Origin of the sequence: Pseudochelatococcus lubricantis (assembly GCF_042432495.1) — a bacterium.
GTDB lineage: Bacteria > Pseudomonadota > Alphaproteobacteria > Rhizobiales > Beijerinckiaceae > Pseudochelatococcus > Pseudochelatococcus lubricantis.
This window is the reverse complement of sequence record NZ_JBHLXC010000002.1, coordinates 914,122-970,085: the sequence shown is the minus strand read 5'-3', so window position 1 is coordinate 970,085 and position 55,964 is coordinate 914,122. Positions and strand designations below refer to the sequence as shown.

General features: G+C 68.0%; 51 protein-coding genes (2 of these 51 only partly in view). 22 read left to right on the top strand and 29 right to left on the bottom strand.

The genetic code is table 11. The annotated features are described in order from the left end of the window. A protein-coding gene (locus ACFFJ7_RS07260; protein WP_377591505.1) for a tetratricopeptide repeat protein crosses the window boundary here: on the top strand, nt 1-348 show its 3' portion. Its footprint begins 330 nt before the window's first position; the window shows 348 of its 678 coding nt (coding positions 331-678); its start codon lies beyond the left edge, outside the window; the stop codon is at nt 346-348. A 38-nt stretch (nt 349-386) separates the two neighbouring features. Further along, entirely contained in the window at nt 387-1,748 is a 1,362-nt protein-coding gene (der, locus tag ACFFJ7_RS07255; protein ID WP_377591503.1) for a ribosome biogenesis GTPase Der, read from the top strand. Between the two features lie 261 nt (nt 1,749-2,009). Here der and ACFFJ7_RS07250 read toward each other — a convergent pair whose 3' ends face one another. From ACFFJ7_RS07250 to guaB, 3 genes are read right to left on the bottom strand one after another with little or no spacing between them, the layout of a single operon-like run. Beyond that, nucleotides 2,010-2,492, bottom strand: a complete 483-nt coding sequence (locus tag ACFFJ7_RS07250; RefSeq protein ID WP_377591501.1) for a shikimate kinase — start codon at nt 2,490-2,492, stop codon at nt 2,010-2,012. 27 nt (nt 2,493-2,519) lie between these two features. Then, entirely contained in the window at nt 2,520-3,851 is a 1,332-nt protein-coding gene (locus tag ACFFJ7_RS07245; RefSeq protein ID WP_377591499.1) for an RsmB/NOP family class I SAM-dependent RNA methyltransferase, read from the bottom strand. A 19-nt stretch (nt 3,852-3,870) separates the two neighbouring features. Then, nucleotides 3,871-5,364 (bottom strand): IMP dehydrogenase, encoded by a 1,494-nt coding sequence (gene guaB / locus ACFFJ7_RS07240; RefSeq protein ID WP_377591497.1) that lies wholly within the window; start codon nt 5,362-5,364, stop codon nt 3,871-3,873. Between the two features lie 445 nt (nt 5,365-5,809). Here guaB and ACFFJ7_RS07235 point away from each other — a divergent pair, with 445 nt between their 5' ends. After that, on the top strand, nt 5,810-7,702 hold the full coding sequence (locus tag ACFFJ7_RS07235; protein ID WP_377591495.1) for a coiled-coil domain-containing protein: 1,893 nt from the start codon (nt 5,810-5,812) through the stop codon (nt 7,700-7,702). A 235-nt stretch (nt 7,703-7,937) separates the two neighbouring features. Next, on the top strand, nt 7,938-8,606 hold the full coding sequence (locus tag ACFFJ7_RS07230; RefSeq protein WP_166948401.1) for a response regulator: 669 nt from the start codon (nt 7,938-7,940) through the stop codon (nt 8,604-8,606). A gap of 18 nt (nt 8,607-8,624) precedes the next feature. Here the strand turns inward: ACFFJ7_RS07230 and ACFFJ7_RS07225 are convergent, their stop codons facing one another. Next, nucleotides 8,625-9,614 (bottom strand): alpha/beta hydrolase, encoded by a 990-nt coding sequence (locus ACFFJ7_RS07225; RefSeq protein WP_377591493.1) that lies wholly within the window; start codon nt 9,612-9,614, stop codon nt 8,625-8,627. A 252-nt stretch (nt 9,615-9,866) separates the two neighbouring features. Between ACFFJ7_RS07225 and ACFFJ7_RS07220 the strand changes: the two genes are divergently transcribed. Next, nucleotides 9,867-10,142, top strand: a complete 276-nt coding sequence (locus ACFFJ7_RS07220; RefSeq protein WP_166948397.1) for a DUF6460 domain-containing protein — start codon at nt 9,867-9,869, stop codon at nt 10,140-10,142. Here ACFFJ7_RS07220 and ACFFJ7_RS07215 read toward each other — a convergent pair. Then, a complete protein-coding gene (locus ACFFJ7_RS07215; RefSeq protein ID WP_246224981.1) occupies nt 10,136-10,876 on the bottom strand; it encodes a transporter substrate-binding domain-containing protein in 741 nt (246 codons plus the stop codon). The two genes, ACFFJ7_RS07220 and ACFFJ7_RS07215, sit on opposite strands and share 7 nt — an antisense overlap. Nucleotides 10,877-11,151: 275 nt before the next feature. Between ACFFJ7_RS07215 and ACFFJ7_RS07210 the strand changes: the two genes are divergently transcribed. Beyond that, nucleotides 11,152-12,996: a glycosyltransferase gene (locus tag ACFFJ7_RS07210; protein ID WP_166948392.1), complete on the top strand. Its 1,845-nt coding sequence runs from the start codon at nt 11,152-11,154 to the stop codon at nt 12,994-12,996. Here the strand turns inward: ACFFJ7_RS07210 and ACFFJ7_RS07205 are convergent. The 8 genes from ACFFJ7_RS07205 to recO form a co-directional block, all read right to left on the bottom strand. Further along, nucleotides 12,983-13,576: an SCO family protein gene (locus tag ACFFJ7_RS07205; RefSeq protein ID WP_166948390.1), complete on the bottom strand. Its 594-nt coding sequence runs from the start codon at nt 13,574-13,576 to the stop codon at nt 12,983-12,985. The genes ACFFJ7_RS07210 and ACFFJ7_RS07205 overlap by 14 nt on opposite strands. 209 nt (nt 13,577-13,785) lie before the next feature. Next, entirely contained in the window at nt 13,786-14,658 is an 873-nt protein-coding gene (locus tag ACFFJ7_RS07200; RefSeq protein WP_377591489.1) for a metallophosphoesterase, read from the bottom strand. A 91-nt stretch (nt 14,659-14,749) separates the two neighbouring features. Next, nucleotides 14,750-16,015, bottom strand: coding sequence for an ABC transporter permease (locus ACFFJ7_RS07195; protein ID WP_377591487.1), 1,266 nt, complete (start codon nt 16,013-16,015; stop codon nt 14,750-14,752). Further along, on the bottom strand, nt 16,012-16,749 hold the full coding sequence (locus tag ACFFJ7_RS07190) for an ABC transporter ATP-binding protein (protein ID WP_377591485.1): 738 nt from the start codon (nt 16,747-16,749) through the stop codon (nt 16,012-16,014). The genes ACFFJ7_RS07195 and ACFFJ7_RS07190 overlap by 4 nt, the downstream gene beginning before the upstream one ends. After that, nucleotides 16,750-17,235: a hypothetical protein gene (locus ACFFJ7_RS07185; protein WP_377591483.1), complete on the bottom strand. Its 486-nt coding sequence runs from the start codon at nt 17,233-17,235 to the stop codon at nt 16,750-16,752. Nucleotides 17,236-17,490: 255 nt separating this feature from the next. Next, complete coding sequence (locus ACFFJ7_RS07180; RefSeq protein WP_166948381.1) at nt 17,491-19,239, bottom strand: alkaline phosphatase; 1,749 nt, start codon at nt 19,237-19,239, stop codon at nt 17,491-17,493. Nucleotides 19,240-19,520: 281 nt separating this feature from the next. Next, nucleotides 19,521-21,779 carry a DNA topoisomerase IV subunit A gene (gene parC, locus ACFFJ7_RS07175; RefSeq protein ID WP_377591481.1) on the bottom strand — a complete coding sequence of 753 codons (2,259 nt, stop codon included), beginning with the start codon at nt 21,777-21,779 and terminating at the stop codon, nt 19,521-19,523. 100 nt (nt 21,780-21,879) lie between these two features. Continuing rightward, complete coding sequence (gene recO, locus ACFFJ7_RS07170; protein WP_166948377.1) at nt 21,880-22,620, bottom strand: DNA repair protein RecO; 741 nt, start codon at nt 22,618-22,620, stop codon at nt 21,880-21,882. Nucleotides 22,621-22,821: 201 nt separating this feature from the next. Between recO and ACFFJ7_RS07165 the strand changes: the two genes are divergently transcribed. From ACFFJ7_RS07165 to ACFFJ7_RS07155, 3 genes are all read left to right on the top strand, one after another. Beyond that, the gene (locus tag ACFFJ7_RS07165) at nt 22,822-23,655 is read left to right on the top strand and encodes a BglII/BstYI family type II restriction endonuclease (RefSeq protein ID WP_377592104.1); all 834 of its coding nucleotides are present in this window, start codon (nt 22,822-22,824) and stop codon (nt 23,653-23,655) included. Then, the gene (locus ACFFJ7_RS07160) at nt 23,652-24,302 is read left to right on the top strand and encodes an MT-A70 family methyltransferase (protein ID WP_377591479.1); all 651 of its coding nucleotides are present in this window, start codon (nt 23,652-23,654) and stop codon (nt 24,300-24,302) included. The genes ACFFJ7_RS07165 and ACFFJ7_RS07160 overlap by 4 nt, the downstream gene beginning before the upstream one ends. A gap of 185 nt (nt 24,303-24,487) precedes the next feature. Beyond that, nucleotides 24,488-25,759 (top strand): TIGR03862 family flavoprotein, encoded by a 1,272-nt coding sequence (locus tag ACFFJ7_RS07155; protein ID WP_377591476.1) that lies wholly within the window; start codon nt 24,488-24,490, stop codon nt 25,757-25,759. Here ACFFJ7_RS07155 and chpT read toward each other — a convergent pair. Continuing rightward, nucleotides 25,737-26,387, bottom strand: coding sequence for a histidine phosphotransferase ChpT (gene chpT, locus ACFFJ7_RS07150; protein WP_166948370.1), 651 nt, complete (start codon nt 26,385-26,387; stop codon nt 25,737-25,739). The genes ACFFJ7_RS07155 and chpT overlap by 23 nt on opposite strands. 237 nt (nt 26,388-26,624) lie before the next feature. Between chpT and ACFFJ7_RS07145 the strand changes: the two genes are divergently transcribed. The 3 genes from ACFFJ7_RS07145 (at nt 26,625) to ACFFJ7_RS07135 (ending at nt 28,962) form a co-directional block, all read left to right on the top strand. After that, nucleotides 26,625-27,533: a 3'(2'),5'-bisphosphate nucleotidase CysQ family protein gene (locus ACFFJ7_RS07145; RefSeq protein ID WP_377591474.1), complete on the top strand. Its 909-nt coding sequence runs from the start codon at nt 26,625-26,627 to the stop codon at nt 27,531-27,533. 115 nt (nt 27,534-27,648) lie between these two features. Then, nucleotides 27,649-28,311: a DUF1134 domain-containing protein gene (locus tag ACFFJ7_RS07140; RefSeq protein WP_377591472.1), complete on the top strand. Its 663-nt coding sequence runs from the start codon at nt 27,649-27,651 to the stop codon at nt 28,309-28,311. A 48-nt stretch (nt 28,312-28,359) separates the two neighbouring features. Continuing rightward, on the top strand, nt 28,360-28,962 hold the full coding sequence (locus ACFFJ7_RS07135) for a hypothetical protein (protein WP_377591470.1): 603 nt from the start codon (nt 28,360-28,362) through the stop codon (nt 28,960-28,962). A gap of 11 nt (nt 28,963-28,973) precedes the next feature. On the opposite strand, the gene ACFFJ7_RS07130 is transcribed toward ACFFJ7_RS07135, so the two are convergent. Next, entirely contained in the window at nt 28,974-29,381 is a 408-nt protein-coding gene (locus ACFFJ7_RS07130) for a methylglyoxal synthase (protein WP_377591468.1), read from the bottom strand. A gap of 358 nt (nt 29,382-29,739) precedes the next feature. Here ACFFJ7_RS07130 and ACFFJ7_RS07125 point away from each other — a divergent pair, with 358 nt between their 5' ends. After that, nucleotides 29,740-30,786: a CorA family divalent cation transporter gene (locus tag ACFFJ7_RS07125; RefSeq protein ID WP_166948360.1), complete on the top strand. Its 1,047-nt coding sequence runs from the start codon at nt 29,740-29,742 to the stop codon at nt 30,784-30,786. A gap of 23 nt (nt 30,787-30,809) precedes the next feature. Here ACFFJ7_RS07125 and cmk read toward each other — a convergent pair whose 3' ends face one another. Both cmk and aroA read right to left on the bottom strand, forming a co-directional pair. Beyond that, entirely contained in the window at nt 30,810-31,454 is a 645-nt protein-coding gene (gene cmk, locus ACFFJ7_RS07120; RefSeq protein WP_377591466.1) for a (d)CMP kinase, read from the bottom strand. Further along, nucleotides 31,451-32,827 carry a 3-phosphoshikimate 1-carboxyvinyltransferase gene (gene aroA, locus ACFFJ7_RS07115; protein WP_377591464.1) on the bottom strand — a complete coding sequence of 459 codons (1,377 nt, stop codon included), beginning with the start codon at nt 32,825-32,827 and terminating at the stop codon, nt 31,451-31,453. Before aroA ends, cmk begins: the two co-directional genes overlap by 4 nt. A gap of 188 nt (nt 32,828-33,015) precedes the next feature. Between aroA and ACFFJ7_RS07110 the strand changes: the two genes are divergently transcribed. The 4 genes from ACFFJ7_RS07110 to ACFFJ7_RS07095 are packed head-to-tail and all read left to right on the top strand — an operon-like array spanning nt 33,016 to nt 36,358. Next, complete coding sequence (locus ACFFJ7_RS07110; protein WP_166948354.1) at nt 33,016-34,248, top strand: argininosuccinate synthase; 1,233 nt, start codon at nt 33,016-33,018, stop codon at nt 34,246-34,248. A 4-nt stretch (nt 34,249-34,252) separates the two neighbouring features. Further along, nucleotides 34,253-35,125: a CAF17-like 4Fe-4S cluster assembly/insertion protein YgfZ gene (gene ygfZ, locus ACFFJ7_RS07105; RefSeq protein ID WP_377591462.1), complete on the top strand. Its 873-nt coding sequence runs from the start codon at nt 34,253-34,255 to the stop codon at nt 35,123-35,125. After that, complete coding sequence (locus ACFFJ7_RS07100; RefSeq protein WP_377591460.1) at nt 35,118-35,747, top strand: DNA-3-methyladenine glycosylase I; 630 nt, start codon at nt 35,118-35,120, stop codon at nt 35,745-35,747. The genes ygfZ and ACFFJ7_RS07100 overlap by 8 nt, the downstream gene beginning before the upstream one ends. Then, the gene (locus tag ACFFJ7_RS07095) at nt 35,714-36,358 is read left to right on the top strand and encodes an HD domain-containing protein (RefSeq protein ID WP_377591458.1); all 645 of its coding nucleotides are present in this window, start codon (nt 35,714-35,716) and stop codon (nt 36,356-36,358) included. The genes ACFFJ7_RS07100 and ACFFJ7_RS07095 overlap by 34 nt, the downstream gene beginning before the upstream one ends. Here ACFFJ7_RS07095 and ACFFJ7_RS07090 read toward each other — a convergent pair. The 5 genes from ACFFJ7_RS07090 to ACFFJ7_RS07070 form a co-directional block, all read right to left on the bottom strand. Further along, complete coding sequence (locus ACFFJ7_RS07090; RefSeq protein WP_377591456.1) at nt 36,336-37,175, bottom strand: TrmH family RNA methyltransferase; 840 nt, start codon at nt 37,173-37,175, stop codon at nt 36,336-36,338. The genes ACFFJ7_RS07095 and ACFFJ7_RS07090 overlap by 23 nt on opposite strands. Then, entirely contained in the window at nt 37,175-38,986 is a 1,812-nt protein-coding gene (locus ACFFJ7_RS07085) for an ABC-F family ATP-binding cassette domain-containing protein (RefSeq protein WP_377591454.1), read from the bottom strand. Before ACFFJ7_RS07085 ends, ACFFJ7_RS07090 begins: the two co-directional genes overlap by 1 nt. 46 nt (nt 38,987-39,032) lie before the next feature. Beyond that, on the bottom strand, nt 39,033-39,686 hold the full coding sequence (locus ACFFJ7_RS07080) for a DUF1254 domain-containing protein (protein WP_377591452.1): 654 nt from the start codon (nt 39,684-39,686) through the stop codon (nt 39,033-39,035). Nucleotides 39,687-39,710: 24 nt separating this feature from the next. Beyond that, nucleotides 39,711-40,289, bottom strand: coding sequence for a DUF1214 domain-containing protein (locus ACFFJ7_RS07075; protein WP_377591450.1), 579 nt, complete (start codon nt 40,287-40,289; stop codon nt 39,711-39,713). Between the two features lie 111 nt (nt 40,290-40,400). Next, nucleotides 40,401-42,671, bottom strand: a complete 2,271-nt coding sequence (locus tag ACFFJ7_RS07070) for a transglycosylase domain-containing protein (RefSeq protein ID WP_377591448.1) — start codon at nt 42,669-42,671, stop codon at nt 40,401-40,403. 220 nt (nt 42,672-42,891) lie between these two features. Between ACFFJ7_RS07070 and ACFFJ7_RS07065 the strand changes: the two genes are divergently transcribed. Further along, nucleotides 42,892-43,428 carry a YcgN family cysteine cluster protein gene (locus ACFFJ7_RS07065; RefSeq protein WP_377591446.1) on the top strand — a complete coding sequence of 179 codons (537 nt, stop codon included), beginning with the start codon at nt 42,892-42,894 and terminating at the stop codon, nt 43,426-43,428. 48 nt (nt 43,429-43,476) lie between these two features. Here ACFFJ7_RS07065 and ACFFJ7_RS07060 read toward each other — a convergent pair whose 3' ends face one another. Then, a complete protein-coding gene (locus ACFFJ7_RS07060; RefSeq protein ID WP_377591444.1) occupies nt 43,477-43,992 on the bottom strand; it encodes a VOC family protein in 516 nt (171 codons plus the stop codon). A gap of 113 nt (nt 43,993-44,105) precedes the next feature. Then, nucleotides 44,106-44,507, bottom strand: a complete 402-nt coding sequence (locus ACFFJ7_RS07055; RefSeq protein ID WP_166948319.1) for a DoxX family protein — start codon at nt 44,505-44,507, stop codon at nt 44,106-44,108. Nucleotides 44,508-44,673: 166 nt separating this feature from the next. Between ACFFJ7_RS07055 and ACFFJ7_RS07050 the strand changes: the two genes are divergently transcribed. Further along, nucleotides 44,674-45,594, top strand: a complete 921-nt coding sequence (locus ACFFJ7_RS07050) for a LysR family transcriptional regulator (RefSeq protein WP_377591441.1) — start codon at nt 44,674-44,676, stop codon at nt 45,592-45,594. Between the two features lie 54 nt (nt 45,595-45,648). Here the strand turns inward: ACFFJ7_RS07050 and ACFFJ7_RS07045 are convergent, their stop codons facing one another. Beyond that, nucleotides 45,649-45,993 carry a DUF1491 family protein gene (locus ACFFJ7_RS07045; protein WP_166948317.1) on the bottom strand — a complete coding sequence of 115 codons (345 nt, stop codon included), beginning with the start codon at nt 45,991-45,993 and terminating at the stop codon, nt 45,649-45,651. A 92-nt stretch (nt 45,994-46,085) separates the two neighbouring features. On the opposite strand from ACFFJ7_RS07045, the gene galE reads away from it, so the two are divergent. Further along, nucleotides 46,086-47,057 (top strand): UDP-glucose 4-epimerase GalE, encoded by a 972-nt coding sequence (gene galE, locus ACFFJ7_RS07040; RefSeq protein WP_377591439.1) that lies wholly within the window; start codon nt 46,086-46,088, stop codon nt 47,055-47,057. Nucleotides 47,058-47,085: 28 nt separating this feature from the next. Here galE and ACFFJ7_RS07035 read toward each other — a convergent pair whose 3' ends face one another. Further along, nucleotides 47,086-47,343 carry a hypothetical protein gene (locus ACFFJ7_RS07035; RefSeq protein WP_166948315.1) on the bottom strand — a complete coding sequence of 86 codons (258 nt, stop codon included), beginning with the start codon at nt 47,341-47,343 and terminating at the stop codon, nt 47,086-47,088. Between the two features lie 153 nt (nt 47,344-47,496). After that, a complete protein-coding gene (locus tag ACFFJ7_RS07030) occupies nt 47,497-49,035 on the bottom strand; it encodes a YifB family Mg chelatase-like AAA ATPase (RefSeq protein ID WP_377591436.1) in 1,539 nt (512 codons plus the stop codon). A 341-nt stretch (nt 49,036-49,376) separates the two neighbouring features. Between ACFFJ7_RS07030 and ACFFJ7_RS07025 the strand changes: the two genes are divergently transcribed. Next, nucleotides 49,377-49,910 carry a Spy/CpxP family protein refolding chaperone gene (locus ACFFJ7_RS07025; protein ID WP_377591434.1) on the top strand — a complete coding sequence of 178 codons (534 nt, stop codon included), beginning with the start codon at nt 49,377-49,379 and terminating at the stop codon, nt 49,908-49,910. Between the two features lie 158 nt (nt 49,911-50,068). On the opposite strand, the gene ACFFJ7_RS07020 is transcribed toward ACFFJ7_RS07025, so the two are convergent. After that, nucleotides 50,069-50,494, bottom strand: coding sequence for a universal stress protein (locus tag ACFFJ7_RS07020; RefSeq protein ID WP_166948312.1), 426 nt, complete (start codon nt 50,492-50,494; stop codon nt 50,069-50,071). A gap of 102 nt (nt 50,495-50,596) precedes the next feature. After that, on the bottom strand, nt 50,597-50,917 hold the full coding sequence (locus tag ACFFJ7_RS07015) for a 2Fe-2S iron-sulfur cluster-binding protein (protein WP_166948311.1): 321 nt from the start codon (nt 50,915-50,917) through the stop codon (nt 50,597-50,599). 436 nt (nt 50,918-51,353) lie between these two features. Between ACFFJ7_RS07015 and ACFFJ7_RS07010 the strand changes: the two genes are divergently transcribed. Next, nucleotides 51,354-55,964 carry the 5' portion of an apolipoprotein A-IV repeat region-like domain-containing protein gene (locus ACFFJ7_RS07010; protein WP_377591431.1) on the top strand. 2,229 nt of this gene lie beyond the right edge of the window, so the window shows 4,611 of its 6,840 coding nt (coding positions 1-4,611); the start codon lies at nt 51,354-51,356; its stop codon lies off the right edge, out of view.

Below are 55,964 nucleotides of genomic sequence, written 5' to 3'. Positions count from 1 at the left end.
GCCGCCGCCTTTACGGCCATCGCGGACGATGGCAAGGTCGATGCTGTGTGGCGCGATCTCGCCCGGCTGCGCGCCACCCTGCTGCAGATCGACAAGCTCTCGCCGGATGAGGCGCAGGCCGCGTTGCAGCCGCTCGCGGCACCCGGCCAGCCCTGGCGGCTGACGGCGCTGGAGACGCTTGGCCTCGTGGCGCTGCGTGCAGGCAAGCTGGAAGACGCAGGACGCTGGTTCGACCAGATTCTGACCGACCCGGCCGCGACGCAGGGCGTGCGCCAGCGCGTGCAGGAGATTTATCTGGCACTCGTCGCGGGCGGCCCGTCGGCCACCGGCAGCGAAACCACCAACTGATTGATTTTTGGAAATATTCTGTTTTGTCCGGAGCATCCATGACCCCCACGGTCGCCATCATCGGCCGTCCCAACGTCGGCAAGTCGACGCTCTTCAACCGGCTGGTGGGGCGCAAGCTCGCACTCGTCGACGACCGGCCCGGCGTCACGCGCGACAGGCGGGAGGGCGAGGCGACGCTCGGCCATCTCACCTTCCCGGTGTTCGACACGGCAGGGCTTGAAGAGGCGGATGACGGCACGCTCGCGGGACGCATGCGCCAGCAGACGGAAACGGCGATCGCTGACAGCGACATCGTCCTGTTCGTGATCGACGCGCGCGTCGGCGTCACCCCCGCCGACAGACAGTTCGCGGAGCTGGTGCGCCGCTCCGGCAAGCCGGTCATCCTCATCGCGAACAAGGCGGAGGGCAAGATCGGCCTCGACGGCGCCTATGAGGCGTTTTCGCTCGGCCTCGGCGACCCCGTCCCCTTTTCCGCCGAACACGGCGAGGGCACGGCCGACCTGCTTGAAGCGCTGATGCCCTATTTTCCCGACCCCGACGACGAGGCGGAGGAGGACGACGGCCCCGACGGACAGGGCAACCTGCGCCGGCCGCTCAGGATCGCCATCTGCGGGCGGCCGAATGCCGGCAAGTCCACGCTGATCAACCAGATGATCGGCGAGGAACGCCTGCTGACCGGCCCGGAGGCGGGGATCACGCGCGATTCCATCGCGCTCGACTGGCAATGGCGCGGCCATGACATCAAGCTCTACGACACGGCGGGCATGCGCAAGCGCGCGCGCATCGATGACAAACTGGAGAAACTGTCAGTCGCCGACGGGTTGCGCGCCATTCGCTTCGCCGAGGTGGTGGTCGTCCTGCTCGACGCCACCATTCCGTTCGAGAAGCAGGACCTGACTATCGTGGACCTGATCGAAAAGGAAGGCCGCGCGGTCATCATCGGCCTCAACAAGTGGGACCTCGTCTCCGACCAGCACGGCCTGCTGAAGGAACTGCGCGAGGAAGCCGCCCGCCTTTTGGCGCAGGTCAGGGGCGTGTCGATCATCCCGCTCTCCGGCCTCACGGGACGGGGTATCGACCCGTTGATGGAAGCGGTGATGGACGCCTACCGCATCTGGAACGAGCGCATTTCCACCGCGCGCCTCAACAAATGGCTCGCCGACATGCTGGAAGGCCACCCGCCGCCGGCCGTCTCCGGCCGGCGCATCAAGATCCGCTACATCACGCAGGTAAAGAGCCGTCCGCCGCATTTCGCCCTGTTCGGCAACCAGCTCGGCGAACTGCCGCGCTCCTACACGCGCTACCTCGTCAACGGCCTGCGCGAAACCTTCGGCCTCAAGGGCACCCCCATCAGACTGGCGCTGCGCTCAGGGGACAATCCGTACGACAGGAAGAAGTGATATAGTGCTGTGCGCCAATCGCTTCAGACGCCGACAATATGGCAATCGTCCATAACGAACGAAGCAAGCTCACCGCTGCGGGAAGCTTGAGATAACGAATATCTGGATTGTCGCTTGTCTCGTCATGCCCCTCTTCATTCTCGCGATGGGTTACGCGGCGACGAAGCTGGACGGCGATCCGCGTACGTGCGTCCCGGCGAGTAGTAGGGCGAGAACCGGGCGGCATCCGCCGCGTGGCGGCTCACGCGCTGCGACAGGGCGTCAACGGATGGCGGCGACGAGCGCCTTCAGCGCCGCCGCCGGCTGCAGACTTCCCGTATCGACCGTAGTGTCTGCAAACGTGCGCTCGCCATAACCTTCGCTGATCATCTCCGCGATACGCCGCCGTTCGCTCGCATCGAAACTGCGCCCGCGCGCGGGATGGACGATCTGCGCGCAGGTTGCCCGCAGATTGATGACCGACAGCACCACACCCGCATCGGCGAAGCACCGGCGGTAATAAATCCAGTTGATACAGCGCAGCGGATACGCGATCACGACGTGGTCGCCACGCATCAGTTCCGCCGTGGCGGCCTTGACGATCGCCCGGCTCGTGCGCAGGCTTGAGGCGTACCAGGGCCGGCCCGACAATGCATAGTCGTCGCCGTCGATGAAGGAGCCGCCCAGCGCCTGCGCGAGCGCGCGTCCCAGCGTGGTCTTGCCCGCGCCGATCGGCCCCGTGAGGAAGATAGCCCGCTTGACCATTCACTTGGCTACCGCCGGCATGCCGCCCTACCCTGCGGCGCCGGTTGTGCCGTTGCTCAGCACCGCCACGTAAAATCCGTCCGTCTCCGTCCTGTGCGGTGTCAGCAGCAGGCCGCCAGCCGCGGTTGCGCATGGCGCGAGGTCCGGCAATCCGGCCTGCCGGCAGACATCTTCCGCTGACAGAATCGAAAATTCGTCATGGCGCTCCAGAAAAGCCGTGATGGCGTCGTCGTTTTCCGCCGGCAGCAGCGAGCAGGTAACATAGGCGATGCGGCCGCCCGGCTTCACCAGCCCGGCCGCACGGTCGAGGACGACAGCCTGATCGTTCATGCGCTCCTTCAGTGCGCCGGGGCGCAGCCGCCATTTGGCGTCAGGATTGCGCCGCCATGTGCCCGTGCCGGTGCAGGGCGCGTCGACCAGCACGAGATCGGCGGAGGCGGCAAGATCGGCCAGCGGATCGGCAACTTCGGGGCGGCGCACCGGGTCGTAGCGTCCGCGCGGCACCCGCAGCTGCACGTTGCGCGCGCCGGAGCGCTCCAGCCGCGCATGGATGGCTGCGAGGCGCTGGGCGTCGATGTCGGTGGCATAGATCTGGCCACGGTTGTCCATCTGCGCCGCCAACGCCAGCGTCTTGCCGCCCGCGCCGGCGCAGAGGTCGATGACCTGTTCGCCGGGCGCTGCCAGCGTCAGGCGGCTCGCGAGCTGCGAGCCCTCGTCCTGCACTTCGAACAGGCCCTGGATGAACTCCGGCTCCGCCTGCAGCGCCGGGCCACGGCCATCGGCGTCGACGTGAAAGCGCAGCCCGTCGGGCGCCAGGGGCGTCGTCTCGGGGGAAAGGTGCGCCAGCGCTTCCGCCAGCGCCTCGCGCGAGGTTTTCAGCGTGTTGACGCGGATGTCGATGGGCGCGCGGTCGGCGAGCGCCTGCATTTCCGCGATCAGGTCGTCGCCGAATGCCCGCGTGAGCGGCTCCTCCAGCCAGTCGGGAAAGTCGCCGGCCGCCGGGGCCGACATGTCGGGCGGCGGTGCTTCGAGCCGCCCGCGCTCGTCGGCGGTCAGCGCCTCGGGTGCGAAGCGCTCGCCGGAGAACAGGCGGGCTATGTCATCCGCCTCAAGGCCGCGCCCGAGACGCAACATGCCGAGCACCACGGCGCGCGGGCTGTCGCCGCCGAGCAGGGACGCGGCCGACGCGCGCCGCCGCAAGGCGTCGTAGACGAGCGTGGCCACGGCCGCACGGTCCCTCGATCCGGCGAAGCGGTGGGTTTGCCCCCACTCGCGCAACGCATCGTTGACGGGGCGGCGGCGGACCTCAAGGTCCGCCAGAATCGCGATGGCGGCGGAAACGCGCGCGGCAGGTGTCATGGTCCGGTTCCCGTCCGCGTCAGCCGCGGGTCGGATAGTTGGGGCTCTCGCGGGTGATGGTCACGTCATGAACGTGGCTCTCGCGCAGGCCGGCGTTGGTGATCCGCACGAACTCCGCCTTTTCCTGCAGCTCGGGGACGGTGCGCGCCCCGACATAGCCCATAGCCGCCCGCAGGCCGCCCGCGAGCTGGTGCAGCACGGCCGCGACGCTGCCCTTGTAGGCGACCTGCCCCTCGATGCCCTCGGGCACGAGCTTCAGCGTATCCTTGATGTCCTGCTGGAAGTAGCGGTCGGCGGAACCGCGCGACATCGCGCCGACCGATCCCATGCCGCGATAGGACTTGTAGGAACGGCCCTGCCACAGGAAAACCTCGCCAGGCGTCTCGTCCGTGCCGGCAAGCAGCGAGCCGACCATGGCCGTGGATGCGCCAGCCGCCAACGCCTTGGCGAGATCGCCCGAGACCTTGATGCCGCCGTCGGCGATGATCGGGATACCCGCGGCGTGCGCCACCTCGGCCGAGTCCATGATGGCGGTGAGCTGCGGCACCCCCACACCCGCCACGATACGGGTGGTGCAGATGGAGCCCGGCCCGATGCCGATCTTGACGGCATCCGCCCCCGCGTCGATGAGCGCCTGCGTACCGGCGGCGGTGGCGACGTTGCCGGCGATTACCTGCACGGCGTTCGACAGCTTCTTGACCTTGGCGACAGTGTCGAGCACGCGCTGGGAATGGCCGTGGGCGGTATCCACGACGAGCACGTCGCAGCCCGCGTCGATCAGCATCTCGCAACGCAGGAAACCTTCGTCGCCGGTCGTGGTCGCGGCGGCGACGCGCAGCCGGCCCTGGTCGTCCTTGGCCGCGCTGGGATAGGCGACCTGCTTCTCGATGTCCTTGACGGTGATGAGGCCGATGCAGCGATAGTGGCTGTCGACGACGATCAGCTTCTCGATGCGGAACTGATGCAGGAGCCGCTTGGCCTCCTCCTGCCCCACACCCTCGCGCACGGTGATCAGCCGGTCCTTAGTCATCAGTTCCGATACGCGCTGTTCCGGGCTGGTGGCGAAGCGCACGTCGCGGTTGGTCAGGATGCCGACGAGCTTGCCGTTGTGGCCGCCCGCGCCCCGCTCCACCACGGGAATGCCGGAGATGGAATGTGTCTTCATCAGCGTCAGCGCATCGGAGAGCGTCTCGTCCGGGTGAATGGTGACCGGGTTCACCACCATGCCGGATTCGTATTTCTTGACGAGGCGGACCTGATCGGCCTGCAGTTCGGGCGTGAGATTGCGGTGGATGACGCCGAGCCCGCCGCTCTGCGCCATGGCGATGGCCATGCGCGCCTCCGTCACCGTATCCATGGCGGAAGCGATGATCGGCAGGTTGAGCGAGATGGAACGGGTCAGCGCCGTCCTCAGGTCGACCTGCCCCGGCATCACCTCTGAATGCCCCGGCTGCAGGAGCACGTCGTCGAAGGTCAAAGCCTCACGGATGGTCTTTTCGCGGATAGCCGGCATCGCCAACCTTTCTGATTCGTATGGTTCAGCATGACCGCGAGGCCGGCACCTGTGCCGGGCGGGCAGCGTACCGAGGGAAGCCGGACGCCGATCAGGCGGAAGCTGGGTTGGCGCTGGCGTTTACCACGTTTTTCGGGGCAGCGTCGAGTCGCGATTTTTCCGATGCTGCCATCCCCCAAGTGCATAGCGGCGGCGCGGCAACACCGTTGTGACGATGCCCGCCCCCCGGGCGTGGAAAAGGCAGCCGGCTTAACCGTCTGTTTACCGTGAGCGGCAAAAAGTCAGACGGTGGAGAACCGGTTACGGGGACCGGCGTTTTCCGCGATTCGGGATCGCGGCGCGGGCTTCGGAACATGGGCCGGTCCAGCCGGATCGACACGCGCGCCGGCCAACCCGCCGGCGAGGACGGGTGCACCCCGATGCAGGAACTGGATGACGCCGGATCATGACGAGCCAAGCACAGCACGCCACGCCGCAATCCGCGCAGCAGCAGTCTTCGCAACAGTCCTGGAGCGTCAAGGGCATCGCCCCGCCGGTGCGCGAGGCGGTGAAGGAAGCCGCGCGCCGCTCCGGCATGACCATCGGCGAATGGCTCAGCCTCGTCATCACGCAGCAGGCCGACATGCAGCAGGCCGCCCGCCCGGCGGACCGGCCGAACCCGCGGGACGAGCGCTGGGCCGAGATCGCCGCCCATCTCTCGCGCCTCGCCCGGCGGGACACCGCGCGACATGACGCGCCGCAGGCACCGCCGCACCCAGGAATACAGCAGGCTTTCCCCGCCTCCGCCATCGAGCGGCTGCTGCGGGACATCGCCGCCCGCAGCGAGCAGCGCAGCCGCGAGCAGGCGATGCGCCTCGCAGAGGCGCTCACCGGCCTTGCCCGCTATATGGCGAACGCCGAGGAACGGCGCCGGGAGGACGCGCTCCGCGCCGCCACGCAGCAGGAACAGGCGACGGCGGAACTCACGCGCACGCTGGCTGCCGTCGCGAAGCGCATCCGGCGCATCGAGCAGCAGACGGCGCATCGGCTGGAGCATCTGCCGAAGGACGTCGCCGCGCCCCTGCAGGAGGCCGCCCTTCAGCAGACGCAGGCAATCGCCGCCATGGAGCTGCGCCTCGCGCACCAGATGCACGACATCCTGCGCCAGTTGCAGGAAGGCCGCGACACACGCGACGCGACGCCCGAGGCCGGGCAGATCGAGGTTGAGGATCGGCTGGCCCGCGCCATCGTCGACATCCGCTCGCGGCAGGTCGAACTGGCGCGGCTTGAGGCGGGCGAGGACGACGGCGCCCCGCAGCAGGCCATCATCGAGCGGCTCGAAGGGCTGTCGCGCAAGCTGGACGCGGCGCTGCGCCCGGCTACCGAGGCGTTGCAGCAGCCGGAGCTGGGCGAAGTGCTGGCGCGGCTCGACCGTATCGATTCCCGGCTGGAGGAGGATCGCCCGCCGCTGGAACTGGCACGCATCGAGGACATGGTGCGCAGCCTCTCGGAAAACGTCGAGCGTCTGCACCTCGCCGGCGCCCCCGACAACGGCGGCGAGCGCGAGCTGCACGACGCCACCTCGACGGGCGTGGTCGACAGGCTGGCCGAACAGATCAGCCATCTCGCCCAGCGCCTCGACGACGTCGCCCGCCACACGCGGGAGAGCACCGCCGCAGACGGCGCGCAGCCCGTCGACGACGGGCGGCTGCAAGCACTGGAGACCAGCATCGGCGCGCTATCGGCGCAATTGCGCGGGCTGCCGCAGGCCGACGACGCCTCGCTGGAGCGCATGGCCCGCGTCGCGGCGCGGGAGGCGCTCGCCGCCCTCTCCGCCCGGGACGACGCGCCCGACCAGCGCACGCGGGAACTGCGGGAGCGGGAGCTGCGTGCGTCGGATACGCTGGACGCCGTGCACAGCACGCTGGAACGCATCGTCGACCGGCTCGCACTGCTCGAAGAAGATCTGCGCGCGCGCGGGCTGCGCGGCAAGGGCACTGAGGAGCCGGAGCGCCGCGCCGCGCAGGCGCTTGCCCGCGCCGGCGCCACTGGAGGAGGGCCCGGGCCGGAAACGCCGCCTGCGGACGGCCCCGAGAACCTGCTGGCGCGCGAGACGACGGGCTTGACCGAGAACGTGGGCTTCACCGCGAGCTTCATCGCCGCCGCCCGGCGCGCGGCCATGGCGGGCGCGGACGAGACGCGCAGCCAGGGCGCCGAGGGCGGTGATGCCGCCTCCGACGATGCTGCGACGGCCTCGCGGCGGCGCTCGCTGATGATCGGCCTCGGCGCGCTCATCGCGGCCACTGGCGCCGCGCAGATCAGCGCAGCGCTCATGCATGGCGCCGCGCGCCTGTCGTGAACACGCGGGCAGGCACGGCGGACGACCGGCCCCGACGCCGCCGACATGGTTGTCCGGCAACGAATTGACGCCGATCATGCTTCTGTCATCGACATCTCTGCTAATAATTTAATATAGTTCTCGACAATGGGCGCACGGCCTTGCACAAGCCATCGTCGCGGGGGGACGCCGTCGTTCGCAAGATTGTCGGCTTTTCCGTGGAAGGCATAACCATAAACATATCGGGGGAAGGTCCTTGAGTGCTGGATCATCGGCACGGATCGTCATAGCGGACGATCATCCATTGTTCCGGGGCGCCCTGCGTCAGGCGGTGGAAGCCGTCGTCTCCAACGTGGCGATCTCCGAAAGCGGCACCTTCGAGGCGCTCCTCGATGCCCTGGCGCACAGCGGGCCCGTGGATCTCGCGCTGCTCGACCTCACCATGCCCGACGTGCAGGGCTTCTCCGGGCTCATATACCTGCGCGCGCAATATCCCGACGTGCCGGTCGCCATCGTTTCCGCCAACGACGATCCGGCCGTCATCCGCCGTTCGATCGACTTCGGTGCCTCGGGCTTCATTCCGAAGTCGCTCGACGTGCGTACCATGGGCGAGGCGCTGCAGGCCATCCTCGCCGGCCAGACATGGACGCCGCCCGACGTCGATCTCTCGCAGCCGCCGGACCGCGAGACGAACGAACTCGTACGCCGGCTCTCCAGCCTCACGCCCCAGCAGGTGCGGGTGCTGATGATGCTCTCGGAAGGCCTGCTGAACAAGCAGATCGCCTACGAACTCATGGTCTCGGAGGCGACCGTCAAGGCGCACGTCTCCGCGATCCTGCAGAAGCTCGGCGTCGAAAGCCGCACGCAGGCGGTGATCGCCGCCGCGCGCATCGCCTCCGCCGCGGGCTCGACGAGCGCCGCCTGACCGGCGGACACCTCTCCGCTACAGGAAAGTCGCGAGGAACGCCTCGGAGCGCGCCAGCGCCCTGTCCGCGAGCGTGCCGGGGAAGACGACGAAGACATGCGCGCCGCCCGGCCAAACGGCGAGTTCGGCCCGGTTGCCGGCCGCGACCCAGCGCGTGTGCAGGAACAGCGTGTCGTCGACCAGCGGATCGCGGGTGCCCACGATCAGGTGCGCCGGCGGCAGGCCGGACAGGTCGGCATAAAGAGGAGAGATGTCCGGGTGGCGCGGGTCGTGTCCGCCGAGTTCCGGCCCGCCGAGGTAGCTTTCCACGAACTTTTCGATATCGCGGGTGTTGAGCACCAGCTTTTCCTCGCCCCAGTGCCGCACGCTCGGCGTGAGGCCGAGGTCGAAGCAGCCCGCCGTGAGGACGGCGCCGCTGAAGGGCGACAGCCCATGCCTGTCGCGCAGCCGCAGCAGCGTGACGAGCGACAGGTGCGCGCCCGCCGATTCGCCGCCGATGAACAGCCGCTCGGCGCCGAAGAGGGCCGCACCCTCGCGCGCGAGCCAGAGCGCCGCCGCCTCGCAGTCGTCGGGACCGGCCGGATAGGGATGTTCGGGAGCGAGCCTGTATTCCACAGAGATGGCGACGAGCCCGAGGTTGTCGGCGAAGCGTTCCAGCCGCGCATCCTGCCCGTCGGCGGTGCCGAACGTCCATCCGCCGCCGTGAATGTGCAGGAAGGCGCCGCGCGTGCTATCGCGCGGCTCCACGATGCGCAGCGGAATGGCGCCGCGCGGGCCCGGGATCTCGACGGTGCGGGCGCGCGGACTCAGGATCGGTGCGGGAAACGCCCCCCGTCCCTGCGCGCGCAGGTCGCGCACCTCCTGCGGCGGCAGGCTCCACTGGTCGGGCGCGGCGTTGATCAGGTCGACGATCGCCGTGTTCAGCTTCCTCGTCTCCGCGTCGATCCGCTCGGAATCGAACAGCGCCGCATCGAGCGCGGGCAGTTGGCATGGCACAGCCCCGGTCATCGTTTCCCCCGTGTTGCCTGCCGGCGCCGGCGGCGCCGGGAGCTTGAAATGCGTCGCTTGATATCGCGTGATTCGAATACAACGTTATGATAGCCCGGCGTGCCCGGCCAGCGCGAAACCGCACACGCCGGCTGCGGCCGGAGACCGTCCGATTTTTCTTCCGCTTTAAGGTATGCCGTGCTGCCGAATTATGACAAAACGGGGCAACCAGCCCCGAAGCCGACGACAGGCCCGTCCGACGGAGAGAATGTGATGTCAAATGGTTCCCTGAACCGCTTCCTTGGCGGCTCGCCCGGCGGTGTCCTCATCCGGCTGCTGTTCCTGTCGCTGATCGTCGGCGCGGTGATGTCGTGGTGGGGCGTGTCGCCGGTCGACCTTTACGAGGGCATCACCTCGCTGGTGCGCCAGTTGATCGACGAGGGCTTCGCCAGCCTGCGCAACGTGGGCATCTGGATCGGCTACGGTGCCATGATCGTGGTGCCGGTGTGGCTGCTGCTGCGCATCCTGCGCAGCGGCTCCGGTCAATAGAAGCTGACGGGAAAATGGCGCAGGTAGATTTCGGTATACGTGCCGTTTTCCCACAGCTTTCGTAGCGCGTAATCCAGTGCATCGCGCAATACGGTGTCGTCGTTTCGCACGATGAAGCCGACACCCTCGCCGAAAAAGCGGCTCTCCAGATAGGGGCCGCCGGCGAAAATGCAGCAGTCGCCCGCCGCCGCGCCATTGAGCCACAGGGCCAGCGACATGCCGTCCGCGAACAGGTAGTCGACATCCCCCGCCTTCAGTGCCGCCTGCGCCGCCTGCAGGCTGGCGAACGGCACGCGCGCCGCCTGCGGGAAGAAGGCGGCGAGATAAGCCTCGTGCGCCGTCTCCCGCACCACCGCGACCTTGCGCCCGGTAAGCACCGCCGCCTGCAGTGGCCCGTCCGCCGGCCCTTCTGCAACTGCAGGGCGGCGTGTGACGAAGCGCGCAGGCGTGCGGTGATAAGACGCGGTGACGCTGAAGCGCTCATGTAGCGCCGGGCGGATCGGGATGGCGGCGGCCACGACATCGCCGCGGCGGTCGGCCAGCGAATCGAGCAGCGTGTCGAAGCGGCGCACCTGGATCGTGCAGCTCAGCTCAAGCAGCGCGCAGGCGGCCCGCGCCAGCTCCACCGAAAAGCCGGTCGGCTGGCCGCCCGGGCCAGTGAAGTGCAACGGCGGAAATTCGTCGTCCGTGAGGAAGCGGACGACGCGCGCCCCGAGCAGATCCGGCTTCTGCATCCGTGCCTCCGCGCCCCAGAAACCGGGAACCGTCACGGTCGCCGCATCGGCGCGCGCGCACAGGCCAAGCCATGCTGCCGCAAACAGCAAAGCTGAAACATGACATATCTGTCGCAAAAAGATAAATGAATGCCGCATTGCGCCGACGATCTTATATCGAATGCATAACCGTGGAAACCGATGTTGACGCCTGACCCGACGATAAAACGCGCCTGCCCCGGCGGCCCGCCCGGCCGTCTCCCGCCGCCCGCCGTCGTGCGGTCAGGCGGCCCGCGATGAGCGGGGAACAGGCGCGGCCACCGGGCGATATTCCTGCCGACATCGCGTTTCTCGCCAGCCACGGCATTCCTCCCGCCCTCCTCGGCGATGCCGCGCGGTGGGCGCGCCATTGGCAGGTACCGGCATCCGAAGCGGTGCTTGCGCTCGAACTCATGCCTGAGGAAGCGCTCTACCGCGCCCTCGCGCGCGAACTCGGCCTGCCCTTCCTGCCGGAAGAGGTGCAGCTGGGGGCCGATGCCCACTATCCGGAGGCGCTGCACGCCGGCGCGCTGCCGCTCGCGCCGAACCGCCACGGGCTTCGCTACGCCATCGCGCCGGACGGGCGGGCCATCCGCATGCTGTTCCAGCACCGCTACCGGTTGAGCGGCCGGGGATTCGCGCTCACCACGCCACGCCGCCTCGCCCGGCTCGCCAGCGGCCGCTTCCAGCGCGAGATCGCCAGCGAGATTTCCGGCGGGTTGGCGGCGCGCATGCCCCAGTTCTCCGTCTTCCACGGCCTCGTCCGGCGCCAGCGCGCCGGCCTGCTGGTGTGCGCCGGCCTGTTGCTGACCGGGATGGCACTCTTCCCCGTTTCCGTCCTGCAAGGGCTGATGCTGGCCGCTGCCGTCGTCTTTCTGGCGATGGAAATGCAGCGGATCGCCTGTTGCCTGGAGAGGCCGCAATGGACGGCGCGAACGCTGCTGCCGCCGCTGCTCGCGGACGCGGAACTCCCCGTCTACACGGTCATCGTGGCGCTCTACCGCGAGACGCAGGTGGTGCCGCAGCTCCTGCACGCGCTGCGCTCGCTCGACTATCCACCCGCCAAGCTCGACATCAATCTCGTGCTGGAGGAAGACGATACGCAGACGCGCGAGGCGATCGAGGCCTGCGAGCCGCCGCCCCACCTCCGGGTTCTCGTCGCGCCCGCGGGTCGTCCGCGCACGAAGCCCCGCGCCCTCAACATGGCGCTGGCGACCGCGCGCGGCAGGCATGTCGTGGTCTACGACGCGGAAGACATCCCCGACCCGCGCCAGCTCAGGCTCGCGGCGACGCTGTTCCGCGCCTTTCCGGACGCCGCCTGCCTGCAGGCACACCTTGTGATAGACAACCCGCGCGACGGCCTGCTGCCGAGCCTGTTCGCCGCCGAATACGCCGCCTTGTTCGACGCCGTCAATCCGGGCCTCGCGGCCGGGCGGCTGCCAGTGCTGCTCGGCGGCACCTCCAACCATCTGCGCACGGCGGTCCTGCGCCGGATCGGCGGCTGGGACGCCTGGAACGTCACGGAAGACGCGGACCTCGGCATCCGTCTGGCGCGCTTCGGGTGGCGCGTCATGGACCTGCCCTCCGCCACGCGGGAGGAGGCGCCGATCACGGCCGGCGCCTGGATAAGGCAGCGCGCACGGTGGCTGAAGGGGTGGATGCAGGTGTGCATCACCCATGCGCGCCATCCCCGCGCCGCCTGGCGCGAACTCGGGCCTGCCGGCTTCATCCTTGCCTCGACGCTGACCTTCGGCACGGTCCTCGGCGCGCTCGGCATGCCGCTGTTCATGCCCGCCTCGGCCTGGATGCTATGGAGCGCGTTCGGCACGACGCAGGCATGGCCGGACGCCATCGTCCTCGGCTTCTCGTCCGCCGTCTGGATAGGCGGCCTGCTGGCACTGATGCTGCCGATGGTCGTCGGGCTCCGGCGCCAACGCCGGCTGCGGCTGCTGTGGGTGACGCCGTTCCTGCCCGTTTATCTCCTGATGCTGTCGCTCGCCGCGTGGTGGGGGTTGCTCGAACTGCTCATCGCTCCCCACCACTGGCACAAGACACGGCACGGCCTCTCGCGCAGGCGCACGTCGCCCTTTACAGGCGGCTGATCAGCTCCTTGGCCGCGTCCTCAGGCGGGCGCTGCAGGTTGAACGCGCCGACGAAGCGCCCCTGCTTGTCCATCTGGTAGACGATTGCCGTGTGATCCATCGTGTAGTCTTCCGGCGCGTCGCCGGTCGGCACCTTTTTCGCGTAGACCTTGAACGCCTTGATGATGGCGTCGGTCTGCGCGCGGTCGCCGCTGAGGCCGAGGATGCGGTCGTCGAAGCTGGCGAGATAGTCCTTGAGAACCACGGACGTATCGCGCTCCGGATCGACGGTGACGAACAGCACGTGCGCGCCGTTCGCCCGGTCTCCCGCCGCGCGCAGCACCTCCGACACCTCGAACAGCGTCGTGGGGCAGATGTCGGGACAATGGGTAAAGCCGAAGAAGACCAGGGTTGGCGCGCCGAGGAAATCCTTCTCCGTCACCTGCCGGCCGTTATGGTCGGTCATCGTAAACGCACCGCCGACCGCCGAGGGAGCCGGTGCGTCCGCGCCGCCGCGCAGCTGCAGCAGGATGGCGCTGCCGAGAATGAGCAGGCCGACGAGAAAGACGATCAGGGGCAGCGCCCGACGCACACCTGCCATTGCCATATCCCGAACCTCCCATGTCGTTCGCCAGATGAAGACGATTTCCGGTCGGATCGCCCTTCCGGTCCGTCTATTTGACGGAGCGCGATGCCTGTCGGCGCTCCCGGCTCCGCTTCGCCGCTGAGTAGCCGCCGGCGACGGCGCGCGCAAGCGGGATAACGCGATTGTGCAGGTCCGCACGCTGCGACATATGGCGGCGCACGGCCTTATGACACCGTATCGATCCAGTCGACGGGCACGGCATCGAAGCCCTTGCCCGGGATGCCGGTTTCCGTGACCGCCGCCTCGAACAGCGACAGCCGGTCGTCGACGAAGCGGGCCATGCGCGCGCGGCCCGTGCTGTAGGAGCCGCCGTCGAGGTTGATGCGGTCGCGGGCGAGCTGCGCGTCGGCGCGCGTGACGACGTCGAGATGGCCCTGCAGGTGGCCGTGCGCAACGAACACGCCCTGATGGCCGCGCCGCCCCTCCTGCCGCGGCTCGAAACGGGCGAAGGTGTAGCGTATCCAGGCCCAGTGCAGGTCGTAGTCCAGCTTCGCGATGTCAACCTCGACCGGCGCGAGCAGGAACGCCGCGAGCGGGATGCGCGGGTTGACGCCGCCATGGACGAACAGCACGTTGCCGGACCGGAAATGCGGGCGCAGGCCGGTAAGCCACGCCAGCCGCCGTTCCCCCAGCGCATCGGCCAGCGCGAAGGGCGAGCCGATGCCGAGTTCCGCCAGAAAGCCCGGGCCGCCGTGCTGCATCCACAGCGCGCGGGCGCTGATGCAGCGGGGATCGTGCGCGGGCAGCATGGCGAGACGCAGCATTTGCTCGTGGTTGCCCCACAGGCCGACGACCTCGTCCGCCTGCACGCGCTCGTGCGCCGCGGCAGCGAGATCGAGCGTGGCAATGGACTGCGGCCCACGGTTGATGAGATCGCCGAGGAAAACCACGATGCGCCGTTTGCCGGGCAGGCGCGGCGTGCGCGCGATGCGCTCCAGCAGGTCGTCCAGCAGCGGCGCATGGCCATGGATGTCGCCGATGGCGAAAATCTCCGCATCCGGCGCGACGGAGAATGTCAAAGTGAGCGTGTGAGTCATCGAACCCGAACGTATAACGGCGGAGCCTGCCGCCCCGCCGTTTATTATAGGCACAATCGATACCGCAAGCCGCCCGGAGGCAGCAATGCTGTCACGCCCTCAGCGCAGCCGCCGGCGGCTGGCGGTAGGCGAGCCACGCGGGGATGAGCGCGATCAGCGCGGCCACCAGCAGCAGCACGGCGGCGAAGCCGACGTCGCTTGCCTCCAGCGTTACCGGCAGCACGATGCCGCTCTGCACGGTGAAGAAAGACGCTGCCACCTTCGCGCCCAGATAGCCCAGACCGACACCGAGAGCGACACCGAGCCCGATCAGCAGCAACAGTTCCACCCACACCACGCCGAAGATCGCCGCGCGCGGCGCGCCGAGCGCCCTGAGCGCGCCGATCTGGCGGCGGCGCTGCGACAGATGCACCACCGACACCAGCACCACGGCCGCGCCGACGAGCGCCTGCGTGCCGATGGCAATGGCGGTCAGCACCAGCCGCGCGTCGCCGAGCGTCGCATAGAGGCGCGTCAGCACCTCCGCCGGGAACACGCCGACCGTCGTTTCCGCGCGGTACTCCTGCCGCAGCTGGTACGCGGCGGCGATGGACTTCGGCTTGACGATGATTGCCGGAACGCCGGGAACGCCGGCCGACCACGGGGGGCCCAGATGGTCCGCCGCCGCGTGGTCCTGCGCACCGTCGTGATCGTGGTCGTGGTCGCCTGCGGCCGCGTGATCGCCTTCCGCATGCGCGCCCGCCGGCCCCATCCCGTGGATGCTCCAGACGGTCTCGATGGGGACGAGGATCGCCCGGTCCCACGGCGTGCCCGTCGGCGCGAGCCGCCCCACGATCGTGTAGGCCAGTTCGTCGTGGCTATGCCCACCCTCGCCCGGCAGGCCGTGAATCGGCTTGACCGTATCGCCCGGCTGGAGATCGACCAGGGCACCGGCCACAGCGTCCGTGCGCTTCTCGAAGACATGGCCCGCGAGCAACTGCCGGCGACCCTTGTCGGTCAGGAACTCGTTCGTGGTGCCCACGATGGGCGAGCCCTGGAACGAATCACCGAAGCCCACCGGCGCCGCCCAGTCGACGCGCGGATCCTCGGCAAGCTTCTTCAGCACCTGCCCCGGCAGCAGTGTGAGCGGCGCCGCCTGCAGAAAGACGGAACTCAGCACCAGTTGCGTCTCGCTGCCGGCCGCGCCGATAACGACGTCGAAACGGTCTGCGGCGCGCGCGCTGCCAAGGCGCAACGCCCGCTCCTGGATGCCCACGGCGATGCCGAGCGCCGTCGCGAGGCCGATCAGCAGCACGATCACCAGCGATCCGGCCCACAGACGACGCAGGTCGGCCAGAATGAAACGGACGGGAATCATGATGTCACCTGCCCCTGCTGCGCGGCCGCGGCGGACGCGGCCGTGGGCGGCACCGCCGTCTGAGCCGTGTCCTCGACGATGCGCCCGGCAACGAGCCGCAGCCGCCGCTGCAACCGCGAGGCGAGACGCGGATCGTGGGTGACGGCGATCAGCGTGGCGTTTTCCTCGTCCGCCAGCTCCGTCAACAGATCACCCACCACCGCGCCGCTCGCCGCGTCGAGACTGGCAGTCGGTTCGTCGGCGACCAGCACGGCCGGCTTGCCGAGCAGCGCACGCGCCACCGCCACGCGCTGCATCTCGCCGCGCGACATGGTCTCGATACGCTGGTCGTGCCGTTTCAGGCCCACGCGCTCCAGCAGCGCCGCCGCGCGGCCGCGCAATTCCGCGGGCACGGAAAAGACGCGGAAGCGCACCGGCAGCAGCACGTTCTCAATGGCGCTGAGGCCCGGAAACAGATGAAACTCCTGCATCACGAGACCGACGTGCGTCGCACGCCACGCATCCCGCTGCGATTCAGTGAGGGGCACGAGATCGATATCGCCCCAGCGCACCGCGCCTTGATCGGGTTTCTCCAGCCCCGTGATGACGTTGATCAGCGTCGTCTTGCCGGAGCCCGACGGCCCCGTGATCACGACATTCTCGCCCGGCGCGATTTCAAGCCGCGGGATGTCGAGCACCGGCGCGTCGAGCCCGGGGAAGCTCACCCTGACGTCGGAAAGCTGGAGCGCGACCATCTATACGGACCTGAAGCGGGCGTCGGTGAGGCGCAACTGGCTGACGAAGCCGGTTTCCGGATCGATCCACGACCCGACTTCGAGCGTGCCGGTGACCTCGATGGTCTGGTTCGATTGCACGAAGGTCTGCTTGTCGCCGAGGTAGACAACGACGATGTCCTCCGGCCAGTCGGCGTCCGACGAGCAGAACGGGCACAGCGCCATCGGCATCTTGGTGAGCACGAAGAACTTGGACTCGGCCTTCAGCGGCGGCGCCATGAAGCCGCGCATGGAGACCTTCCGCCCCTTGAGTCGCTTGACCTGCTCCGAAAACTCCAGACCCAGCACGCTGAACTTGCCATAGAGCTGCTCGAACGTCAGCATATCGCCCTGCGCGCGCACCGGGGCGACATGGCCCGCCAATGTAAGCGCGGCCGCGCCGCCCATGCCCGCGCGCACGATATCGCGGCGCGACACCGGCTCGCCTGTCCATGAGGAACGTTTCATTTCAGCCTCCGATATCCATCCCGCCCTTCCGGCGTCCGGAAGGTGGACACCTTCCCGGGCCAGAAATCGGACAAACACGAGGAAACGTCGATTCACTTTCCGTTTACTCGCAGCGGGAATCCGATAACGCCATAACGATATATCAGAACGCAGTTCCGTTTCATGACAATTATCACTTACGCTAAAGCTGCCGGTATCTCAAAAACAGCACGTCCGGACGGCTTCCCGTCCGGACGAAATCTTCATATCGGATAATTACTGCTTGGCGCCGAGGGCGAGAGCGTCCACGACCACGCGATAGACGTCCGAGTTCTCCATGTAACCCTTGAGCTTCTCGGAGCCGGGGCCCTGCGACTGCAGCACCACGTCGTCGACCGCATGCACACCGGTGTCGCCGCTGCGCGGGATGTTGCCGATGCGCAGGACGGCGCCGGGAACGTTCCGGTACTGCTCGTTGGCGATGTACTCGTCCTTCTCGTTCTTGATCGCGGGGACGAACGGGCCATCGAGCTTCGGACGCCACGTCTCGTAGTAGTCCGGGAAGTTGTTAGAGAAGATGGCGAGGCGCTTGCTGACGTTGATGTCGTCAGGATAGGTGTCGCCGTCCTTGTCCTCGTAGTTCGGGAAGCCGGCGTCCTGGTAGGTGCCGACCTTCTCGCGCATGTCATCGCCCGGCTTGTTGTCGTCGATGGTGCCGACAACGCCCACGCCGTGGGTGTGGTCGGCGGTGACGATGACCAGCGTGTCGGGGTGCTTCTCGGCGAACTCACGCGCCACGCCGACAGCGTTGTCGAACTCGATCGTCTCGACAGCAGCGCGGTCCCAGTCGAGCGGATGCGACATCTTGTCGATGGAGGCGCCCTCGACCATCAGCACGAAGCCGTCCTCGTTCTTCGACAGCACGTCCAGCGCCGCCTTGGTCATGTCCACGAGACCGGGCTGGTTCGGGAACTTGTCGACGGTACCCCGCTTGAGGAACTGGCGGTCGAGCAGCACGTCCATGTTACCGGTGTGGAACAGGCCGAGGACCTTGCCGGAGTTGGTCTCGGCGGCCGACTTGATCAGGCTGTCGCGGTCCGTGGCGATCGAGTAGCCCTCGTCGCGGAACTTGGCGATGTAGTCGATGTCGTCCTTGCGCTTGGAGCCAGGCGTGCCCTGCGGCAGGAAGTAGGCCGAGCCGCCGCCGAGCAGAACGTCGGGCAGCACGGCGAAGTGCATGCCGACGATCTTGTCCTTGTCGGCGCGCTTGCGGGTGTTGGCGACGAGCGCGGCCGGCGTCGCGTCCTCCACCTCGGCGGTGGTGACGATGCCGAGCTTCTTGTTCGGGGCCGCGCGGCGCAGCGCCTGGCCGAGGGTTTCCTGCTTCGGATGCTCAAGCGAGTTCTTGGCGCGGCTGTCGTAGACGCCGAGCGCATTCACGGCGGACTTGTGGCCGGTGAAGTAGGCGGAAGCCGTGTTCGCGCTGTCGGCGGCGATCGAGTCCGTGCTCGACGTGCCGATGAAGGCGAGGTTCGGCAGGTAGTCCATGTTGAGCTTGGCGTTAGCCTTGCCCTGGGTGTTGCCGCGCGACATGATGCGGGCGGCCGTGCGGTGGGCGACGGACATGCCGTCGCCGATCAGGAAGATCACGTTCTTCGCGACAGGCTTGTCGGCGGTGCCGTACACTTCCCAGGTCACGGACTTCGCGGGCTGACCGGCGACGCTGGCCTCGATCTTGTAGGTGCCGGGCTTGGCGATGACGACGTCGTTGAGACGGATCGCGGACGCATTGGCATCCTTTTCCTTCTCGGTGAACTCGGCCTTCTTGCCGAACACGGAGGCATGATCCTCACCGTTCACCAGGACCTTGACGTCGGCTTCCTTCACAACCTCGGGAAATTCGACCTTGAAGTCGAACTTCGAACCGGAAAGGATCGTCGCGCGATCGATCGGATAAATGGCTTGCGCGCCAGCGACGCCCGGCACGAGCGCCACGGCCGTCGCGACCAACCAATAGTGTCGCATGTTGCAATTTCCTTGTTAGACAGAAGTACTTCGCCCACCCCGCACAGACGCGGCCATACCCGGTCGCGGGATTGTCCGGACAGTAGGAACGCCCCATGTCAATGAGATGACCGAACATGAAAAAACGCGCCGCGACGCTCGCTGTACTTGCATAGATATGAAATAACGTTTCTAAATGCAATGTAATTACATTTCGCTCTCTTGCCGTATCACGCGAATACCCTCGCGCCCGTGGCGGAAAAACCCGCCAGCCGGCCGCCCTCCCCGCATGCCCGCTACGATTACCGGAACCTGTTGTTGCGCGGAAAGCCCTTCGGCGGCAGGCGCCCGCCATCGGCGCGGTTGCCGAGCCAGGCGCGGATTTCGGCCTCGGGCACCGTCCACGTGCGGCCTGAGGCGTCGGTCCATGTCAGTCCGTCCGCAATACTGAAGACGCGCGCGTCGGAGATGCCACCGTCTCCATAGCGCTGCAGGCGCACGCCGCGCCCACGCGCCATCTCCGGCAACTGGACGACCGGGAACACCAGCAGCTTGCGGTTTTCGCCGACGACGGCAACGTGGTCGCCGTTCGCCGGCACGCACAGACGCGCCCGGCCGGCGGCATCAAGGTTCAGCACCTGCTTGCCCTTGCGCGTGTTGGCGACGATGTCGTCCGCCGCCGCGATGAAGCCGCGTCCGTCAGAGGCCGCCAGCAGCAGCTTTTCGCCCGAAACGTAGGGGAAGGCGGCGACGATCGCGGCGTTCTCGTCTATATCCGCCATCAGTCGCAACGGATCGCCCACGCCGCGCCCGCCGGGCAACTTCGCCGCCTCGATGGTGAAGACGCGCCCGTCGTCGGTCAGCACCAGCAGCCGTGCCGTCGTCTCGGTGGGGAACGACAGGAAGAGCTTGTCGTCGCCTTTGAACTGCAGGCTCGACAGGTCAACGCCGTGGCCCTTCAGCGCCCTGATCCAGCCCTTGGCCGACAGCACAACGGTGATCGGCTCGCGCTCGACCATCGCCTCCGTGAGGTCGGCACCCGCCGCCTCCGGCGCCTCGGCGAAGGTGGTGCGCCGACGCCCGAGCGCGGTTTCGGGGCCGAAGAGCTTGCGCACCTCGCGCACCTCCCCCGCCACCCTCTTCCACTGGCTTTCCTCGGAGGCCAGCAGCGCCTCGATGCCAGCGCGCTCCTCCGTCAGCTTATCATGCTCGCGGCGCAGCTCCATCTCCTCCAGCTTGCGCAGCGAACGCAGCCGCGTGTTGAGGATGGCCTCGGCCTGCACGTCGGTGAGCGAAAAGGCGGCGATGAGCGCGGGTTTCGCCTCATCCTCCTCACGGATGATCCTGATGACGCGGTCGAGATCGAGATAGATGATCAGCAGGCCGTCGAGGATTTCGAGGCGGCGCACGATCTCGCCAAGCCGGAAGCGGGAACGGCGCAGCAGTACGTCGCGCCGGTGGTCAAGCCATTCGCGCAGTACTTCCGCAAGGCTCAACACTTTCGGAATCTGCCCCGCCGCCAGCACGTTAAGGTTGAGCGACAGGCGCGATTCGAGTTCGGTCAGCCGGAACAGCGATTCCATCATCAGCACGTCATCGACGGTCCGCGCGCGCGGTTCGATGACGATGCGGATGTCCTCCGCCGATTCGTCGCGGATATCGGCGACCAGCGGCAGCTTCTTGGCGAGGAGCAGATCGGCGGCTTTCTCGATCAGCCGCCCCTTGGTCACGCCATAGGGAATCTCGGTGACAATCGCCGTCCACTGGCCACGCGCTCCCTCCTCCCGCGTCCAGCGGGCGCGCACGCGGAAGCCGCCGCGTCCCGTGCGGTAGGCTTCGGCGATGGTCTCGCGGTCGTCCACGATGATGCCGCCCGTGGGCAGGTCCGGCCCCAGCACGAAGGTCAGCAGGGCGTCGGTGTCGGCGGCCGGATGCGTGATCAGATAGAGTGCCGCGTCGCACAGTTCGGCGGCGTTGTGGGGCGGGATGGAGGTGGCCATGCCGACCGCGATGCCCTGCGCGCCGTTCGCCATCAGGTTCGGAAAGGCCGCCGGCAGCACGACAGGCTCGCGGTTGGTCTCGTCGTAGGTGTCGCGGAAGTCGACCGCATCCTCATCGATGCCCTGCAGCAGAAGCTGCGCGACGGGTGTCAGCCGCGCCTCGGTGTAGCGCATGGCGGCGGCATTGTCGCCGTCGACATTGCCGAAGTTGCCCTGCCCCTCGATCAGCGGATAACGCTGGGCGAAATCCTGAGCGAGGCGCACCAGCGCGTCATAGATGGACTGGTCCCCGTGCGGATGGAACTGACCCATGACATCGCCGACGACGCGCGCGGATTTCTTGAAGGCCGCGCCCGGCTCAAGCCGCAGCAGCCGCATGCCGTGGAGGATGCGCCGGTGGACGGGTTTGAGGCCGTCGCGCGCGTCGGGCAGCGCGCGATGCATGATGGTGGAGAGCGCATAGGCAAGGTAGCGCTCTTCCAGCGCCTCGCGCAGGCCGACTTCCTCGATGCCGCCGTCATCGCGCCCGCCCGCCGGCGGCAAATCCGCTTTCTTGCCCATTGAACCCCTGAGAACCCCGCACCGAATCCCGTCTTGTCGCGAACATATATCGAACGACACCGATCATCGCAAGCCGCCTTGCGTCGGACAGGCCCGTGCATCACGCGAGCAGCGACAGCAGGCGCGCCCGCGCGTCCGGCAGCGGTGCGTCGCGGGAGCCGTAGATGTGGCGCGCGAGGAAATGGCCGGTGAGCGCGAAGCCCGCCCGCACCGCCGCGTTGCCGGGATGGCCTGCACCCGCCATGAAGCCCCGCCCGTTGCCGGAATCGCGCAGGAAGGCCGGCAGCGCCAGCAGCCTGTCCTGGTATGGCTCGCCGGCCCGCGCCGACACTGCCCGCCCGGTTCGTGGCGATACATAGATGAGGTCCTGCGTCGCGCCCGTCACGGCGCATTGCGTGAGATCGAGACCGAAGCCGAATTCCGCGAGCAGGGCGAGTTCGAAGCGCACGAGCAGCACGGGGGCGATGCCGGCCTCGTCCAGGTGGTCGAGCACGACGAGTGCGGCGTCGTAGAGGGCAGGATGCGGATCGCGCTCGGGCAACAGGCGCAGCAGATCGGCGAGCAGGCCGAGACCGTTCAGCGCCAGCGGCGAATCGAGAAAGCGGGCGGCGCGCGACACGGTGCCCTCGACGCGGTACTGGCCGAGCTGGCCCTCGACGCGCCCGCGCCAGACGGCCTCGACCGAATTTCCCGTCTGCAGCACCGGCTGCATGCGCAACGAACGCCCGCCACGCAACAGCCCGCCGTGACGGCCGCGCGCGCGCGTCAGCAGATCGAGGATGACGCTCGTCTCCCCGTGCCGCCTGATGCCGAGTACAATGCCTTCGTCCTGCCATTGCATGGCTTTCCATAGCATGAATCGCGCGGGCAACGCACAGGCGGACAGTTGGCGCGGACCGGATCAGGGCACACGGACAGGCGGCGGCGAGAGGAAACCGGAAAGCTGTGAATCATGCCCCGGGTTGCTCGGTCCGGCCAGTCGTTCCGCTTGTGTTCTCACGGTTTTCTGTTACCAGTCAGTTGACGGGAGATGAGGTTGAGCGTGGTCGACGATATTGCCGCAGACGAATTGACGGACGAAATCGCACTGGAAGACGTCGCCCTTGCGGAAGTGGCGACGGCGCCGGGCGACGCGGCGGATCCGCAGGCGTTGGTCGACGCGATGGTTCCAGCGGACATCCGCACGAAATACGAGGTCTACAGCTACCGGAACGCTGCCGTCATCCTGAATCAGAGCCACAGGGCCGAGTACGGAGAACTGCTTGAGGCGCTGCGCGGCTTCAGCATCACGACGCAGATGATCCGCACCGCCGGCGGCAACGAATCCGATATTCCCAAGCTTTTCTCTCAGGTTCTGCGGCCGCTGAACTGGCACGAGACCGTCGTGCAGGGAGACCTGCTCGTCCGCCTGCTGTGGCGCGAGCAGAGCCGCAATACGAAAGCGGGCAGGCCCGTGTTCGAGCGCCGGCAGAAGGAGATAAGACGGGCCAACTTTCTGGACGGGCACAAGATAGACTATGTCAAGGGCAGGGTTGCATTCGATCTCGAATGGAACAGCAAGGATCAGACGTTCGATCGCGACCTCTACGCATTCAGCGCCTTCGCGCAATGCGGCGTGATCGATGCTGCCGTTCTGGTCACGCGCAGCCGCAGTCTGGATACGGTGTTCCGTCAGGTGGGGCCGGCGCTGAAAAAAGATGGGAACATCGAGACGAAGCGGAACGGCGACCCGCGCCCGACGATGGAAAAATACGGCGCGAGCACAACGTGGATGGGCAAACTCCTCTATCGCCTCAATGCCGGGCGCAATGGCGGCTGTCCTGTGCTCGCCATCGGCATCACGCCTGAGTGCATCAGCGACTGGAGTGCGGAATGACAGGCTCCCCGAACCCCGTCGAGGAATTCCGGCAGCAGCTTGCCGGCCGCAAGTTTGCGACCATCCTCGCCGATCCACCGTGGCGATTCCAGAACCGGACCGGCAAGATGGCCCCGGAACACAAGCGCCTCAGTCGCTATGGCACCATGGAACTCGCCGAGATCGCGGCGTTGCCGGTCTCCGAAGCGGCTGCAAGCCCCGCGCATCTCTATCTGTGGGTGCCAAATGCTCTCCTGCCCGAGGGGCTTGCGGTCATGAAGGCGTGGGGCTTCGATTACAAGTCCAACCTCGTCTGGCACAAGGTGCGGAAGGATGGGGGCTCCGATGGCCGGGGTGTCGGGTTCTATTTTCGTAACGTGACGGAGCTGGTGCTGTTCGGCGTGCGGGGCAAGAACGCCCGGACGCAGGCTCCCGGCCGCAGGCAGGTCAATCTTTTCGCCGCGCAAAAGCGCGAGCACAGCCGCAAGCCGGACGAATTCTATGATATAGTAGAGGCATGCAGCCCGGGTCCCTATCTCGAACTCTTCGCGCGCGGCACCCGCACGGGATGGATGGCGTGGGGCAATCAGGCCGGCGAGTACGACATCACCTGGGATACCTATGCCAATCACAGCCGGCGCGGCAATGTCGTCGCGGCGGCGGAATAGGGCGCGCTTCCTTGCCCTCAGGGCCGGGATTGCGCCTCGACAGCCAGAGAAAGCGAGGCGGCGATTCGCAAGAGGCCGCTTCACTCCATGCGGCGTTGTCTTGCGCCGCATCCGTCCGGAGAACGCCTTGTCATCGCATTTCACCATAACCATGAGCCCACCGGGCCGGCGCGGGACATTCTGCCGTGTCCGCCGATAACGAGACGAGACGAACCGTCGCCGTCGTCGGCGCGGGACCGGCGGGGTTGATGGCCGCCGGGGAACTGGCGCGCGCCGGTTGCGCGGTGACGGTCTACGAGCGCATGCCTTCCCCGGCCCGCAAGTTCCTGATGGCGGGACGCGGCGGGCTGAACCTCACGCACGCGGAGCCGCTCGACAAGTTTCTGCAGCGATACGGGCCGGCGCGCGACTGGCTGGAGCCTGCTATCCGCGCGTTTCCGCCCGGGCGCCTGCGCCGGTGGAGCGCTGATCTGGGCGAACCCACCTTCGAGGGATCGAGCCGGCGCATCTTTCCGCGCTCCTACAAGGCCACGCCGCTGCTGCGCGCCTGGCTGCGACAGCTGGAGCAGGCCGGCGTCGCCTTCTCCTTCCGCCATTGCTGGCTCGGTTTCGCGAACGGCGACCTGCGCTTCGCCACGCCGGAGGGCGAGCGTGTCGTCTGCGCCGATGCCGCGCTGCTGGCGCTCGGCGGCGGATCGTGGCCGCGGCTCGGCTCTGACGGCGGCTGGGTGGAGGTGCTGCGCGGCGAGGGCATCGATGTCGCGGACCTGCGCCCCGCGAATTGCGGTTTCACCGTCGCGTGGTCGGACGTGTTTCGAGCCCGTGCCGAGGGCGAGCCGCTGAAGCGCATTGCGCTACACGCGGAAGGGCTGACCGCCAACGGCGAAGCGATGATCACCGCGACCGGCATCGAGGGCGGTGCCGTCTATGCGCTGTCGACGGTACTGCGAGAGGCCATCGCCCGCGACGGCGAAGCAACGCTCACGATCGACCTGCAAACCGGCATGAGCGAGTCGGAACTGGCGTGGCGGCTGGAGCGGGCGCGGTCCGGCCAGTCGGCAGCGACCACCCTGCGCAAGGTCGCCGGCCTGTCGCCAGCGGCGGCGCTGCTGGTGCGCGAGCCCGGCCCGCTGCCGACGACCGCGCGGGAACTCGCGGCGCTCGTCAAGGGCGTGCCTATCCGCCTCACCGGCACGCAGCCACTGGCACGGGCCATTTCGTCGGCAGGCGGCATCCACAGGGCGGAGATCGACGACAACTACATGCTGCGCAAGAGGCCCGGCGTGTTCGCGGCCGGCGAGATGCTCGACTGGGAGGCCCCCACCGGCGGCTACCTGCTGCAGGCCACCTTCGCCACCGGCCACGCGGCCGCGGCGGGCATCCTGCGCTATCTGGAAAGCGGGAGCGGCGAACCTCCGCCGCCCGCTGTGCCGCTCAGCTCAGGGGATCAGCGCTGATGGTGACGATGTCGCCGTCGATGGTGAAGCTCACGCCAAGCCCCGCCGCATTCGCCACGAGCCCGGTATAGAAGGCCTGGATGCCGTGCGCGTCCACCTCGCCCGTGGCGGAGCGCCCGGCGACGAGTTCCTGAGCGTTGACGGGAATGCGCGCCTGCGGCCCCTGCGCCGTGACGCGCAGACGGGTCTCCGCCGGCGCCGCGCCGAAATCGGCGTCGACCGTGATGCGCCCGCCGCGCGGAATGGCATTGGTCGCTACCAGGATGAGGTTGAGCAGCAGCTTAACCTTGTTTTTCGGCAGCAGCCGCCGTTCCGCGTTCCACACCAGCGACAGCTTGTCGTCGTGGATGAAGCCCTTGGCGACCTGCTCGGCGTCGCCCAGATCGATCTCCGCGCCTGCGGAACCGGCCGCGCCGAAGGCCAGGCGTGCGAACTGAAGGCGGGCGGAGGCTTGGCGCGCGCTCTTCTTGATGAGGTCGAGCGCGAACTCCTTCATGGAGGCGTCGTCCTCGTCCTCCAGCACTTCGAGGCCGTTGACGATGGCGCCCACCGGGCTGATGACGTCGTGACACACCCGGCTGCACAGCAAGGCGGCGAGGTCGAGTGCGTCGAGGGAGACAGAAGTCATGAGTGCTCCGCGGGCGAAAATCTGTTTCTATCCTGATGCGGCCTTGGCGCGCTGCGGCCGTTTTCCTGCGATCGGCGACACCTTGCGAAAAAAATCTGTTACACGGTGCTGCCGGGCTTGAAAAGCGGCTACACTGCACACTAACCAAATCAGGTTAACAGATCGTCAGGTCAAGCGGCAGCCGCATCGCGCGACCCACAGGCCGGACCGGGCGGCGACACGCCCCGAGGAACCATCATGCCGACGCCTCCAGACCCGCGCGATTTCCCCCCGGACGGCGCGGCGGGCGATCATCGCCGATGGCACGAGCCCGCCATCCGCGACCGGCTGGCGGAGCATCTGGGCGAAATCGTCCGCCTCGCCGGCGGCCTGATTCTGGAGGCGGTGGCGCGCGGCTTCGGCGTCTACCGCAAGACGGACGGGTCGAGCTACACGGACGCCGACGTCGAGGCGGAACGCTATATCCTCGACACGCTCGCCGTGCATTTTCCAAACGTATCCGTGATCGCCGAGGAACAGACGGCGGCGCGCGCCGAAGCAGGCGAGACGGCCGGCGATATAACGGCGGACAGGGCGTTCTTCCTCGTCGACCCGCTCGACGGCACGCGCGATTTCACCACCGGCGGCCTCGAATACACGGTCAACCTCGCGGCGATCGTCAACGGCATGCCCGTGGCGGGCGCGGTGTACGCGCCGGCGAGCGGCCTGCTGTGGATCGGTGGCGCGCACGCTGCCGCCACGAAGCGCACACCCTATGAGCCGCGCCCGACCGTGGCGGACTGGCGGACCATTCACACACGCAAGGCGCCGCCGGCCGGCCTGACCGCGCTCGCGAGCCGCCGCCACGGCGATGAGCACACGGAAGAATTTCTGGCCCGCCTGCCCGTATGCGAGCGCGTCTCGGCATCTTCGTCCGTCAAGTTCTGCGTCATCGCGCAGGGTGAGGCGGACGTCTACCCGCGCTTTGGCCGCACCATGGAGTGGGACACGGCGGCGGGAGACGCAGTGCTGCGCGCCGCTGGCGGCACCGTGGTCGATCCGGCCGGCGCACCGCTGACCTACGGGCGCGCGCGGGACGGCCACGTTAACGGACCGTTCATCGCCTGGGGCGATCCTGCTGCTGTCGGCGCCTTTTGCCGCCCGTGAGGAGGCGTGCGACGGCGATTGCCTCGCGACAGCCATTGTTGGCATAGATACTGCGCCAACCTTCACACGTCGGCCCAACAGTGCCGACCGGCGATGCCTCAGGAGGAACGGGTGCATGGATTCGTCACCGCGTGATACGAAACAACCGCAGCTCACACGGCGCAGAATGCTGGCTCTTTCGGCAGGCAGCGGACTGGCCGCGCTGCTGTCGGCAGGCCCGCACGGCGCCCTGGCCCAGCAACCGCCGCCGCCCGGCTTCGAGCCGGCGCCCGCCTCGGGCGACACGTTCAACGTAGAGGAAATCGTCGACTCGGGACACCGCTTCTTCGGCTCCACCTCACGTGGCCTGGCGCTCGCGGTGCAGAACGTCTTCGAGCGCTGGGGCAAGCCCAACGGCTACATCCTGGGGCAGGAGGCGGCGGGCGCCTTCTTCGGCGGCCTGCGCTACGGCGAAGGGCGCGTCTACACGCGCAACATGGGTGAGCGCGTCGTGTTCTGGCAGGGGCCTTCGCTCGGCTTCGATTTCGGCGGGGCGGGCAACAGGACGATGATCCTCATCTATCACCTGCCGAACGTCGAGATCATGTTCCAGCGCTTCGCAGGCATCGATGGCTCGGCCTATCTGGTGGCGGGCTTCGCGGTTTCCGCGCTCGCGGGCCGAGGCGAAGGGACGCGGGATGTCGTTCTGGTGCCGATCCGCACCGGCGTGGGGCTTAAACTGGGTGTCAATATCGGCTACCTGAAATTCACTCCCCAATCCACGTGGAATCCGTTCTGATCGGGCTCTCCGATCCCGAATCATTATCCGAACAGGCGAGGCGCTGACGTGTTCGAAACCGTCCTGATCTTTGCGGCCGGATTCCTGGCCGCCAGCGTCCTGGCGCTGATGATCCTGCCGGGCGTCAACGCGCGCGCGGGCCGTCTCGCCCGGCGCCGGCTGGCGGCGCAGTTCCCGATCTCGATCGATGAACTCACCGCGCAGATGGACTATGTGCGGGCCGAAGGCGCCATCGCCGTGCGAAAGGTGGAGCGTCAGCTCGAAAAGGAGCGCGCCGCCCACGCGCAGGACCGGGCCGGGTCGGGCACCGTCGAGGCCGCACTGCGCCAGCAGATGATGGCCGACGCTTCCGCCCTCGCAAGCCTCCGCCGGGAGCACGATGCATCGACGCAGGAAAACGTGCGGCTCACGGCGGAACTCGATGCGATGACCGAGGACCGCGACGCACGGCGCATCACCATCGCCGGCCTTGAGACGCGGCTCGCGAGCCTCACGGCCGGCAGCGCCGCGCAGGAAAACGCGCTGCTGCGCAAGCGCATCGCGGAGGTGGCGGAGCGGATTGCCGTGCTGACCGGAACGGAAGACGCGCCTGCCCCGCCGGTCGAGGCCGACACGCCGGACATGCCGCGGAAAAAGGCATCCGCCGGTTGAACCGCCGGCGCCTATCCCGCCGCCTCGCCGGCGGCCTTCCCGCCGCGCATCACGGCCGCGAGAACCATTTCCGCCGTGGCGCGGTTCAGCGCCATCGGCACGTCGTAGACAAGCGCGAGGCGCATCAGCGCCTTCACGTCGACATCGTGCGGCAGGGGCGAGAGCGGATCGACGAAGAAGATCAACACGTCGATCGCGTTCTCGGCGATCATCGCGCCGATCTGCTGGTCGCCGCCGTAGGGGCCGCTCTTCAGCCGTGTGATATCGAGTTCGGGACAGCGTTCCATGATTCGCAAGCCGGTCGTGCCGGTCGCGAACAGCGCGCATTGGCCCAGAAAGACGCGATGGCGCTCCGCGAAGGAGGCGAGTTCGTCCTTGCGCGCATCGTGGGCGACGAGCGCCAGCCTGATTGCAGTCATCCTTCGTTTCCCCTGAACCCTCTGTCGGGACAAACGGCCGGGCGCGCCGCTCTTTTCGGGTATACAGCACCCGCGTAGGCCCGGCATAGACCATTTCCACGTTTCGTTGAAATGCGAAAACGGCCTATGTGTTTGCTTTTTAACAACTTACGACGCAAGAACGGCGTCCGCTTTTGCTGAAATTGCTTCAGCCCCCATCGCCGAGCGGAGCAGATGGTGCGCAGCCGGGTAAAGCACGTTTATCATATCCGTCATTCGTATGTCGGCTATTGCGCCGACAACAGAACCGGACGGCTCCGGGGGAGTGTCCCGGACGATCAGACGGATTCGCCCTGACAGGCGATGCGGAAGGCAAACCATGCAGCAGACACCACTGGCCACGATCATCAGCGACACGCGCGATACCATGTGGCTGTGCCGCTTCGACGGCAACGGCCAGGCGCATTGGGACGGCATCCGGGAAGAGGATCCGCCGGCGCTGGCCCTCGACACACTCCTCTGCCCCGCCGACGAGGACGGCACGCGCGGCTTCGTCTGGATTCACGTCGATCTCGTCGATACGCGGGCGCGAAACTGGATCGGCGGGCTGCCCTTCGTGCCGGAGCCGTTGCGCCAGCGCTTCATCACCAGCACTGGCCGCCGATCCGTGGCCTGCCAGGACGGCGTGCTGAACTTCAGCCTGCCCGACAGCGCGCTGAACTTCGATACGCCGACCGACGAAATGACGTTCCTGCAATGCCTCGTGGGCGCGGATTTCATCATCACCGGGCGGCGGCGGAAAGTCGCGGCCGTCGCGGAGGTCGTCGCCGCGACAGACAAAGGCCAGCACTTCGCCACGCCGGTCATCCTCCTCGGCGCGCTCGTCGGCCAGATCACGCAGCGGCTGGAGGCGGCGAGCGCCGCCGCCTCCGACGAGCTGGACGACATCGAGGACCACGTGCTGAGCGAGCGGATGAAGGCCAATACCACCCAGTTGCTCGGCCCCCTGCGCCGCGCCATGGCGCGCGTCCATCGCCAGACGCTGATCCTGCGGCAGACGGTTTTCCAGGTCGAGTGCGCGGAAACGGCGATGCCGCCCGACGACCGGCGCAGGGCGCTGCATGTCTATGTGGAACGGCTCGACGTCCTCGATCATGACACGGTCTCGGAACAGGGCCGCGCCAAGATACTCCAGGATGAAATCTCGACCCGCATCGCCAACGAATCGAACCGCAGCCTCTATATCGTCACCATGATGACGACCTTCTTCATGCCGCCCGCGCTGATCGCCGGCATCTTCGGCATGAACGTCGCCAACCTGCCGCTGACGGAAACGCGCGGCGGCTTCTGGTGGAGCGTACTGCTCCTGCTGCTCAGCATCGCCGGCACCTATTACATCCTGCGACGGTTCGTCGGGAGCCGGTGAGAGTGGCGCGCCTCCGGATCGTTTCACTGAAACGATGAAATGATCCGGTGCCTCTTGCCCGCGATGATGGCGAGCGCCGACGCCACAACGCCCGCCACATCGAGCGCCGACGTATCGATCACCACAGCATCGTCCGCCTTTACGAGCGGAGCGGCGTCACGCTGCGAATCGCGGGCATCGCGTTGGCGGATGTCCAGGAGGATCGCGGCTTCGTCGACGGGCTCGCCGCGTCCCGCGAGTTCCAGCGCCCGCCGCCGCGCCCGCACCTCGGGGGTCGCGGTCACGAACAGCTTGATGTCCGCCCCCGGGCAGATCACCGTGCCAATGTCGCGCCCGTCGAGCACCGCGCCGCCCGGCTGCTCGGCGAAGGCGCGCTGCAGGGCGAGCAGCGCCGCGCGCACGGGCGGATGCGCGGCGACGACGGATGCCGCCTCACCCATCTCACGGCCGCGCAAGCGCTCGTCATCGATCAGGCCCGGCTCGAAACTCAGGGCGAACCCCGCCGCGGCGTCGACGTCCTCAAGACGCGCGCCTTCGTCCAGCATCTGCCGCGCGACGCCGCGATAGAGCATGCCGGTGTCGAGATGCGGCAGGCCGAAATGCGCGGCGAGCCTTTTCGCGAGCGTCCCCTTGCCCGAGGCGGCCGGACCATCGATGGCGATGATCATGCGCCGGCTCCTCCACCCTGCAGTCCGGCGTCGATGTCGCCGCCGAGTTCGCGCATCAGCGGCACGAAGGTCGGGAAGCTGGTGGCGATCATGGTGCCGTCGTCGACGCGCATGCCCGCGCGCGCGGCGAGCCCCAGCACCAGGAACGCCATGGCGATGCGATGATCGAGATGCGTCGCCGCCGTGCCGCCGCCACGCACCTCGCCGTTGCCGCCGGTGACGATAAGATCGTCGCCCTCGATGCGCACGCCGACGCCCGCCGCCGCCAGCCCGTCCGCGACGGCTTGCAGGCGGTCCGATTCCTTCACGCGCAGCTCGTGCAGGCCGCGCATGCGCGTCTCGCCCGAAGCGAAGGCGGCCGCCACGGCCAGCACCGGATATTCGTCGATCATGGAAGGCGCGCGCTCGGCCGGCACATCGACGCCCCGCAGGGTGCCCGCGCGCACGCGCAGGTCCGCGACGGTCTCGCCACCTTCCTCTCGCGCGTTCAGCTCCTCGATATCCGCCCCCATCTCGCGCAGGGTGGCGAACAGGCCGGTGCGCAGCGGGTTGACCATCACGTTGTCGAGCACAATGTCGGAGCCCGGCACGATGAGCGCCGCAACCAGCGGGAAGGCAGCGGAGGATGGATCGGCAGGCACGGCGATGGGCGCCGCGCGCAGTTCCGGCTGGCCGGTGAGCGTGATGCGCCTGCCGTGTTCGCCGTGCGGCTCCACGACGACCTCCGCGCCGAAGTGGCGCAACAGGCGCTCCGTGTGATCGCGCGAGGCTTCCTGCTCGATCACCGTGGTCTTGCCGGGCGCGTTGAGCCCCGCGAGCAGCACGGCCGACTTGATCTGGGCGGAGGGCACCGGCGTTTCATAGACGATCGGCGCCGTCTCGCGCGGGCCGCGAATCGTCAACGGCAGCCGCCCGCCCTCGGCCTCCGACACGACCTCGGCCCCCATGCGCACCAGCGGATCGACGATGCGCCGCATCGGCCGCTTGCGCAACGAGGCGTCTCCGTCGAAGGTCGCGGTGATCGGATGGCTGGCGGCGACGCCCATGGTGAGCCGAGAACCCGTGCCCGCATTGCCGAAGTCGAGCACACCCGCAGGCTGCTGCAGGCCGCCGATGCCGACGCCCACGACCCGCCATTCGCCCTCGCCCAGCCGCTCCGCGACACCGCCGAGCGCGCGCACAGCATCCGCCGTGCGCAGCACGTCCTCGCCTTCGAGCAGGCCGGTCACGCGGGTCTCGCCGATGGCGAGCAGGCCGAACAGCAGCGCCCGGTGCGAGATCGACTTGTCGCCGGGAATGCGCGCGCGGCCCGCGAGCGGGCCGAAGGGACGGGCGGCGAGAGGCACGGGGGCGGCATGCGGTGCGGCGGACATGAGCGGCTTTCCTTCCGGCGGACTGGTTCTCGCAGCCTCCTAGCAGAGACCGCCGCAAAGGTCATCTTTGAAGTGGAGGGTTGCGCGCGGCGCCGGTGTTACTATAGTCGCCGGATCGCAATGAGGGCCGGAATCCGGCAACGACAATAAAACCCCCGGCGAGGGTCGCCCGCCGCATGGACCAGACAATGACAGACAAGCGTGTGAAGAAAGTTGTGCTCGCCTATTCGGGCGGCCTCGATACCTCCATCATCCTCAAGTGGCTGCAGACCAACTATCAGGCGGAAGTGGTGACCTTCACCGCCGATCTCGGCCAGGGCGAGGAGCTTGAGCCCGCCCGCCAGAAGGCGCTGTTGCTCGGCATCAAGCCCGAGAACATCTTCATCGAGGATCTGCGCGAGGAATTCGTGCGCGACTATGTCTTCCCGATGTTCCGCGCGAATGCCCAGTACGAGGGGCTCTATCTGCTCGGCACCTCCATCGCCCGTCCGCTGATCGCGAAGAAGCAGATCGAGATCGCCGAGAAGACCGGCGCCGACGCCGTCTCCCACGGCGCCACCGGCAAGGGCAACGACCAGGTGCGCTTCGAACTCGGCTACTATGCGCTGAAGCCGGACGTCACCGTGATCGCACCCTGGCGCGAGTGGGACCTCACCTCGCGCACGAAGCTCGTCGAATTCGCCGAGCAGAACCAGATTCCGATCGCCAAGGACAAGCGCGGCGACGCGCCCTTCTCCGTGGACGCCAACCTGCTGCACACCTCCTCCGAGGGGAAGGTGCTGGAGGACCCGGCCGAGGAAGTGCCGGAATACGTGTTCTCGCGCACCGTCTCGCCCGAGGCCGCGCCCGATCACCCGACCTACATCACCGTCGATTTCGAGAAGGGCGACGCCGTCGCCATCGACGGCGAGAAGCTGTCGCCGGCAAGCCTGCTGACGAAGCTCAACGAACTGGGCCGCATCAACGGCGTCGGCCGCCTCGACCTCGTCGAGAACCGCTTCGTCGGCATGAAGTCGCGCGGCATGTACGAGACGCCCGGCGGCACCATCCTGTGGTACGCCCACCGCGCCATCGAGCAGATCACGCTCGACCGCGGTGCCGCGCACCTCAAGGACGAGCTGATGCCGAAGTATGCCGAGCTTATCTACAACGGCTTCTGGTTCTCGCCGGAGCGCGAACTGCTGCAGAAGCTCATCGATGCCAGCCAGGAATTCGTCACCGGCCGGGTGCGGCTAAAGCTCTACAAGGGCGGCGTGCATATCGTGGGCCGCGAGAGCCCGTTCTCTCTCTACGATCAGGACCTCGTCACCTTCGAGGACGGCGCTGTCGCGTACGACCACCGCGATGCGCAGGGCTTCATCCGCCTCAACGCGCTGCGTCTGCGCACGCTGGCGCAGCGCCGGCGCAAACTCGGACTCTGATCCCATGCCGAAGACTTTCCTTGCGGACAGGGGCGTGGTGAAGGTGGTCGGCGAGGAAGCCCGCCATTTTCTCCAGAACCTCGTCACCAGCCACGTCGAGAACCTGGCGCCCGGCGAGGCGCGCTGGTTCGGGCTGCTGACGCCGCAGGGCAAGATCCTGTTCGACGGCCTCGCCGTCGCCATGCCGGAAGAGCGCGGCGGCTTCCTGCTCGACGTCGCGCGCGATCAGGCCGAGACGCTGGCCAGACGGCTGAATTTCTACAAGTTGCGTGCGAAGGTCATCGTCGAGGATCTGTCGGAGACATTGGGCGTCGGCGTTGTCTGGGGCGACGACGCGCCGCCGGCGGGGCTCGGCATCGCCTTCACCGACCCGCGGCTGGCGGAACTCGGCACGCGGATCGTCGCGGAGCGCGAGCGCGTCGCGGCGCTGGGCGATGACGCGGCGGCGTGGCACGCGCACCGCGTGCGGCTCGGCGTGCCGGAGGGCGGAAAGGACTTCCCGTGGGGCGATGCCTTTCCGCACGAGGTGCTGATGGACCAGTTGCAGGGCGTCGCCTTCGACAAGGGCTGCTACGTGGGGCAGGAGGTCGTCTCGCGCATGCACCACCGCAAGACGGCGCGCACGCGCATCGTGCCCGTCACGTTCGATGGCGCCGGCCCCGCCGAAGGGGCTGACGTGCTGACGGGCGGCAAGGTTTCCGGCCGCGTCGGCACGGCCATCCCGGGCAGGGCGCTGGCGAGCCTGCGCCTCGACAGGGCGGCGGAGGCCATCGCCGCCGGCGAGCCGGTGACGGCGGACGGCGTCGCGCTGACCCTCGACAAGCCCGCCTTCATCCGCTTCCCCTTCCCCGGCGAGGAAGAGCCCCCGCATGACTGACCTGCCCGCCAGCGATTTCGTGAAGCTGCACCCGGACGGCAGGAGCCGCTGCCTCTGGCCGGGCCAGGACCCGCTCTACGTCGCCTATCACGACGAGGAATGGGGCGTGCCGGAATACGACGACCGGGCGCTGTTCGAAAAGCTCATTCTGGACGGCTTTCAGGCGGGCCTGTCGTGGATCACCATCCTGCGCAAGCGTGACAACTTTCGCGCCGCCTTCGCCGATTTCGATCCCGGAACGATCGCGCGCTTCGACGCCGCGAAGGTCGAGGCGCTGATGCAGGACGCCGGCATCGTGCGCAACCGCGCCAAGATCAACGGCACAGTCGAGAGCGCGCGCGTCTGGCTGGCGATCCAGGAGCGCGGTTCCTTCAGCGATTTCCTGTGGGATTTCGTCGACGGCCGCCCGCGCATCAATCATTTCCGCAATCGCGCGGACGTGCCGGCGGAGACGGAACAGTCGCAGAAGATGGCGAAGGCGCTGAAGCAGGCCGGTTTCAAATTCTGCGGCCCGACCATCACCTATGCCTTCATGCAGGCGGTCGGCATGGTGAACGACCACATGGTCGATTGCTGCCGCCATGCCGAATGCGCCGCTCTCGCCCTTCCGCCTCGCCGCTGACCATGGCCGCCCGCCCCTCCAGGACGCCGCGCGTATGGCAGCGGATGCTGTCCGGCCGCCGGCTCGACCTGATCGATCCCTCCCCGCTCGACGTCGAGATCGAGGATATCGCCCACGGCCTTGCCCGCGTCGCGCGCTGGAACGGGCAGACAAAGGGCGCGCATATCTTCTCCGTCGCCCAGCACACGCTGCTGGTGGAACTGTTCGCCGATGCCGCCGCCGACCCGGCGCTGACCCGTGAGGCGCGGCTGGCCGTGCTGTTGCACGACGGCGCGGAATACGTGGTCGGTGACATCATCTCGCCCTTCAAGGCCGTGCTCGGTGACAGCTACCGCGACGTCGAGAAGCGGCTGCTCGCAGCCATCCACATCCGCTTCGGCCTGCCGCCGCAGCCGTCGCCGGCGCTGGCGGGGGCCATCAAGCGCGCGGACCGGGCAGCCGCCTTCTACGAGGCGACGCGGCTGGCCGGCTTCGATCTCGATGAGGCGCGCGGCTTCTTCGGCAAGGTCGTGCCGCTGCCACGGGGCGGCGAGGATTTCCTGCAGCCGTGGGACGCGGAAACCGCCAAGGCGCGCTTCCTCGCTCACTTCAACGCGGCGCTGAACGGCTGACCGGGTGGTGCAGGGCCAAGTGATGGAGGGCGATGCCGCTCGTGGTCGCGACATTGAGCGAATCGAACGCACCGTGCATCGGGATCGAGACCGTGCGGCAGCGTGCCAGCACGTCGTCGGGCAGACCGGGCCCCTCGGTGCCGAGCAGCAGCGCGGCGCGCGCCGGCGGCGTGAGCGCCGACAGTTCTTCCCTCCCACGCGGGCTGAAGGCCAGCACAGCGAACCCGGCGCCTTCCAGAACATCGACCAGCGCGTGGGCGGAGGCGGCGCGGAAGAACGGCACGCAGAGCGCCCCGCCCACCGACACGCGGATCGCCTTGCGATAAAGCGGGTCGCAACTCGTCCCGTCGAGCAGAACCGCATCTGCGCCGAAGGCGGCCGCGTTGCGGAAGATGCCGCCGACGTTGTCGTGGTTCGCAAGCCCCACGAGCCCGACCGCGAGCGCCCGCTCCGGCAGGCGGGAGAGAAACGCCCCTGCTTCCCCGGGCTCGCCACGCCGCCCCACCGCGAGAATGCCCCGATGGATGGGGAAGCCGGCAACGGCGTCCATCACCTCCCGGCTCGCCGTGTAGAGCGGCACGCCGTCCGGCAGGCGCGCCAGCAGACCGGCGAGCAGCGGCAGGCGCTTGTCCAGGATGAACAGCGATTCGATGGCGTGCAGCCTCTGGCGCAGCAACACGGCGAGAACCGTTTCGCCCTCCGCGACGAAGCGCCGGCCACGGCCAACGAGATCGCGCTCGCGGATGTCCGTGTAAGCGGCGATGCGGGGATCGTCCGGCCGGTCGATGCGGATGGCGGCGGGAACGGCCTCCGGCATCAGCCTTCCAGTTCCTCGCGCAGCAGTTCGAGCCGCAGCCATTCCTCCTCGCAATTGGCGCGCTCCTGCTCGGCGCGGGCCAGCAGCGTGTTGGCCTTCTCGAACTTGGCGGGCTCGCGGGTGTAGAGTTCGGGATCGGCGAGCAGCGCCTGCAATTTGGCGATATCTCGCTCCAGCGCCGCGATGCGCTCGGGCAGTGTGTCGAGCGCGTGCTTTTCCTTGAAGGTGAGCTTGCGCTTCCTCTCCGCCTCGGGCGCCACGGGTGCCGGGGCCTTCGACTTTTCGGCCGCGGGCCTGCTGTCGGCCTTGCGCGCCGTCACCCCCTCGCCGCGCTGGGCGAGCATGTCGGTGTAGCCGCCCGCGTAAACCTGCCAGCGCCCGTTGCCCTCGGCCACCACCACGGCGTTGACGGTGCGGTCGAGGAAATCGCGGTCGTGGCTGACGAGGATGACCGTGCCGGGATAGTCGGCGATCATCTCCTCCAGCAGGTCGAGGGTTTCGAGGTCGAGGTCGTTGGTGGGCTCGTCGAGCACCAGGAAGTTCGATGGCAGCGCCAGCGCGCGCGCCAGCGTGAGCCGCCCCCGCTCGCCGCCGGACAGCACGGAAACAGGCGTGTTGAGCTGGTCCGGCGAGAACAGGAAGTCCTTCATGTAGCTGGCGACGTGCTTCACCACGCCGCCCACCGTCACCGTGTCGGTGCCGCCGCCGGTGAGCGCGTCCTTCAGGGTCGTCTCGGGCGCAAGGGTGGCGCGGCGCTGGTCGAGGAAGGCCATCTGCAGGTTCGCGCCGAGCTTGACGGAGCCGCTGTCGGGCGCGAGGTCGCCTGTGAGCATGTTGAGCAGCGTCGTCTTGCCCGCACCGTTCGGCCCCACGATGCCGATACGGTCGTGGCGCAGGATGCGGATGGAGAAATCATCCACGATCACACGGTCGCCAAAGCGCTTGCCGATGTTCTTCGCCTCGACGACGAGCTTGCCGGACGTCTCGCCCTCCGTCACCGTCATGGTGACGGAGCCTGCCGCGCGGCGGTGCTCGCGGAAGGCCTTGCGCATGTCCTGCAGCTCGCGCACGCGGCGCATGTTGCGCTTGCGCCGGGCGGTGACGCCGTAGCGCATCCAGTCCGCCTCGGCGGCGATGCGGCGGGCCAGCTTGTGGTGCTCGACCTCTTCCTGCTCCAGCACGGCGTCGCGCCACTCCTCGAAAGCGGCGAAGCCCCTGTCGAGGCGGCGCGCGACGCCCCGGTCGAGCCAGACGGTGGCGCGCGAGAGGTTTTCGAGGAAGCGCCGGTCGTGGCTGATCAGCACCAGCGCCGACTTCATGGCGCGGATCTCGCTTTCCAGCCATTCGATGGCCGGCAGGTCGAGGTGGTTGGTCGGCTCGTCAAGCAGCAGGATGTCGGGTTCGGGCGCCAGCGCCCGCGCCAGCGCCGCCCGCCGCGCCTCGCCGCCGGAGAGGTTCGACGGCTCCTCCGCACCCGTGAGGCCGAGCTGTTCCAGCAGATAGGCGGCGCGATAGGTGTCGTCGCCCGGCGCGAGTCCGGCCTCGACATAGGCAAGCGTGCTCCCGAAGCCGGACAGGTCCGGCTCCTGCGGCAGGTAGCGCACGGTGGAGCCCGGCTGCACGAAGCGCGTGCCGGAGTCGGCCTGCACGAACCCGGCCGCGATCTTGAGCAGCGTGGATTTGCCGGAGCCGTTGCGGCCGACGAGGCACAGGCGTTCGCCTTCCGACACGGAGAGTTCCGCGCCTTCGAGCAAGGGCGTGCCGCCGAACGTGAGGCGAATATCCTGAAGGAGAAGCAGAGGTGGAGCCATGCGCCTCCATACCCCGGATCGCGGCGGTTTGCCAGAGGCGCGCGCGTCAGGGCGCCGCTTCCTCGCAGCGAAGCGACGCAGCCGTCTCGCGCGCCTTTTCCCGCAGGCTCGGCAGCGGCGCCAGCACGCGATAGACGGCGAGGCCGGTTGTGGTCGCGATGCCCCGGTTCACCGGCGCGACGAAACGCACCTCGGCGCCGGCCTCGCCCGGGTCGTCGGCGGCCTGATCGGGCGTGAGCACCAGCAGTACCAGCTCGCCGTCCTGCGCGATTTCGTCCGTCACCGCATAAAGCACGCCGCCGCCCTGCCCGTGCAGCGAAAGGCCGGCGAATCCGTCGCCGGCGCGGGCGCTGATCCGCTGCGGGCCGCGCGTCAGGTCGAAACGGCAATAGGTGGTGACGAAAGCGGGGTCGGGCCACGGCGGCACGAAGCCGCCAGCGCCTATTTCCCCCGTCTGCGCGGATGGCGCATCCGGCGCCAACTCGCGCGACAGACGGCTGACGGCATCGCTCGATCCCACCAGCGGGATGGCGAACACAGTCACGATGTGAACGAGCCCGCCAAGCGCGAGACCGAGCGCCAGCGCATAAAGCATCGTGCTCGTCAGCCACGCCACCGCCCGCCGCAAGCGCCCGCCGCGCGCCGACCGGCGCGCCGGGCCGCCCGGGATATTGGGCTTGAGGACTCTGGTGCTCTTCATGCGCGCGCTTTCATCGTCACGATCTCACGGGCAGGCCAGCCTGTCGATGGCGGGCAGCGCCGCCGCCTCCACGGCGCCAGTGATCGCGGCAAGCGGTGCGCTGTAGAGGCGCAGCATGAGGGAAAAGCGCTGCGTCTGCGGCAGCATCAGCCAGTTGCCCGGCTCGACCGCGCGTGAGAGCAGGATTTCCGCCGTGCCGTCCGGGCGGCGCAGCAACTCGTAGGAGGTGAAGCCGTTGCGGCCGGTGTCGTTGGCCGGCAAACGGCCGTCGGCATCGTAGACCGTCAGCGTCCACGCCCGCGAGGGCGGCAGGGCGCCGCGCATGGCATAGGTGCAGGCGCCGTCGAGCGCCCGCCCTTCGCTATCATGAGTCGCGGAGAGGGCAAGCCCCTCGCCCGCGCCGAGCGGCAGCGCCCCTGTGCGCGCCACGATCGCCCGCGCATAGGGATCGATGGCCGGCGAGCCGACGTCCGGCCACGCCGTCCACGGCCCCACCTGCACCCCGCCGAACGGCGGCTCGCCGCGCGTCAGATACCAGGCCGAGCCGAGACCGGTCGCGGCGGCGATGAAAAGGGCGGTGAGGATGGCGAGAATGACGCGCACGGAATCAACGCAAGCCCAAGGAGCGCGCGCCGCCACGGAATCGCCCGGCCGCTGCGCGTGTCAGGCCGTCCCGCCCCGTGGCGCCCCTTGTGGCGCCTCTCATGGCAGCCGTCATGGCGCCGCCTCGCCCGCCGGTGCCGGCACCGCGACGTTGCGCGCCGCGAGGTGAAGCGCCTCGGGCGCCTCCGCGGCCGCTGCCGTTCCCGCCCCCGCGCGCGGAATCGCTGCATCGCCCTGCGCGGCCGCCTTCGCCGTGCCGCCGGGCAGGGTCGCGGATGCCTCGTGGAAGAGCGTGTTCATGCCCTGCAGCAGCTCATAGGACTGCCGGGAAAGGTTGATCGGCGCGCCGGCTTCGTCTTCCGCCGCCTCCGCCGCGCTCGCGGTCGCGGCCGCCGGGACCATGTCGACACCGGGAATCGGTCGCAGCGTCAGCCCGCGATGGGCGCGCACCATCATCATCTGCCAGATCTGCGCCGGCAGCGTGCCCCCGGTCATGCGGTTCGCGGGCTTGTAGTCGTCGTTGCCGAGCCAGACACTTGCCACCAGATTGCCGGTGAAGCCCACGAACCAGCCGTCGCGGTAGGCGTTCGTCGTCCCGGTCTTGCCCGCGACGGGAACGCCCTCGATGCGCGCACGCCGGCCCGTGCCGGCTTCCACCACCTTGTTCATCATGAAGTTCATACCGGCCGCGACCTCCGGCGTCAGCACGCGCGCGGGCTCACCCGCGTCGCGGTCGTGCCGCCAGATCACGTCGCCGTGGCCGTTGCGGATTTCCACCGCCGCATAGGGCTTCGCGCGCAGGCCGCCGTTGGCGAACACGGCGAAGCCCGCCGCCATGTCGAGCACCCGCACTCCTTCCGCGCCGATGGGCAGCGGCGCGGTGTTGCGCAGCTCCGTGGTGATGCCCATGGCGTGGCTCATCTCGATCACGCGCGCAAGGCCGTTGCGGGCGTTGCCCTTGCCCATCATCAGGGTGAGCCGCACGGGCGTCGTGTTGATGGAGCGCTGCAGCGCGGCCGTCAGCGTCATGCGGCCGGCATAGCCGCGGCTGTAGTTGTTGGGGCACCAGTTGCCGATGCAGGTCGGGCCGTCGACGATGGTGCTGTCCGGCGTGACGAGGCCGTCCATCATCGCGCCCGCGTAGACGAAGGGCTTGAAGGAGGAGCCCGGCTGGCGCAGCGCATGCGTGGCGCGGTTGAACTGGCTTTCGCCATAGTCGCGCCCGCCCACCATGGCGCGCGCCGCGCCATCGGGATCGAGCACCGCGATAGCCCCCTGCTTCACGCCCCAGCGCTTGCCGTCCTGGCGCAGGCCCTCCTCCAGCGAGGTCTCCGCGAGATGCTGGACGGACATGTCAAGCGGCGTCTTGACGATGAGCACCCGTTCGCCCCGCAGCGCGCCTTCCTGCGCCATGGCGCGGATTTCGTCGAAAGCCCAGTCGAGATAATAGTCGGGGCTCGCGTCCCGCTCTCGGTCCACCGGCGTCGCCGGGTTGCGCCGCGCGATTTCGGCCTGCCCGTCGCTGATGAAGCCGGCGTTGACCATGGCGCCGAGCACGTCCGAAGCGCGGGCGCGGGCGGTCGGCAGGTTGACGTGGGGCGCGTACTTCGACGGCGCCTTGAACAGGCCCGCCAGCATCGCCGCCTCCGGCAGCGTCACGTCGCGCACCGACTTGCCGAAATAGAACTCCGCCGCCGCCGCCGCGCCGAACGTGCCGCCGCCCATATAGGCGCGGTCGAGGTAGAGCTTCAGGATGTCGTTCTTCGACAGGCGCGACTCCAGCCAGAGCGACAGGAATGCCTCGTTGACCTTACGCTCGATCGAGCGCTCGTTACTCAGGAACAGGTTCTTCGCAAGCTGCTGGGTGATGGACGAGCCGCCCTGCACCACGCCATCCGCCTGCGCGTTCGCAGTCAACGCACGCATCGTGCCGATGACGTCGATGCCGAAGTGCTGGTAGAAGCGCCTGTCCTCCGTGGCGAGCACGGCCTTGATCAGCACATCGGGAAATTCGTCGAGCGCCAGCGAATCGTCGTGCAGAATGCCGCGCCGCCCGACCTCGTTGCCGTAACGGTCGAGAAAGGTGACAGCGAACTCGGGCTTTTTCAGCCAGTCGTCGCTCGTTTCCTGAAAGGCGGACTGGGCGAAGGCCAGCAGCAGCATGCCGCCGGCCACCGACAGCGTCGCCGCCTCGCTGGCGCACTCCACCAGCACGCGCCGCACGCCGGTAACGGCGAGCCTGTCCATGCGCGCGGAGATCTTCTGCCAGATTTCCCCGAACCCCGAACCGGCGCTGTAGAGGGAGGCGTCCAGCCACGAGTCAACAGCAAGCGCGGCGCGCTTCAGACGCTTGGAAAGGGATGGCCTGCCGAACCTGAACACCGCGATCGCTCCCCGGGGCGAGGCTGATGACTGCTCCTTTGGTAGTTCACATTTGGTCGCATCGCAATCGCATGCCGCCCATCAAAGATCGACATCCTTAACCGGGGTGTGCTTTGGCAAACATTGTTGTATGGAACTCACATCGCCGTCCCGATCCGCCGCCGGGCGCCCCGCGCCACGGCCGTCGCGACCGCCACGCCCTGTTCCCGGAGAAACCACGTTGAGCAGTTCCGACCTGCCTTTCTGGAAGACAAAGAAGCTCCACGAGATGTCGCCGGAGGAATGGGAACTGCTGTGCGACGGCTGCGGCCGCTGCTGTCTCGTCAAGCTGGAGGACGAGGACACCGGACGGGTCTACGCCACCGATGTTTCCTGCAAGCTGCTCGACGCCGGCACCTGCCGCTGCAGCGACTATGCCAACCGGCGCCGGAAGGTGCCGGACTGCATCCGCCTCACCCCGCAGGAGGTGGCGCGCATCACCTGGCTGCCGCCGACGTGCGGCTATCGCCTCATCCGCGAGGGTGCGGACCTGCCTTGGTGGCATCCGCTGGTGTCGGGCGATCCGGAAACGGTGCACAGCGCTGGCATCTCGGCGCGGGGGCGCATTTCCGCGACGGAGGAGGAAATCGCCGTCGACGACCTGCCGGCGCGCATCGTCGACTGGCCGATGGAGGATCCGGCGCCCAGTCCTTCTTCTCCCTCCGTCCGGCAGGCCGTCCGCAGGCGTCGCGCAGCGGCGCGGCACACGGACATGTGATCCCGCCGGCGCGCTCTCCGCTTCGGAAAAACCGGAGAATGCCCGGAGTTACACCGCCGCCAGCAGCCCGCGCAGGTCGAGCGGCTCCGTCACCATGGTGAGCACGCCGTCGCGGTTGCGCGGCCATTCGTCCTGCGGGCGGTCCCAGTAAAGCTCGACGCCGTTCTGGTCCGGATCGCGCAGATAGAGCGCCTCGCTGACGCCGTGGTCGCTCGCGCCGTCGAGTTCGATGCCCGCCGCGATCAGCCGGCGCAGCGCATCGGCGAGGGCGGCGCGTGTGGGATAGAGGATCGCCAGGTGATACAGGCCCGTGGTGCCGGGTGCGGGCGGGCGACCGCCGGCACTCTCCCAGGTGTTGAGCCCGATGTGGTGGTGGTAGCCGCCGGCGGAGATGAAGGCCGCCCGCGTGCCATAGCGCTGGATCAGCTCGAAGCCGAGTACGCCGTTATAAAAGGCGAGCGCGCGGTCGAGATCGGCGACCTTGAGATGCACATGGCCGATACGCACGCCCGGATCTATGGGCCGTGGCGTCCGTTCGGGTTCAATGACGGGAAGTCTGGTCATGATCGTGGCTTTCTGTAACGTTGTTGTTGCCTTTGCCCCCCGGGACGCCGGGCATTCCGGAAAGGAAACGCCCGGCGAGATGTCATTCGCATTCTGTCACATCACGGCGCGTATCACGCCTCGCCACGACGGCCGTCGAGGCTCCAGGCGCCGGGGCCGGCGAAAATCAGGTAGAAGAACACGAACGAGAACAGCGCCACCAGCTCGCCGCCGTTGAGGATCGGGAAGAAGCTGTGCGGGCTGTGGAACTGGAAGTACGCCACCGCCGCGAGGCCGGAAAGGACGAAGGCGGCCGCGCGCGTATAGAGACCAATCAGGATCAGGACGCTGCCCACTACCTCGATGATGCCGCCGATGCCGAATTGCGACAGCAGCGGGACATTCGCAAGCTGCTCGACATAGGGGAAGCGGATAAGCTTGGCGAGGCCATGCTGCAGGAAGAACAGGCTCGACGCGATGCGCAGGACGGCGAGCGCCTTCGGACGGAAATTGTCAAGGGTGGCGATCAGTGACATGGGTTGCTCCTTGCGGTGTCGGAAATGCGGCCGCCGGAGACCGGTGACGGAAGTGGCCGCAATGCTGCAAAGCAATATCGTTAATTTCACCCATGGTGTTAATCACGTCTGCGTGCATTATAATTATAACCAAGGGTGTGAGATTGATGACGACGAGGGATGGACGATGCTCGACCGGCTGACGGGCATGAGCGTGTTCGCGAAAGTGGTCGCCTCCGGCAGCTTCACTGCCGCGGCGCGGCTTTCCGGCATGTCGCAAACCATGGTCACGAAACATGTCGCGGCCCTTGAGGCACGGCTCGGCACGAAATTGCTGCATCGCACAACCCGCCGCCTGACCTTGACCGAGGCGGGCCGGCGCTTTCACGATGCCTGCCTGCGCATCCTGCCGGAAGTGGACGAAGCCGAGGCGGAGGCGGGCGCCGGCAACGTCGAGCCGCGCGGGGTGTTGCGCCTCAACGTGCCGTTTTCCTTCGGCATCCGCCAGATCGCGCCAGCCCTGCCGGCGTTCCTGTCGGCGCATCCGCAGCTCGACATCGAACTCGGGCTCAACGACCGTGTGGTCGATCTCGTCGACGAGGGCTGGGACGTCGCCGTGCGCATCGGCACGCTGGCGCCCTCGCGGCTGATCGCGTGCAAGCTCGCGCCCTGCCACAACCTGCTGTGCGCCGCTCCGGCCTATCTCAACCACCACGGCACGCCCCGCTCCATGGCCGACCTCGCCCGCCACAACTGCCTGGGCTACACGCTGTCCCAGCGCCTCGGCGCCGACCGCTGGCCGTTCGGCGATACAGGCGAGACGGTGCGCGTGTCCGGCAACCTGCGCGTCAACAACGGCGACGTGCTCGTCATCGCGGCGGAAGCCGGACAGGGCATCATCTACCAGCCGACTTTCCTTGTCGGCGACGCGATCCGCGCCGGCCGGCTGAAGCCGATCGTCCTCGACCGGCCGCTGGTGGACACCGGCAACGTCTACGCCGTCTTCCCGCACGACCGGCAGCCGCCGGCCAAGGTACGCGCGCTGATCGATTTCCTGGGCGAGCGCTTCTCCCCCTCCCCGCCTTGGGACGGGGAACTGCCGGTCTGATGCGAAGACAGACGGGTGGAGCGGCGGCGTGCTTCCGGCCTCGCTTCCGCTACCCTATTCCCGCGCCAGATCAAGGAAATGTCGCCCCTCGCGATCCTCGACATCGACGATCCACAGATCGGAATCGAAGTCGATCTCGCGCCGCAACCGCTCTTCCGCGGCAGCCGGCGTCGGCCCGGACTTCAGGGGAACAGGCGCGAAGAGGCGCACGCCCGCATCCTCGTCCGCCAGGCTCTGCGGCGCGGGACCGAAAAGCCGGGCCGTGCCGTCGAGCCGGTCGACCAGCACGAAGATCGCACCCGCCTCCGCCGCGCCACGCCGGCGCAACACCGCGAAAGCCCCCTCCACCGCGCAGCGGCGCAGATAAGCCGACACCCAGATTTCGCTTTTCAGCCGCATGGCGCACCCTTCACAAACCTGCTGACTTTCGGGAACCTCCGACATATATGTCGGAGATTCGCCACGTCATCCATCCTGGACATGGAGTTCAAATGGCCGTTCTCGTCACAGGCGCAGCTGGCTACATCGGCAGCCACATGGTGCTCGAACTCGCCGACCGCGGCGAGGCGGCCGTCGCGCTCGACGACCTCTCCGTCGGCCGCCGGGAGGCCATTCCCAGCGCCACGCCCTTTTACGAAGGCAACGCTGGTGACGCGGGGCTGGTCGCGCGCATCGTCCGCGACCATGCCGTCGACACGATCATCCATTTCGCGGGCAGCATCAGCGTGCCGGAATCGGTCGCAGATCCGCTGGGGTACTACCTCAACAACGTGGTCGGGACCCGCGCGCTCATCGAGACCGCCGTCCGGCAGGGTGTGAAACGCTTTATCTTCTCCTCCACCGCCACCGTCTATGGCGATGCAACGGTGTCGCCCATTCCCGAGACGACGGCGCTGGCGCCGATCAACCCTTACGGCTGGTCGAAGCTCATGGTCGAGCAGATGCTGCGTGACACGGCGGCGGCGCACGGCTTGCAATTCGCCATCCTGCGGTATTTCAACGTCGCCGGGGCCGACCCGCTGGGCCGTGCCGGCCAGTCGACGCCGACCGGCCATCTCATCAAGGTCGCGCTCGCCGCCGCGCTCGGCCGCCGGTCCCATATTGATGTGTTCGGCCAAGATTATCCGACGCCCGACGGCACCTGCCTGCGCGACTACGTCCACGTCTCGGACCTCGCCGGCGCCCATATGCTGGCGCTCGCGCATCTGCGCGACGGGGGCGGCAATCTGACGCTGAATTGCGGCTACGGGCACGGCTCGTCGGTGCGGGACGTCGTCGCCACCGTGCGAGCCGTCACCGGCCAGGCCGTCGAGACCCGCGATGCGCCGCGGCGCGACGGCGACCCCGCCTCGCTGATCGCCGCCAACGGTGGCATCCTCGCGCTGGGATGGGCGCCGCGTTTCGACGACCTCTCCACCATCATTCGCCATGCATGGACGTGGGAACGGCGGCTTGCGGGCTGAGAAGCTTCCCTGAAAACGCACCCGGCCTTCAGTGGCGGGGGCGGGACGAGAAGCAGCCGGCGCGGACGCGGTCGGGCAGGCGCTCGGCGAAATCCGCCACGGCTTCCTCGCCGTAGGTCGCGACCAGCGTGTGAAAGGCGGCGAACAGCGCCGCATGCGCGATGCAATCCTCGTCCAGACCGTCGAGTTGCGCCTCCGCGAACGCCTCCTTCAGATAGAAGAGCGCTGCCCGCTTCTCGTCCATCACGTCATGGAGATCGCCTGTTTCGTTTACGTCTATGATCATGCTCACGCTCACCAGACTGCGTCGACTGTCCCTTGCCTGTTACCATAGGGCCATGACGCGCCCGCCGCCAGCAAGTTATTGCAATGCGGTTAACACCGGGCGGAATATGCATGTTGATAAAAAACTGTTGCATGCACGCAACAACCATTCCTCTCATGCCGCCGCCGCGATCCGCCCGATGCCGCCGCGATAGGACAACGCTTCCGCCAGATGCCGCCGGCCGACTCTCTCCTCACCGTCGAGGTCGGCGAGGGTGCGCGCCATGCGCAGCACGCGGTGATAGCCGCGGGCCGACAGGCGCATGGAGTCGGCCGCGTCACGCAGCAGGACGAGGCCCGCGCCGTCCGGCTGCGCCACCTCCTCCAGCAGCGGCGGCGGGCAGTGGGCGTTGGTTCCGCCGGCGGCGAGGCCGAGGGCGCGATAGCGGCGCGCCTGCATGTCCCGCGCCCGCGCCACCCGCGCGGCGACGGCGGCCGAGCTTTCCGCCGCCTGCGGCTGGATGAGATCGGCGGCCGTCACTGCCGGCACCTCTATGGCGAGATCGATGCGGTCGAGCAGCGGGCCGGAAAGGCGCGCCTGATATTGCGCCGTGCAACGGTCGTTGGGCTGGCGCCGGCAGGCGAAGCCCGGTTCCGTCGCATGGCCGCAGCGGCAGGGGTTCATCGCAGCGACGAGCTGGAAGCGCGCTGGATAGACCGCCCGCCTGTTGGCGCGGGAGATCAGCACCTCGCCGGCCTCCATCGGCTGGCGGAGGCCGTCGAGCGTCTGGGGCGCGAACTCGGGCAATTCGTCGAGGAACAGCACACCATTGTGCGCCAGCGACACTTCGCCGGGCCGCGCATGCACGCCGCCGCCGACAAGCGCCGCCATGGAGGCGGAATGATGCGGGGCGCGGAACGGCCGCCTGTCCGTGAGCGCGCCTTCGGCAAGGAGGCCCGCGACCGAATGGACCATCGACACCTCCAGCAGTTCGCGCGGCGTCAGTGGCGGCAGGATCGACGGCAGGCGGCTCGCGAGCATCGACTTGCCGCTGCCGGGCGGGCCGTGCAGCAGCAGGTTGTGGTTGCCGGCCGCGGCGATTTCCAGCGCGCGGCGCGCGCTCTCCTGCCCGCGAATGTCGCCGAGATCGGGCATCGGCGCGCCTGCCCGCTCCACCGCCGGCGAGGGACGCGCCAGCACCTGCGTGCCCCTGACATGGTTGGCGAGCTGCACGAGCGAGGCAGGCGCCACGATGTCGAGATCGCCGCCCGCCCATGCCGCCTCCGGACCGCAGGCCGCCGGGCAGATGAGGCCGAGCCCGCGTTCCGCCGCGGCCATGGCCGCCGGCAGCGCGCCCGCCACCGACGCCAACGTGCCGTCGAGTGCCAGCTCGCCGAGCACGACGTAACCGGCCAGCGCATCGGCCGGAATGGCGCCGATCGCCGCCATGACCGCCAGCGCGATCGGCAGGTCGTAGTGCGAGCCCTCCTTCGGCATATCCGCCGGCGCGAGATTGACGGTGACGCGCTTCGCGGGCATCGCCAGCCCGGAGGCCGCAAGCGCGGCGCGTACGCGCTCCCGCGATTCGCCGACCGCCTTGTCCGGCAGGCCGACGACGGAAAACGCCACCACCCCCGACGACACGAGCACCTGCACGTCGACGGGGCGCGCCTCGATCCCCTCGAAAGCAACCGTCGCAACCCGCGCAACCATCCATCATCCCCGAAAACCGCACACCGGCGCTCCATGTGCGAGCACAATAGTACAGCCATCAGCGCCACTCAAGAACAATTAATGAACATAATTCAAAATTCCTTTATTTTATTATTTAAAGAAAATCAAAATACGTAATTCATAAAAAAATCGATATTATTTGATGATTTTTTAATAAAAAATTTAGATATTTAAATACAATTTCTCTTTATTGTTTCATATGTTACATAAATTTAATAATGGCTTCTGCCACCTTAAGGAAAGTTAACTTGAATGCGGGCCGGGGCGGCGGCATATTTTTTTGCATCGCAACCGAGAGTGATCCGAAAGGACGACCGGATATGAAAAAAGCAATCGTTGCCGCTTCCACCGCCCTGCTTCTCGCCGGCCTGACGCCCGCGTTCGCCCAGGCCGACCAGAAGGACAGCAAGCCCGCGGTGGAGAAGGTCGAGCGCGACCGCCAGCAGGGTCCGCGCTTCTCCGCTGAGGACCGCGCCGCTTTCGTCGCCGCCCGACTCGCGGCCCTGAAGGCCGGCCTGCAGCTCACGTCCGAGCAGGAGCCCCACTGGACCGCCCTTGAAACCGCGCTGCGCGGCATCGCCGACGAGCGCGCGGAACGGCTCGCCGAACGTCGCGCCGGCCGCGACGAGGATGACAGCGAGGCGGATAGCGGGGAACGCCGCGAGCGCCGCGATGTGCTGCAGGTGCTCTCCTGGCAGGCCGAGGGCCTGCGGGCACGTGCGGACAATCTCACCAAGGTGGCCGAGGCGGCCAAGCCGCTCTATGACAGCCTGAACGATGCCCAGAAGCGGCGTTTTGGCGTGCTGCTGCGCGATGCGCTCGGCGGCCCCGGCGGGCCTCGCCACCAGCGCTGACCGCCTCTTCACCCCGTTCATAGGAAGGCCGGCGCCCGCGAGGACGCCGGCCTTCATCGTTTCCGAGTCGCTTACCGGCTCGGCGGCTGGCGTGTCAGATCATGCCTCAATTCACGGAAACCGGAATCTGTCCTGTTTACGTTGAAACAAGGCAGCCTCTAGTCGCGCAGCACCAGCACGGAACAGGTGGCGTGGCGCACGATGGTCGCGGCGTTGGAGCCGATGAGGTAGGTCGAGACGCCCGGCTGGTGCGAAGACACGACGATCAGGTCCGCGCCCATCTCCGACGCCTCCTCCAGCACCTCATTGTAGACCGCGCCGAGCCGCACAGCGGTCGAAACACGCTCGGGCGGCAGGGGAACGCTCTTGGCGAACTCCGTCAGATCGTCGGCCGCCTGCTTCGCCTGCTCCTCGTCGAAATCCGGCGGCACGAACTCCACAAACGACACCGGCAGCACGGAGCGCACATAGACGAGCCGCACGGTGCCGCCCGATTCCCGCGCCAGCGCCGCCGCCCGCGCGACAGCCTTGCGCGCGATATCGAGATCCGCCAGGTCGACCGGAACGAGAATCTTCTTGAACATGGTCCGCTCTCCTTCGCTCAACAGGCTCACTATCGCGGCGATGGCCGCCTGCGGCCTTGTCCTGCATCAATCGCACGCATGAATCGCGCGCCGTCCATATTATTACGCCTGACGTTCCGGCGTGTGAACAACGAGCCCGTCGAGCGCGTCGCTGACGCGAATCTGGCAGGAGAGTCGGGAGTTCGGCCGCACGTCGAGCGCGAAGTCGAGCATATCCTCCTCCATGTCTACGGGTTCGCCGACGATGTCGACCCACATGTCATCGACATAGACGTGGCAGGTGGCACAGGCACACGCGCCCCCGCACTCGCCCACGATTTCCGGAATGGCGTTGCGGACGGCGGTCTCCATGACTGTGGAGCCCGAAGCGGCATTGACGCTGCGCGCAGCCCCAGTCGAATCGATATAGGTAATGATCGGCATAAAACTTCCTGACTGTTCTGCACACGGCATCCGGATCGCGGCTTTTCTGCAACACCGGCTCACAACACTGCCGGCGGAAGGCGTTTATACCCTCGCTCCCGGTCTTCGACCGCTCGCGCGTGAGTTTTGCTCAAGCACCGTACGGGCTTGACCGCCCCTCGGTGAGCCAGGCCCATCGAGGGGCGGTATGGCGTGCCCTTGTCGCCGCGCAGCGTTATGCAGCGTATTGACAGGCAAAGGCATCGTTCAATCCCTACCGCGGCGTTTACCATAAGCTTAATATTTGATTAACGATGTCCGGCAAAGGCGTCGGAGCGGGTTTTCATCCGGCGATGCAAAGTTTAGGGTGAGCGCAGCGTTAGAGTGTTTTCAGATGGGCCAACTCCCTCGGGGCCTTGGCATAGTTGTGCTTCAATCGCACGAATGGGGCGGCAAGATGGTTCAGACAAGCAAGCGTATCGATGCAACGGCGGAAGCCCTTTCCGCCATTGAGGAAGCGCTTAACCTGAAGTCGCCGCCCAAGAGCGCCGGGGAAAAACCCGTCTCCGCGGAAAAATCCGGCGTTGCCGACAGCAAGGCTGCCGCGCCGGAAAAGCCGGCTTCCGCCGAGAAAGCCGCGCCGCCAGCACCCGCCGCCCCGGCTCCGGAGGCTGCCACCCGGGCTCCCGCGCAGCCGGCAACCGGCGCTGCCCAGCCCCGGGCCGCGTCCGCGCCGCCGCAGGGGCAGACCTCCACAAGCGGCAACGCGGCCGCCGGCGATGGCGCCGCTTCAGCCGCGAAGGCCAGCCTGCCGCGCGCCGATGCAGTGCTGCCGCGCACGGACGGCCAGCACGCCCGCCCCGCTCCCTCCGCCGAAGCGCGCGGCAACGCGCCGCGCGAGGCCGGCGAGCCCGAGGGCCGGGAAAGCCACGTCGCGGAAAGCAGCGCCTTCGTGCGCGACACGCAGAGGGGCGTCATCGTCGCCCCCGACACCGCGCGCGTGGCGAACGATGACAAGGAAGCCGTCGGCGCCCTCCTCCAGCTGCTGCAGCGCAAGCCCTCCGCCGGGCCGTACTGGATCGCCGCCGCGCTGTCCGTCATCTGGGCGTGCATCGTCGCGAGCTTCTTCTATGTGCAGCGCGATGTATCAGGCACGGGCCTTTCGGCCGCCGTTGCGTCGCTCGATCCGCAATCGTGGGCGCTCTATGCGGCGGCTGTCGCGGGCCCGGTCATCTTCGCCTTCGTGCTCGCGGCGCTGCATGCGCGCACGCAGGAGATTCGCCACGTGGCGCGCGCCATGACGGGCGTGGCCGTGCGGCTGGCGCAGCCGGAGACGCTCGCCTCGGATTCGGTGGCGAGCCTCTCGCAGGCCGTCCGGCGCGAGATGGTGGCGATGGGTGACGGCGTCGAGAGGGCACTCGCGCGCGCGGGCGAACTGGACACGCTGGTGCGCACCGAGATCGCCACGCTGGAGCGTTCTTATTCCGATAACGAGGTGCGCATCAGGGGCCTGATCGACGAACTCGTCGCCCAGCGCGACGCCATCGTCGGCAGCGCGGACCGGGCACAGGCGGCGATCACCAGTTCGCAAGGCGCGCTGGTGAAGGACCTCGAATCGCGCAGCAACGCGCTGACCGTGTCGCTGTCCATCGTCGGCACGCGCATCGCGGAATCCATCGCCGCGCGGGGCGAGCAGCTCTCGCAGTCGCTGACCCAGGCGGGCGACCGGGTCGTTCAGGATATCGAGGCGCACGGCACCCAGCTCCTCGACAAACTCACGGGCGTCAGTAAAAACGTCAACGAGCGGCTCTCGAGCGCGAGCGGCGATCTCACGCAGGCCCTCGACGACAAGGCGCGGGAAATCGGCGAAGGGCTGACGCGCACGGGCAAGCACCTTGCCGGAGTGCTCGGCGAAAGCACCGAGAAGGCCGCGCAGGCCTTTGCCGAAGCCGGCACCACGGTGGCGGATTCCATCGCCGCACGCGCGGGCGAGGTGAACAAGACGCTGAAATCGACTGGCGATTCGCTTGCCGTGTCCCTCAGCCTGCACGGCGCGGAAGTGAGCCAGCGCATCGCGCAGACAGGCCATGAAATCGCCGAGGCTATCGATGTGAACGGCACCGGGCTGGCCGAGCGCCTGACGCGCACGGGCGATGTCATCCGCAAGGTCATCGTCGACGACGGCAAGGCGCTGGAAACGGGCCTCGCGCAGACGGGCGAACGGCTGTCGAAGGCGATCGCCGAGCAGACCGAGACCGCGCGCACGCAGTTCGCCGACGGCACCGGGCAGATGCTGACGGCATTCCGCCAGCAGGCGGAAACGCTCGACAACACGATGCGCGAACGTGTCGAGGCCACCCACGCCACCCTCACCTCCGTGGGCCGGGACGTCGTCCTCGCCATCGCCACGCAGGGCGTGCGCGTCAACGAATCGCTCGCCTCCAGCGCCGAGGACGCGGCCCGCACCATCGACGTCCGCGGCCAGGCGGTCGACGAGGCGCTCGGCGCGCGTCTCGTCGCCTTCGAGGCCACCGTCTCCTCCGGAGGCGAACGGCTCGACCGGACGTTGGCGCAGCATCTCGATGCGTTCCAGGGCGTCATCGGCGAGCGCACGCAAGACCTCGACAAGACCATCGGCCAACGCACGCAGACCCTGCGGGACGCGCTGGAGACCGGCGGCAAGACGCTGGAAACCGCCTTCACAAGCCAGCTCGACGGGCTACGTTCCGTCATCGGCCACAGCGCCCGCGCTGTCGACCAGCTCTTCGACGCCCGCCTGCAGGGCTTCTCCCGCTTCGTCGGCGATCTCAACACCACGCTCACCGGGCTCGGCGAAACGCTCGGCACTCTCACGAGCACGCGCAGCGGTCTGGACGACGCTCTCGGCAACCTGAAATCGACACTCGGCGGCTTCGACGCAGCACGCGATCGCTTTGAAACCGCATTCGATGCAGGCAAGAAGGAACTCGACACGCTGCTGGCGAACCGCCTCACCGGCATCGGCGAGGTGCTGGAGACGCGCGGGCGGGATATCGACGGGCGGCTCGGCGGCCACGTCGCGGCGTTGCGCCAGACGCTCGACCGCGGCACCGGCGCATTCGAGACCTCGTTCGCGAACCTGCTTTCGTCGGTCGACGGCTCCGTCAGCGCTGGCGCGAACAGGATCGAGAACATCATCGAGACGCGCCTGTCCGGGTTCGGAGAGGCGATCGCGACGCAGGGGCAAGCCGTGGACGAGAAGCTCGCGGGGCGTCTCGGCGAACTGCGCACGACCCTCGACCAGGGCGGCGCCACGCTGGAGAAGCTCGTCGGCGGCCTCGCAACCTCCGTCGACGGTACCGTGGCCAAGCTTGTCAACGCGGTCGACGACAGCGTCGAGAGCGGTGCCGCCAGAATCGAGGGCACGCTCGGCAAGCGCCTCGCCGGCTTCGAGGAGACCATCACGACACGCGGGCAGGCCCTCGACGACAGGCTCGCGGGACGCCTCGGCGAACTGCGCACGGCTCTCGACCAGGGCGGCGCCACGCTGGAGAAGCTCGTCGGCGGCCTCGCAACCTCCGTCGATGGCACCGTGGCCAAGCTCGTCAGTGCGGTCGACGGCAGCATCGAGAGCGGCGCGGCCAGAATCGAGGATACGCTCGGCAAGCGCCTCGCCGGCTTCGAGGAAACCGTGGAAACCCGCGGGCAGGCGCTCGACGGCAAACTGGCCGAACGGCTCGGCAACCTGCGCGAGACGCTCGACGGCGGCGCGCAGACGCTCGACGCCGCCTTCACCGGCCGCCTCGCCGCGCTGCGCAAGGCCATTGACGAGGGTTCGACGACGCTCGACGGCGTGCTCTCGGCGCGCTTCGACAGCCTGAAGGACATCGTCGACAATGGCGGTTCGGCGCTCGACGCGACGCTTTCCACCCGTTTCGACAGCTTCCGCACCACCTTCGACGACTACGGGCGCAAAACCGACGAGCAACTGGCAGCACGGCTCGCCCAGTTCCACGAGGCAATCAACAAGGGCGGCAGCCAGATCGACGCGGCGCTGCTGTCGCGGCTGGGCAGCTTCAAGTCCGTCATAGACGCCGGCCGGTCGTCGCTGGAGGCGGGCATCGACACACGCGTCGAGACGCTGCAGACGGCGGTCGAGGCAGGCGCGGCCGCGATCAGCGAGGCGTTCGCCGCCAGCAGCAGCAAGGTGGAAGGCCATCTGGAGCACGTCGGCAAGACGGTTTCGGAACAGCAGACGGCGATCAGCGGCCTGCTGACGAACCACCTCGAAACCTTCCGCCACGTCTTCGACCGGCGCAGCCGCGCGCTGGACGAAACCATCAGCGGCCAGCTTTCCACCTTCGGTGAAAGCATCGCCCGGCACGGCGCGGAACTCAACACCGTCCTGTCCGCCCGGCTGGGCGAGTTCCAGGAAACCATCGTCGAGCGCGGCGCGACGCTGGATGCGCAGCTCGGCGAGCGCATCGCGGCATTCCAGGACGGCGTGTCCGCCTTTGGCAAGGAAGTCGAGGGCACGCTCGCCAACCGCCTCGACCATTTCAACACGCTCGTCTCCCGCACGGGAGCGACGCTCGACACGGCACTCGGCGCGCGCATCGAGGGCTTCCGCAGCAGCATCGAGATGCACAGCCAGTCCTTCGAGGCCGGCATCGCCTCGCGCCTCGACGCCTTCCAGACGGCGATCGCCACGCGCGGGCAGGAACTCGACTCCTCGCTGATGGCGCGTCTTGCGGCGCTGCGCGAGATCGTCGACACGCGCGGCCAGCATCTCGACAACCTGCTCGGCGAGCGCCTCGCGGCGCTGGAAGACACCGTCGTGCGGCGTGGCGGCGAGGTGGCGCAGCGCATCGAGCGCGACACGCAGGCGCTGGCCACCATCGTCGAAAACGGACTCGACGACGTCGAGAAACGCCTCACCGGCCCCGCGCGCGATGCAGCGGAGCAGATCGGCGCGAGCGCGCGCCAGTCCGCCGGCCTCATCGAGGAACGGATCACGACATTCGAGGAGCGGACGCGGGCGCGCACCGCGCAGGTCAGCGAGGCGCTCGAAACCCTCATCGACGGCATC

Bases quoted from the DNA above. Each gene is read 5' to 3' on its own strand.
- aroA (WP_377591464.1), bottom strand. From the start codon at position 32,827: ATGTCCGCCGCACCGCATGCCGCCCCCGTGCCTCTCGCCGCCCGTCCC.
- ACFFJ7_RS07045 (WP_166948317.1), bottom strand. From the start codon at position 45,993: ATGCGGCTGAAAAGCGAAATCTGGGTGTCGGCTTATCTGCGCCGCTGC.
- guaB (WP_377591497.1), bottom strand. From the start codon at position 5,364: ATGCCGGCTATCCGCGAAAAGACCATCCGTGAGGCTTTGACCTTCGAC.
- ygfZ (WP_377591462.1), top strand. From the start codon at position 34,253: ATGCCGAAGACTTTCCTTGCGGACAGGGGCGTGGTGAAGGTGGTCGGC.
- ACFFJ7_RS07060 (WP_377591444.1), bottom strand. From the start codon at position 43,992: ATGACCAGACTTCCCGTCATTGAACCCGAACGGACGCCACGGCCCATA.
- ACFFJ7_RS07235 (WP_377591495.1), top strand. From the start codon at position 5,810: ATGACGAGCCAAGCACAGCACGCCACGCCGCAATCCGCGCAGCAGCAG.
- ACFFJ7_RS07220 (WP_166948397.1), top strand. From the start codon at position 9,867: ATGTCAAATGGTTCCCTGAACCGCTTCCTTGGCGGCTCGCCCGGCGGT.
- parC (WP_377591481.1), bottom strand. From the start codon at position 21,779: ATGGGCAAGAAAGCGGATTTGCCGCCGGCGGGCGGGCGCGATGACGGC.
- ACFFJ7_RS07020 (WP_166948312.1), bottom strand. From the start codon at position 50,494: ATGTTCAAGAAGATTCTCGTTCCGGTCGACCTGGCGGATCTCGATATC.
- ACFFJ7_RS07190 (WP_377591485.1), bottom strand. From the start codon at position 16,749: ATGGTCGCGCTCCAGCTTTCCGACGTCAGGGTGAGCTTCCCCGGGCTC.
- ACFFJ7_RS07225 (WP_377591493.1), bottom strand. From the start codon at position 9,614: ATGACCGGGGCTGTGCCATGCCAACTGCCCGCGCTCGATGCGGCGCTG.
- ACFFJ7_RS07200 (WP_377591489.1), bottom strand. From the start codon at position 14,658: ATGACTCACACGCTCACTTTGACATTCTCCGTCGCGCCGGATGCGGAG.
- ACFFJ7_RS07025 (WP_377591434.1), top strand. From the start codon at position 49,377: ATGAAAAAAGCAATCGTTGCCGCTTCCACCGCCCTGCTTCTCGCCGGC.
- ACFFJ7_RS07090 (WP_377591456.1), bottom strand. From the start codon at position 37,175: ATGCCGGAGGCCGTTCCCGCCGCCATCCGCATCGACCGGCCGGACGAT.
- ACFFJ7_RS07030 (WP_377591436.1), bottom strand. From the start codon at position 49,035: ATGGTTGCGCGGGTTGCGACGGTTGCTTTCGAGGGGATCGAGGCGCGC.
- der (WP_377591503.1), top strand. From the start codon at position 387: ATGACCCCCACGGTCGCCATCATCGGCCGTCCCAACGTCGGCAAGTCG.
- ACFFJ7_RS07250 (WP_377591501.1), bottom strand. From the start codon at position 2,492: ATGGTCAAGCGGGCTATCTTCCTCACGGGGCCGATCGGCGCGGGCAAG.
- ACFFJ7_RS07245 (WP_377591499.1), bottom strand. From the start codon at position 3,851: ATGACACCTGCCGCGCGCGTTTCCGCCGCCATCGCGATTCTGGCGGAC.
- ACFFJ7_RS07100 (WP_377591460.1), top strand. From the start codon at position 35,118: ATGACTGACCTGCCCGCCAGCGATTTCGTGAAGCTGCACCCGGACGGC.
- ACFFJ7_RS07180 (WP_166948381.1), bottom strand. From the start codon at position 19,239: ATGCGACACTATTGGTTGGTCGCGACGGCCGTGGCGCTCGTGCCGGGC.
- ACFFJ7_RS07145 (WP_377591474.1), top strand. From the start codon at position 26,625: ATGCCGACGCCTCCAGACCCGCGCGATTTCCCCCCGGACGGCGCGGCG.
- ACFFJ7_RS07215 (WP_246224981.1), bottom strand. From the start codon at position 10,876: ATGCAGAAGCCGGATCTGCTCGGGGCGCGCGTCGTCCGCTTCCTCACG.
- ACFFJ7_RS07205 (WP_166948390.1), bottom strand. From the start codon at position 13,576: ATGGCAGGTGTGCGTCGGGCGCTGCCCCTGATCGTCTTTCTCGTCGGC.
- ACFFJ7_RS07015 (WP_166948311.1), bottom strand. From the start codon at position 50,917: ATGCCGATCATTACCTATATCGATTCGACTGGGGCTGCGCGCAGCGTC.
- ACFFJ7_RS07055 (WP_166948319.1), bottom strand. From the start codon at position 44,507: ATGTCACTGATCGCCACCCTTGACAATTTCCGTCCGAAGGCGCTCGCC.
- recO (WP_166948377.1), bottom strand. From the start codon at position 22,620: ATGCAATGGCAGGACGAAGGCATTGTACTCGGCATCAGGCGGCACGGG.
- ACFFJ7_RS07050 (WP_377591441.1), top strand. From the start codon at position 44,674: ATGCTCGACCGGCTGACGGGCATGAGCGTGTTCGCGAAAGTGGTCGCC.
- galE (WP_377591439.1), top strand. From the start codon at position 46,086: ATGGCCGTTCTCGTCACAGGCGCAGCTGGCTACATCGGCAGCCACATG.
- cmk (WP_377591466.1), bottom strand. From the start codon at position 31,454: ATGATCATCGCCATCGATGGTCCGGCCGCCTCGGGCAAGGGGACGCTC.
- ACFFJ7_RS07160 (WP_377591479.1), top strand. From the start codon at position 23,652: ATGACAGGCTCCCCGAACCCCGTCGAGGAATTCCGGCAGCAGCTTGCC.
- ACFFJ7_RS07210 (WP_166948392.1), top strand. From the start codon at position 11,152: ATGAGCGGGGAACAGGCGCGGCCACCGGGCGATATTCCTGCCGACATC.
- ACFFJ7_RS07035 (WP_166948315.1), bottom strand. From the start codon at position 47,343: ATGATCATAGACGTAAACGAAACAGGCGATCTCCATGACGTGATGGAC.
- ACFFJ7_RS07095 (WP_377591458.1), top strand. From the start codon at position 35,714: ATGCGCCGCTCTCGCCCTTCCGCCTCGCCGCTGACCATGGCCGCCCGC.
- ACFFJ7_RS07085 (WP_377591454.1), bottom strand. From the start codon at position 38,986: ATGGCTCCACCTCTGCTTCTCCTTCAGGATATTCGCCTCACGTTCGGC.
- ACFFJ7_RS07140 (WP_377591472.1), top strand. From the start codon at position 27,649: ATGGATTCGTCACCGCGTGATACGAAACAACCGCAGCTCACACGGCGC.
- ACFFJ7_RS07185 (WP_377591483.1), bottom strand. From the start codon at position 17,235: ATGAAACGTTCCTCATGGACAGGCGAGCCGGTGTCGCGCCGCGATATC.
- ACFFJ7_RS07195 (WP_377591487.1), bottom strand. From the start codon at position 16,015: ATGATTCCCGTCCGTTTCATTCTGGCCGACCTGCGTCGTCTGTGGGCC.
- ACFFJ7_RS07110 (WP_166948354.1), top strand. From the start codon at position 33,016: ATGACAGACAAGCGTGTGAAGAAAGTTGTGCTCGCCTATTCGGGCGGC.
- chpT (WP_166948370.1), bottom strand. From the start codon at position 26,387: ATGACTTCTGTCTCCCTCGACGCACTCGACCTCGCCGCCTTGCTGTGC.
- ACFFJ7_RS07080 (WP_377591452.1), bottom strand. From the start codon at position 39,686: ATGAAGAGCACCAGAGTCCTCAAGCCCAATATCCCGGGCGGCCCGGCG.
- ACFFJ7_RS07125 (WP_166948360.1), top strand. From the start codon at position 29,740: ATGCAGCAGACACCACTGGCCACGATCATCAGCGACACGCGCGATACC.
- ACFFJ7_RS07130 (WP_377591468.1), bottom strand. From the start codon at position 29,381: ATGACTGCAATCAGGCTGGCGCTCGTCGCCCACGATGCGCGCAAGGAC.